The sequence below is a fragment of the Enterobacter sp. SCRI0065 genome (assembly GCF_059766475.1).
In genome coordinates this window covers 113,945-171,615 of record NZ_JCBAJB010000006.1, presented here as the reverse complement: position 1 = coordinate 171,615, position 57,671 = coordinate 113,945, and the positions used below count along the sequence as shown (strand labels likewise).

48 protein-coding genes (2 of these 48 running past the window's edge) are annotated in these 57,671 nt (G+C 54.4%); 20 read left to right on the top strand and 28 right to left on the bottom strand.

The features are described 5' to 3' along the window. From AC6EMZ_RS16700 to hslO, 4 genes are all read left to right on the top strand, one after another. Positions 1-265, top strand: partial view of an intracellular growth attenuator family protein gene (locus AC6EMZ_RS16700; RefSeq protein WP_498403806.1) — the end only. 1,874 nt of this gene lie to the left of the window's left edge; the window shows 265 of its 2,139 coding nt (coding positions 1,875-2,139); its start codon lies beyond the left edge, outside the window; it ends in the stop codon at positions 263-265. Between the two features lie 67 nt (positions 266-332). After that, the gene (gene yrfG / locus AC6EMZ_RS16695; protein WP_498403805.1) at positions 333-1,016 is read left to right on the top strand and encodes a GMP/IMP nucleotidase; all 684 of its coding nucleotides are present in this window, start codon (positions 333-335) and stop codon (positions 1,014-1,016) included. Beyond that, on the top strand, positions 1,013-1,414 hold the full coding sequence (hslR, locus tag AC6EMZ_RS16690; protein ID WP_498403803.1) for a ribosome-associated heat shock protein Hsp15: 402 nt from the start codon (positions 1,013-1,015) through the stop codon (positions 1,412-1,414). The genes yrfG and hslR overlap by 4 nt, the downstream gene beginning before the upstream one ends. 23 nt (positions 1,415-1,437) lie before the next feature. Next, on the top strand, positions 1,438-2,316 hold the full coding sequence (hslO, locus tag AC6EMZ_RS16685; protein ID WP_498403802.1) for an Hsp33 family molecular chaperone HslO: 879 nt from the start codon (positions 1,438-1,440) through the stop codon (positions 2,314-2,316). 38 nt (positions 2,317-2,354) lie between these two features. Here the strand turns inward: hslO and AC6EMZ_RS16680 are convergent, their stop codons facing one another. Next, positions 2,355-4,109, bottom strand: a complete 1,755-nt coding sequence (locus AC6EMZ_RS16680) for a DUF4153 domain-containing protein (protein WP_498403801.1) — start codon at positions 4,107-4,109, stop codon at positions 2,355-2,357. A gap of 380 nt (positions 4,110-4,489) precedes the next feature. Between AC6EMZ_RS16680 and pckA the strand changes: the two genes are divergently transcribed. Continuing rightward, positions 4,490-6,106, top strand: a complete 1,617-nt coding sequence (gene pckA / locus AC6EMZ_RS16675) for a phosphoenolpyruvate carboxykinase (ATP) (protein ID WP_498403800.1) — start codon at positions 4,490-4,492, stop codon at positions 6,104-6,106. Between the two features lie 94 nt (positions 6,107-6,200). Here pckA and envZ read toward each other — a convergent pair whose 3' ends face one another. After that, positions 6,201-7,547, bottom strand: a complete 1,347-nt coding sequence (gene envZ, locus AC6EMZ_RS16670) for a two-component system sensor histidine kinase EnvZ (RefSeq protein ID WP_498403799.1) — start codon at positions 7,545-7,547, stop codon at positions 6,201-6,203. Beyond that, positions 7,544-8,263 (bottom strand): osmolarity response regulator transcription factor OmpR, encoded by a 720-nt coding sequence (gene ompR, locus AC6EMZ_RS16665; protein ID WP_001157751.1) that lies wholly within the window; start codon positions 8,261-8,263, stop codon positions 7,544-7,546. Before ompR ends, envZ begins: the two co-directional genes overlap by 4 nt. Positions 8,264-8,493: 230 nt before the next feature. On the opposite strand from ompR, the gene greB reads away from it, so the two are divergent. The 5 genes from greB (at position 8,494) to feoC (ending at position 14,551) form a co-directional block, all read left to right on the top strand. Continuing rightward, entirely contained in the window at positions 8,494-8,967 is a 474-nt protein-coding gene (gene greB / locus AC6EMZ_RS16660; RefSeq protein ID WP_498403797.1) for a transcription elongation factor GreB, read from the top strand. A gap of 87 nt (positions 8,968-9,054) precedes the next feature. Further along, complete coding sequence (locus tag AC6EMZ_RS16655; RefSeq protein ID WP_498403796.1) at positions 9,055-11,385, top strand: Tex family protein; 2,331 nt, start codon at positions 9,055-9,057, stop codon at positions 11,383-11,385. 341 nt (positions 11,386-11,726) lie between these two features. After that, a complete protein-coding gene (feoA, locus tag AC6EMZ_RS16650) occupies positions 11,727-11,954 on the top strand; it encodes a ferrous iron transporter A (protein ID WP_498403794.1) in 228 nt (75 codons plus the stop codon). A 30-nt stretch (positions 11,955-11,984) separates the two neighbouring features. After that, complete coding sequence (feoB, locus tag AC6EMZ_RS16645) at positions 11,985-14,303, top strand: Fe(2+) transporter permease subunit FeoB (protein ID WP_498403792.1); 2,319 nt, start codon at positions 11,985-11,987, stop codon at positions 14,301-14,303. A gap of 11 nt (positions 14,304-14,314) precedes the next feature. Continuing rightward, on the top strand, positions 14,315-14,551 hold the full coding sequence (feoC, locus tag AC6EMZ_RS16640) for a [Fe-S]-dependent transcriptional repressor FeoC (protein ID WP_498403790.1): 237 nt from the start codon (positions 14,315-14,317) through the stop codon (positions 14,549-14,551). 36 nt (positions 14,552-14,587) lie between these two features. Here the strand turns inward: feoC and AC6EMZ_RS16635 are convergent, their stop codons facing one another. Both AC6EMZ_RS16635 and bioH read right to left on the bottom strand, forming a co-directional pair. After that, the gene (locus AC6EMZ_RS16635) at positions 14,588-14,857 is read right to left on the bottom strand and encodes a YdgH/BhsA/McbA-like domain containing protein (RefSeq protein ID WP_498403789.1); all 270 of its coding nucleotides are present in this window, start codon (positions 14,855-14,857) and stop codon (positions 14,588-14,590) included. A gap of 110 nt (positions 14,858-14,967) precedes the next feature. Further along, the gene (gene bioH, locus AC6EMZ_RS16630) at positions 14,968-15,741 is read right to left on the bottom strand and encodes a pimeloyl-ACP methyl ester esterase BioH (protein ID WP_498403787.1); all 774 of its coding nucleotides are present in this window, start codon (positions 15,739-15,741) and stop codon (positions 14,968-14,970) included. 36 nt (positions 15,742-15,777) lie between these two features. On the opposite strand from bioH, the gene gntX reads away from it, so the two are divergent. The 3 genes from gntX to gntT all read left to right on the top strand — a co-directional run bounded on the left by gntX (position 15,778) and on the right by gntT (position 18,703). Continuing rightward, positions 15,778-16,461: a DNA utilization protein GntX gene (gntX, locus tag AC6EMZ_RS16625; RefSeq protein ID WP_498403785.1), complete on the top strand. Its 684-nt coding sequence runs from the start codon at positions 15,778-15,780 to the stop codon at positions 16,459-16,461. A 61-nt stretch (positions 16,462-16,522) separates the two neighbouring features. Beyond that, positions 16,523-17,098: a Fe-S biogenesis protein NfuA gene (gene nfuA / locus AC6EMZ_RS16620; RefSeq protein WP_133632464.1), complete on the top strand. Its 576-nt coding sequence runs from the start codon at positions 16,523-16,525 to the stop codon at positions 17,096-17,098. Positions 17,099-17,386: 288 nt separating this feature from the next. Further along, positions 17,387-18,703: a gluconate transporter gene (gene gntT / locus AC6EMZ_RS16615; RefSeq protein WP_498403783.1), complete on the top strand. Its 1,317-nt coding sequence runs from the start codon at positions 17,387-17,389 to the stop codon at positions 18,701-18,703. A gap of 41 nt (positions 18,704-18,744) precedes the next feature. On the opposite strand, the gene malQ is transcribed toward gntT, so the two are convergent. Next, positions 18,745-20,823: a 4-alpha-glucanotransferase gene (gene malQ, locus AC6EMZ_RS16610; protein WP_498403781.1), complete on the bottom strand. Its 2,079-nt coding sequence runs from the start codon at positions 20,821-20,823 to the stop codon at positions 18,745-18,747. Between the two features lie 9 nt (positions 20,824-20,832). Next, entirely contained in the window at positions 20,833-23,226 is a 2,394-nt protein-coding gene (malP, locus tag AC6EMZ_RS16605) for a maltodextrin phosphorylase (RefSeq protein WP_498403780.1), read from the bottom strand. 584 nt (positions 23,227-23,810) lie between these two features. Here malP and malT point away from each other — a divergent pair. Continuing rightward, complete coding sequence (gene malT / locus AC6EMZ_RS16600; protein WP_498403778.1) at positions 23,811-26,516, top strand: HTH-type transcriptional regulator MalT; 2,706 nt, start codon at positions 23,811-23,813, stop codon at positions 26,514-26,516. Between the two features lie 50 nt (positions 26,517-26,566). On the opposite strand, the gene AC6EMZ_RS16595 is transcribed toward malT, so the two are convergent. From AC6EMZ_RS16595 to glpE, 3 genes are read right to left on the bottom strand one after another with little or no spacing between them, the layout of a single operon-like run. Further along, positions 26,567-27,325, bottom strand: coding sequence for a DeoR/GlpR family transcriptional regulator (locus AC6EMZ_RS16595; RefSeq protein WP_498403776.1), 759 nt, complete (start codon positions 27,323-27,325; stop codon positions 26,567-26,569). 16 nt (positions 27,326-27,341) lie between these two features. Next, the gene (gene glpG / locus AC6EMZ_RS16590; RefSeq protein WP_498403775.1) at positions 27,342-28,172 is read right to left on the bottom strand and encodes a rhomboid family intramembrane serine protease GlpG; all 831 of its coding nucleotides are present in this window, start codon (positions 28,170-28,172) and stop codon (positions 27,342-27,344) included. 46 nt (positions 28,173-28,218) lie between these two features. Beyond that, on the bottom strand, positions 28,219-28,551 hold the full coding sequence (gene glpE, locus AC6EMZ_RS16585) for a thiosulfate sulfurtransferase GlpE (RefSeq protein WP_498403774.1): 333 nt from the start codon (positions 28,549-28,551) through the stop codon (positions 28,219-28,221). 253 nt (positions 28,552-28,804) lie between these two features. Here glpE and glpD point away from each other — a divergent pair, with 253 nt between their 5' ends. Then, positions 28,805-30,313 (top strand): glycerol-3-phosphate dehydrogenase, encoded by a 1,509-nt coding sequence (glpD, locus tag AC6EMZ_RS16580; RefSeq protein ID WP_498403773.1) that lies wholly within the window; start codon positions 28,805-28,807, stop codon positions 30,311-30,313. A gap of 65 nt (positions 30,314-30,378) precedes the next feature. On the opposite strand, the gene glgP is transcribed toward glpD, so the two are convergent. The 6 genes from glgP to asd form a co-directional block, all read right to left on the bottom strand. Further along, complete coding sequence (gene glgP, locus AC6EMZ_RS16575; protein WP_498403772.1) at positions 30,379-32,826, bottom strand: glycogen phosphorylase; 2,448 nt, start codon at positions 32,824-32,826, stop codon at positions 30,379-30,381. A 15-nt stretch (positions 32,827-32,841) separates the two neighbouring features. Beyond that, on the bottom strand, positions 32,842-34,278 hold the full coding sequence (gene glgA / locus AC6EMZ_RS16570) for a glycogen synthase GlgA (protein ID WP_498403771.1): 1,437 nt from the start codon (positions 34,276-34,278) through the stop codon (positions 32,842-32,844). Continuing rightward, complete coding sequence (glgC, locus tag AC6EMZ_RS16565; RefSeq protein WP_498403770.1) at positions 34,278-35,573, bottom strand: glucose-1-phosphate adenylyltransferase; 1,296 nt, start codon at positions 35,571-35,573, stop codon at positions 34,278-34,280. The genes glgA and glgC overlap by 1 nt, the downstream gene beginning before the upstream one ends. Positions 35,574-35,590: 17 nt before the next feature. Further along, on the bottom strand, positions 35,591-37,564 hold the full coding sequence (gene glgX, locus AC6EMZ_RS16560) for a glycogen debranching protein GlgX (RefSeq protein WP_498403769.1): 1,974 nt from the start codon (positions 37,562-37,564) through the stop codon (positions 35,591-35,593). Next, entirely contained in the window at positions 37,561-39,747 is a 2,187-nt protein-coding gene (gene glgB / locus AC6EMZ_RS16555; protein WP_498403768.1) for a 1,4-alpha-glucan branching enzyme, read from the bottom strand. The genes glgX and glgB overlap by 4 nt, the downstream gene beginning before the upstream one ends. A 246-nt stretch (positions 39,748-39,993) precedes the next feature. Then, positions 39,994-41,100 (bottom strand): aspartate-semialdehyde dehydrogenase, encoded by a 1,107-nt coding sequence (asd, locus tag AC6EMZ_RS16550; protein WP_498403767.1) that lies wholly within the window; start codon positions 41,098-41,100, stop codon positions 39,994-39,996. A gap of 176 nt (positions 41,101-41,276) precedes the next feature. On the opposite strand from asd, the gene yhgN reads away from it, so the two are divergent. The 3 genes from yhgN (at position 41,277) to AC6EMZ_RS16535 (ending at position 43,970) form a co-directional block, all read left to right on the top strand. Then, complete coding sequence (gene yhgN / locus AC6EMZ_RS16545) at positions 41,277-41,870, top strand: NAAT family transporter YhgN (protein WP_498403766.1); 594 nt, start codon at positions 41,277-41,279, stop codon at positions 41,868-41,870. Between the two features lie 399 nt (positions 41,871-42,269). Continuing rightward, on the top strand, positions 42,270-42,716 hold the full coding sequence (locus AC6EMZ_RS16540) for a hypothetical protein (RefSeq protein ID WP_498403765.1): 447 nt from the start codon (positions 42,270-42,272) through the stop codon (positions 42,714-42,716). A 300-nt stretch (positions 42,717-43,016) separates the two neighbouring features. Beyond that, positions 43,017-43,970: a hypothetical protein gene (locus tag AC6EMZ_RS16535; protein WP_498403764.1), complete on the top strand. Its 954-nt coding sequence runs from the start codon at positions 43,017-43,019 to the stop codon at positions 43,968-43,970. A gap of 43 nt (positions 43,971-44,013) precedes the next feature. Here AC6EMZ_RS16535 and gntU read toward each other — a convergent pair whose 3' ends face one another. The 5 genes from gntU to AC6EMZ_RS16510 all read right to left on the bottom strand — a co-directional run bounded on the left by gntU (position 44,014) and on the right by AC6EMZ_RS16510 (position 48,955). Continuing rightward, a complete protein-coding gene (gene gntU / locus AC6EMZ_RS16530; RefSeq protein ID WP_498403763.1) occupies positions 44,014-45,354 on the bottom strand; it encodes a gluconate transporter in 1,341 nt (446 codons plus the stop codon). Positions 45,355-45,357: 3 nt separating this feature from the next. Further along, a complete protein-coding gene (gntK, locus tag AC6EMZ_RS16525; RefSeq protein WP_498403762.1) occupies positions 45,358-45,885 on the bottom strand; it encodes a gluconokinase in 528 nt (175 codons plus the stop codon). Positions 45,886-46,011: 126 nt separating this feature from the next. Further along, positions 46,012-47,007 carry a gluconate operon transcriptional repressor GntR gene (gene gntR / locus AC6EMZ_RS16520; RefSeq protein WP_498403761.1) on the bottom strand — a complete coding sequence of 332 codons (996 nt, stop codon included), beginning with the start codon at positions 47,005-47,007 and terminating at the stop codon, positions 46,012-46,014. A 92-nt stretch (positions 47,008-47,099) separates the two neighbouring features. Then, the gene (locus AC6EMZ_RS16515) at positions 47,100-47,795 is read right to left on the bottom strand and encodes a pirin family protein (RefSeq protein WP_498403760.1); all 696 of its coding nucleotides are present in this window, start codon (positions 47,793-47,795) and stop codon (positions 47,100-47,102) included. Positions 47,796-47,917: 122 nt separating this feature from the next. Continuing rightward, entirely contained in the window at positions 47,918-48,955 is a 1,038-nt protein-coding gene (locus AC6EMZ_RS16510) for an oxidoreductase (protein WP_498403759.1), read from the bottom strand. A 253-nt stretch (positions 48,956-49,208) separates the two neighbouring features. Between AC6EMZ_RS16510 and yhhY the strand changes: the two genes are divergently transcribed. Next, positions 49,209-49,697, top strand: a complete 489-nt coding sequence (gene yhhY / locus AC6EMZ_RS16505; RefSeq protein ID WP_498403758.1) for an N-acetyltransferase — start codon at positions 49,209-49,211, stop codon at positions 49,695-49,697. Between the two features lie 82 nt (positions 49,698-49,779). Here the strand turns inward: yhhY and ggt are convergent, their stop codons facing one another. Continuing rightward, entirely contained in the window at positions 49,780-51,525 is a 1,746-nt protein-coding gene (gene ggt / locus AC6EMZ_RS16500) for a gamma-glutamyltransferase (RefSeq protein ID WP_498403756.1), read from the bottom strand. Between the two features lie 121 nt (positions 51,526-51,646). Here ggt and AC6EMZ_RS16495 point away from each other — a divergent pair, with 121 nt between their 5' ends. Next, positions 51,647-52,027 (top strand): DUF2756 family protein, encoded by a 381-nt coding sequence (locus AC6EMZ_RS16495; protein ID WP_498403754.1) that lies wholly within the window; start codon positions 51,647-51,649, stop codon positions 52,025-52,027. Here AC6EMZ_RS16495 and ugpQ read toward each other — a convergent pair. The 6 genes from ugpQ to livF all read right to left on the bottom strand — a co-directional run. Further along, positions 52,008-52,757 (bottom strand): glycerophosphodiester phosphodiesterase, encoded by a 750-nt coding sequence (gene ugpQ / locus AC6EMZ_RS16490; RefSeq protein WP_498403752.1) that lies wholly within the window; start codon positions 52,755-52,757, stop codon positions 52,008-52,010. The two genes, AC6EMZ_RS16495 and ugpQ, sit on opposite strands and share 20 nt — an antisense overlap. After that, positions 52,754-53,824, bottom strand: coding sequence for a sn-glycerol-3-phosphate import ATP-binding protein UgpC (locus tag AC6EMZ_RS16485; RefSeq protein ID WP_498403751.1), 1,071 nt, complete (start codon positions 53,822-53,824; stop codon positions 52,754-52,756). The genes ugpQ and AC6EMZ_RS16485 overlap by 4 nt, the downstream gene beginning before the upstream one ends. 1 nt (position 53,825) lies before the next feature. Next, positions 53,826-54,671, bottom strand: a complete 846-nt coding sequence (ugpE, locus tag AC6EMZ_RS16480; RefSeq protein WP_498403749.1) for a sn-glycerol-3-phosphate ABC transporter permease UgpE — start codon at positions 54,669-54,671, stop codon at positions 53,826-53,828. Continuing rightward, positions 54,668-55,555: a sn-glycerol-3-phosphate ABC transporter permease UgpA gene (gene ugpA / locus AC6EMZ_RS16475; RefSeq protein ID WP_498403747.1), complete on the bottom strand. Its 888-nt coding sequence runs from the start codon at positions 55,553-55,555 to the stop codon at positions 54,668-54,670. The genes ugpE and ugpA overlap by 4 nt, the downstream gene beginning before the upstream one ends. Before the next feature lie 87 nt (positions 55,556-55,642). Next, complete coding sequence (gene ugpB / locus AC6EMZ_RS16470; protein WP_498403745.1) at positions 55,643-56,959, bottom strand: sn-glycerol-3-phosphate ABC transporter substrate-binding protein UgpB; 1,317 nt, start codon at positions 56,957-56,959, stop codon at positions 55,643-55,645. Positions 56,960-57,195: 236 nt separating this feature from the next. Beyond that, positions 57,196-57,671, bottom strand: the 3' portion of a protein-coding gene (livF, locus tag AC6EMZ_RS16465; RefSeq protein WP_498403744.1) for a high-affinity branched-chain amino acid ABC transporter ATP-binding protein LivF. The gene runs 238 nt beyond the window's last position; only the last 476 of its 714 coding nucleotides appear in the window; its start codon lies beyond the right edge, outside the window; the stop codon is at positions 57,196-57,198.

Below are 57,671 nucleotides of genomic sequence, written 5' to 3'. Positions count from 1 at the left end.
AGAAGGGATCGTCACGGGCATATTTACCGATGCAAACGGTACGCGTCATATTGACCTGCACCGTATGCCGGACAGTGCAGGGCTGTGGCGCTATATCGGGACGTCGCTGCTGATGATGGCGATGCTGCTGTGTATTATCTGGAACGGCGTTGCTGCGCTGCGTCGCTATCAACGTTCCCGCACTCGCCTGGAAGAAATCCAGCAGTATTACGATAGTTGCCTCAATCCAAAGCTCATCTCCGCGCCTGAGAGCCTGATCGGATAACGCCGCTGCGCGACAAGTTGTGCTAACCTGTCGCGCACGTTTCTTCTGGCTGGAGAGTTCCCCCCTCATGCATCTTGATATTGCCTGGCAGGACGTCGATACCGTTCTGCTGGATATGGACGGCACGCTGCTCGATCTCGCTTTTGATAATCACTTCTGGCAGAAACTGGTGCCCGAAACCTACGGCGCGCAACAGGGTATTACTCCGGCAGAAGCCCAGGATTTCATACGCTCGCAGTATCACGCCGTACAACATACGCTAAACTGGTACTGTCTTGACTACTGGAGCGAACGCCTCGGTTTAGATATCTGCGCGATGACCACCGCGCAAGGGCCTCACGCCGTTCTGCGTGAAGATACCGTGCCCTTTCTCAATGCGCTTAAAGAGAGCGGTAAGCGCCGGATTCTGCTGACCAACGCGCATCCACATAACCTGGCAGTGAAGCTCGAACATACTGGCCTGGCTTCACACCTTGATTTATTACTTTCCACCCACACATTTGGTTATCCGAAAGAGGATCAGCGATTGTGGCAGGCCGTAGCGCAAGAGACGGGTTTGCAGCCTGAAAGGACGTTGTTTATTGACGACAGCGAACCCATTCTGGATGCAGCGGCTACCTTTGGCATTCGTTATTGCCTGGGTGTGACCAATCCCGATTCCGGTATGGCTGACAAAAGCTATCTGCGACATCCGGCACTGAACGACTACCGCCGTATGATCCCCTCACTCAGAGTGAAGGAGTCGCCATGAAAGAAAAACCCGCTGAAGGGGTAAGACTGGATAAGTGGCTGTGGGCAGCGCGCTTTTATAAAACGCGAGCCCTTGCACGCGAAATGGTCGACGGCGGTAAAGTTCACTACAACGGGCAGCGCAGCAAGCCGAGTAAGCTTGTTGAACTGAATGGCACCCTGACTTTACGCCAGGGAAACGATGAAAGAACGGTAGTGATTAAAGCCATTACCGAACAGCGTCGCCCGGCAACCGAAGCCGTCGCGCTTTATGAAGAGACGACAGAAAGCATCGAAAAGCGCGAGAAAGTCGCGCTGGCGCGCAAAATGAATGCGCTGACAATGCCGCACCCGGACAGACGACCGGATAAGAAAGAACGTCGCGATCTGTTGAAATTTAAACACGGCGATAACGAATAATCGTCGTTTAATGAGAGAAAATCATGGCCCAACACGACCAATTACACCGCTATCTGTTTGAGCAATTTGCCGTTCGCGGTGAGCTGGTAACGGTATCCGAAACCTGGAAACAGATTCTGGAAAACCACACTTATCCGCAGCCGGTTAAAAACGTGCTGGGTGAACTGCTGGTTGCCACCAGTCTTCTGACCGCGACGCTGAAGTTCGCTGGCGACATCACCGTGCAATTGCAGGGTGATGGCCCGATGAATCTGGCGGTTATCAATGGTAACCATCAGCAGCAAATGCGCGGCGTGGCGCGCGTACAGGGCGATATCCCAGAGGGTGCAGACCTGAAAACGCTGGTCGGTAACGGTTTCCTGGTTATCACCATTACCCCAGAAGAAGGCGAGCGCTATCAGGGCGTGGTGGGTCTTGAAGGCGATACGCTGGCGGCTTGCCTGGAAGATTACTTCCTGCGTTCTGAACAGCTGCCAACGCGCCTGTTTATCCGTACCGGCGAAGTCGATGGCCAACTGGCCGCTGGCGGCATGCTGTTGCAGGTCCTTCCGGCGCAAAATGCCCAGGGCGATGATTTTGAGCATCTGGCCACGCTGACTGAAACCATCAAAGCAGAGGAGCTTTTCACTCTGCCCGCGAACGAAGTGTTGTGGCGTCTGTATCACGAAGAAGAGGTCACGCTTTTCGATCCGCAGGACGTTGAGTTCAAATGCACCTGTTCTCGTGAGCGTTGTGCGGGAGCACTGAGAACGCTGCCGGACGAAGAGATCGACAGCATCATGGCCGAAGAGGGCGAAATCGATATGAACTGCGATTACTGCGCTTCTCACTACGTATTCAATTCAATGGACATCGCGGAGATCCGTAACAACGCCTCTCCGGCAGATCCTCAGGTTCATTAACCTGTCTTTTAGCGGCTCCCTCGGGAGCCGCTTGCGCACTATCGCCAGCTATCAGCCGAAGCCTCGTAATGCATTTCTATTCTTTGACCGAATACTGAAATATCTGCCCAGGGCTTAACAACCGCCTTCACCTTTCCTTGCGCAAGCGCTCGGTCAAACTCTACTCTGTTCAACCCTGCGGGCATGTCCCTGGCTTCCCCCGCCAGACTCCAGTCAGTATGGTTTTGCATGAAAACCAGAATGGTGCGATCGCTAAAATCATAAAGCACCGCTTCTGCTTGACCATCGCCATTGAGGTCCTGCATGACTAAAAGGCACGCTCCCTTTTCCGTTTTGCAGGTTTCCAGTCGATATCGATACTTCAACATTCCCTGCCACAAACGGTTGTCGGGTCTCGTCATTCCTGGAGCAAGCTGTACAGACTTCTCAAGAATGTCTGCTGTGAACCATTCCGCTTGATTCCGGGTTCCGTTAACCAGCATGTCAATATCACGCTTACGCTTCGCGTCGGCAATGAATGGTGGATCGTTTTGCAGCATCACCAGCGCTTCCTGGCCTTTACGCCCGGCATGGCTCAGCATATAAAGGCTCACCTGATCCGCTGTTATCTTCCCCTCCTGATAACGCCCCATATGGCTGGTAACGCTTATTCGCCACGGATCGAGAACCGGTGTATTTATCAGGATAAGAAGCGCCAGCGAAAGCAAACCTACGGCGGGAGTCACGTATCGCTGCACCGTTAACGGATCGCGCCGAGGATTTATCACGCTGGCGCAAAAACCAACTGCCCAAACCAGCGCTACAAGAGCAATCAATACACCGTATAAACGCTCGGGCGTCCAGCCGTACTGCCCAATGCGCACTGCCAGCGCCCAGAGCGCCAGCAAGGGATAAACCGGGGCAATAAGCAAGGCCATCCGAATCATCCAGCGCAGAGGCGAGTAGTAAGGCAGGCAGGGGCGCTGTGGATGCCAGACGACCGTCGTCAGCAATAGCAACACCATGCTCAGGCTCACTAGCAGTCCGGCCGCCGAGGTACGCGCAGAAATAGCGGCAAAGCCCACAAACGGCAACACGATAATAAACAGCAGCGATAACAGCGCCACTATCGGCAGCAGCCCCGTCGCAATCAGCGTTAACAGATTTTGCAGTGCCTGAATGAGCCGCGCCTGCGTCCGGGCGAGAACAGCGGTCGCGGCCGACACTACGCCAATCGCAATCGCCATAAACCAGTCGGTGTCAAAAAAGAGCGTTTTAAATAATTCGATACCGACGAGCTTGAACAGCTCAGCCCACAGAAACAGCACCAGCCAGAACAGACCGTTGGAGAGAAAGATAAGGGCTAACGTTAAGGCGTTGTGCCAGTTTCGGTTGTAGAAGTCGATGTAGAATTCACTTTGCGAACCCGGTTCAAGACGCCGTTGTAGCCATGGCAACATGAACATACTCATGAACATAAGGTGGAAGCCAAAGATCAACAGTGCGTCCCGAATACCCCATTTCTCAAGGCCATGCAGATTCCACTTCAACCAGAGGCTCATCCCTGCGACAACCGCGACGATCGCCAGCAACGACAGCCATAAAAAACGTTGTCTGAAAGAGGTAACGGACAGGACAATTGTCGTCGATACCATGATGGTTACGGGGGTCACAGACACTAGCCACAGGCTATCGGCGGATAAACTGGCATACCCGATATACCAGGTTATCAAATAGCAGATAAAGCCCTGTATCGCCCCGACCAACACAATGCCAACACGCGTGGCAGGAGATAATCCTTCAACGTTTTCCATCTCTCAGTCCTTAATTGTTTGAGCACGCAATCCTCACATCATAGTGGCGAACGTCCTCTTCAACACACTCCGAATCCGGTAGCTTGCCAGAGAAGTGAATCGATTTTCAGAATGTAAGAGTTACGTAATTTACTTACATGTATGCGATTACATTCACATTCCTCTGGTTAAATACTCCAGGATTTAACCTTTTAGGAACATTTTCCCCAACCAAAATGAGAATCCTGCGATAATCCGCCCTGCTTCGTGACAGGAGTCACAGCGTTTGCCGTCAGTAAGGGTTTTGTCCAAATACGTAAATCTATGAGCCCCGTCGCGGTCAACAACCACAGAAAAACCCTACAATTTTAGGCAGTACAAATTGGCTAAGGAGCAGTGACATGCGTGTTAAAGGTTTAACCCCGCAAGATCTCAAGGCTTATGGTATTAACGACGTCCAGGAAATCGTCTACAACCCCGATTACGATACGCTGTATCAGGAAGAGCTCAATCCAGCCCTGGAAGGATACGAGCGAGGTGTGTTGACGAATACTGGTGCTATCGCCGTGGACACCGGAATATTTACCGGCCGTTCGCCGAAAGATAAGTATATCGTCCGTGACGATACCACCCGCGATACGCTGTGGTGGGCAGATAAAGGTAAAGGGAAGAACGACAACAAGCCGCTCTCTCAGGATACCTGGCAGCATCTAAAAGGACTCGTCACTCATCAACTGTCTGGCAAGCGTCTGTTCATTATCGACGCCTTCTGTGGCGCTAACGCCGACACCCGTCTCTCCGTTCGTTTTGTCACCGAAGTCGCCTGGCAGGCGCATTTCGTGAAGAACATGTTTATCCGCCCAACCGATGAAGAATTACAGGATTTCGAACCTGATTTTATCGTGATGAACGGCGCGAAATGCACTAACCCGCAGTGGAAAGAACAGGGCCTGAACTCCGAAAACTTCATCGCGTTTAACCTGACCGAGCGCATCCAGCTGATTGGCGGCACCTGGTACGGTGGCGAAATGAAGAAAGGGATGTTCTCCGTCATGAACTATCTGTTGCCGCTTCAGGGGATTGCCTCCATGCACTGCTCGGCGAACGTAGGCGAAGCGGGTGATGTGGCGGTATTCTTTGGTCTGTCCGGCACGGGCAAAACCACGCTATCCACCGATCCAAAACGCCGCCTGATTGGTGATGACGAGCATGGTTGGGACGATGACGGCGTGTTTAACTTCGAAGGCGGTTGCTACGCCAAAACCATTCGACTGTCAGCCGAAGCTGAGCCGGACATTTTCCACGCCATCCGCCGCGATGCGCTGCTGGAAAACGTCACTGTTCGCGCCGACGGCACGGTCGATTTTGACGACGCCTCGAAAACCGAAAACACCCGCGTGTCGTATCCTATCTATCACATCGAAAACATCGTGAAGCCGGTATCGAAGGCTGGGCACGCCACGAAAGTGATCTTCCTGACGGCTGACGCATTTGGCGTATTACCGCCGGTATCACGCCTGACGGCTAACCAGACGCAGTATCACTTCTTATCAGGTTTCACCGCAAAACTGGCGGGCACCGAGCGTGGCGTCACCGAGCCAACGCCAACCTTCTCCGCCTGCTTTGGCGCGGCATTCCTGTCGCTGCATCCAACGCAGTACGCAGAGGTGTTGGTCAAACGTATGCAGGCTTCAGGCGCGCAGGCGTACCTGGTGAACACGGGCTGGAACGGTACGGGTAAACGTATTTCGATTAAAGATACGCGCGCCATTATCGACGCCATTCTGAACGGTTCACTCGACAATGCTGAAACCTTCACCCTGCCGATGTTCGATCTGGCGATTCCAGTCGCGTTACCGGGTGTGGATACGCATATCCTCGATCCGCGGAACACGTATGGTTCACCGGAACAATGGCAAGAGAAGGCAGAAACGCTGGCGAAGCTGTTTGTTGAGAACTTTGAGAAGTACACCGATACTCCAGCAGGCGCGGCGTTGGTGAGTGCGGGACCAAGGTAAACGCAAAAAGGCAACACAAGTTGCCTTTTTTAGTGTTTTCGCCCTCTCCCTGTGGGAGAGAGTCGGGGTGAGGGCATCAGGCCACACCCCATTTTTAACCCTCTTTCACCTGCCCCCGCGTGACCGGGACCGGTAACCAGGCGCGAATACTTAAACCGCCCCGTTCGCTGGTTCCAATTTCCAGCAATCCGTTATGGTTATCAATAATACGCTGTACGATCGCCAGACCAAGTCCGGTACCGCTGGTGCTACGCGCGCTATCGCCACGAACAAAAGGCTGGAACAAATGCTTACGCTGCTCGGGTTTAATACCAGGGCCGTCATCGTCAACCTGGAACCAGGCGCGGTTAAGCTCCGATCCGCTGCTGACTTTAATCCAACCATTACCGTAACGCGCCGCGTTCACCACCATATTCGCCACTGCACGTTTGATAGAGAGCGGATGCATGCGAACCTCAATCTCACCCGCCTGCAAATCGGTATCAATCTCACGCTCGTAACCGCTTTCCGCCGCGACCACCTCACCCAGCACACCGTTGAGATCCGCCATTTCCATCGGCATCTCTTGCCCGGTACGCAGGTAATCGATGAATTGTTCGATGATGGCATTGCACTCTTCGATGTCCTTGTTAATGGACTCCGCAAGATAGCCATCTTCTTCGCCCATCATCTCGGTCGCCAGACGGATACGCGTCAACGGCGTACGCAGATCGTGGCTCACACCCGCCATTAACAACGTGCGATCGTCAGCGAGCTGCTTAACGCCCGCCGCCATATGGTTAAAGGCACGCGTCACCGACCGCACTTCCGAAGCACCATACTCGCGCAGCGGTGGTGGAATAATACCTTTCCCCACCTGCAGGGCAGCATGCTCAAGATCGACCAAGGGTCGGTTTTGTATTCGGATGAACAGCCACGCGCCGCCTATCGCCATCAGCATAATCGCCAGCGTGTAACGGAATAGCGGCGAGAAATCGCCCTGATGAATTTCAGTCAGCGGGACACGTACCCAGATATTGGGTGATAGCCAGGTTTTCAGCCAGACAACGGGCGAGCTTTTGTTGACCTCAACGCGAACTTCCGTCGGGCCACCCAGCTGCTGCGCCATTTGATGACTTAAGAATTCGTAATGCTGCGCCCACCGCAGTCCCGCGTCTTCCGCCGCTTCGTTCGAATAGAGTGATATCCCTAACTCACGATAAATTTCTCGGCGAAACGCAGGGGGAACGACCAACTGCGTGCCGTCCTCCAGCTGTAGTTTATCGGTCATCAGCATACGGACTTCGTATGCCAGGACCTTATTAAACTGCTGGAGGCTCGGCAGAATCGCAAAGTTCAGCACCACCAGGTAGGTTGTCACCAGGCTGACGAACAGCAGGGTGACAATCAATAACAGCGTGCGGGCAAACGAGCTTCGCGGTGAGAAGCGCATTCGCCTCATGCTTTAGAACCGTCCGGCACAAAGACGTAGCCCAGACCCCAAACGGTCTGAATATAACGAGGATGCGCTGGATCTTCTTCCACCATGCGGCGCAGACGGGAAATCTGTACGTCGATAGAACGTTCCATAGCTGAGTATTCACGACCACGCGCCAGGTTCATTAGCTTATCGCGAGATAACGGTTCACGCGGATGGCTAACCAGCGCTTTCAGCACGGCAAATTCGCCACTGGTAAGCGGCATAGGCTCGTCTTCGCGGAACATTTCGCGAGTCCCGAGATTCAGCTTGAACTTGCCGAAAGCGATAACCGCTTCTTCCTGAGACGGTGCGCCCGGCAGTTCGTTCGCCTGACGACGCAGCACGGCACGGATACGCGCCAGCAGTTCACGCGGGTTAAAGGGTTTAGGAATGTAGTCGTCGGCACCGATTTCGAGGCCCACGATACGGTCAACTTCTTCCCCTTTCGCCGTCACCATAATGATCGGCATCGGGTTACTTTGGCTGCGCAGACGGCGGCAGATAGAGAGACCATCTTCGCCTGGCAGCATGAGGTCGAGCACCATCAGGTGGAACGACTCACGGGTGAGTAAGCGATCCATCTGTTCGGCGTTAGCGACGCTACGAACCTGGAAGCCCTGCTCGGTGAGATAACGCTCTAGCAGCGCACGAAGGCGCATGTCGTCATCCACGACCAGAATCTTATAATTCTCTTGCATATGTGTACTCCCAAAGGTCCGGATAGTGTATCAGTACGTATTCTAAAAAAGTGCACGTATTCGACCAGCTAAATCTGGTATAAATTCTAGTCGAAATTGTTACAAAGCATATTTAACAGCAGCTTATCTGCACATTTCATCACATAAATCATTATTAATCCTGTCTGGTAATATATGTGGTACGTATTGTGCGCAAGATATGTCATTGAACCAGGTCTTAAGGTCATACCATGAAAACGCCGCTGATCACCCGTGAAGGGTACGAAAAACTCAAAAAAGAGAAAGATTACCTGTGGCGAGAAGAGCGCCCAGAGGTCACCAAAAAAGTCACCTGGGCAGCCAGTCTCGGCGATCGCAGCGAGAACGCTGACTATCAGTATAATAAAAAACGCCTGCGTGAAATCGATCGCCGGGTACGTTATCTGACTAAATGTCTCGAATATCTGAAAATAGTCGATTACTCCCCACAGCAGGAAGGCAAAGTCTTCTTCGGCGCGTGGGTAGAAATCGAGAACGACAACGGCGATACCAAGCGGTTTCGCATCGTCGGCTATGATGAAATTTTTGGTCGTAATGATTACATCTCTATCGATTCACCGATGGCTCGCGGGCTGCTGAAAAAGGAAGTAGGTGATTTAGCTATCGTGCAAACACCGGGCGGCGAGGCAAGCTGGTACGTGAACGAAATTGAGTACGTAAAATAGTCCGAGAGCGCCCTCCACGGCTGGCATTTTTGCCAGCCAGTCCGTATAACTATCCCCCTAAATTTCGATCCTAAAGATGAAATAGCCATGATGAAAGAGTCGCTCTGCCGCATTATTGCGGGTGAACTTCAGGCCAGAACCGAACAGGTAGAAGCTGCCGTTCGCCTGCTTGATGAAGGGAACACCGTGCCGTTTATCGCACGTTATCGCAAGGAAATCACCGGCGGTCTGGACGATACACAGTTGCGCAACCTGGAAACCCGACTGGGCTACCTGCGCGAACTGGAAGACCGCCGCCAGGCCATTCTTAAATCCATCGGCGAACAGGGTAAGCTTACCGATGCGCTGGCAGGTGCCATCAATGGCACGATGAGCAAAACCGAGCTCGAAGATCTTTATCTTCCGTATAAACCCAAGCGCCGCACCCGTGGCCAGATCGCCATAGAGGCGGGTCTGGAGCCATTGGCCGATCTGCTGTGGAACGAGCCGTCACACGATCCTGATACCGAAGCCGCGAAATTCATCAACGCCGACAACGGCGTGGCGGACACCAAAGCCGCCCTCGATGGCGCGCGCTATATTCTGATGGAGCGCTTTGCAGAAGATGCCGCACTGCTCTCCAAAGTGCGTGACTACCTGTGGAAGAACGCGCATCTCGTCTCTAAGGTGGTCAGCGGCAAAGAAGAGGAAGGCGCGAAATTCCGTGACTACTTCGATCATCACGAACCGATTTCAACCGCCCCGTCGCACCGCGCGCTGGCCATGTTCCGTGGCCGTAACGAAGGCGTGCTGCAACTGGCGTTGAATGCCGACCCGCAGTTCGACGAGCCGCCGAAAGAGAGCTATTGCGAGCAAATCATTACCGACCACCTTGGCCTGCGTTTGAACAACGCCCCTGCCGATAGCTGGCGCAAAGGCGTGGTGAGCTGGACATGGCGCATTAAAGTGCTGATGCACCTCGAAACTGAACTGATGGGCACCGTGCGCGAACGCGGCGAAGAAGAGGCCATCAACGTATTCGCCCGTAACCTGCACGACCTGCTGATGGCGGCCCCTGCGGGTCTGCGCGCCACCATGGGTCTGGATCCGGGTCTGCGTACCGGCGTGAAGGTGGCCGTTGTCGATGGCACCGGCAAGCTGGTCGCAACCGACACGATTTATCCGCATACCGGACAAGCGGCCAAAGCCGCCGTTGCGGTTGCCGCATTGTGCGAAAAGCACAACGTTGAACTAGTGGCGATTGGTAACGGCACGGCGTCGCGTGAAACCGAGCGTTTCTTCCTCGACGTGCAGCAGCAGTTCCCGAAAGTCACCGCGCAAAAGGTTATCGTCAGCGAAGCAGGCGCATCGGTCTATTCCGCCTCTGAACTGGCTGCACTCGAGTTCCCCGATCTGGACGTGTCCATTCGCGGAGCGGTATCCATCGCCCGTCGTTTACAGGATCCGCTGGCAGAGCTGGTGAAAATCGATCCTAAGTCCATCGGTGTCGGCCAGTACCAACACGACGTGAGCCAAACACAGCTGGCCCGCAAGCTGGATGCGGTAGTCGAAGACTGCGTAAACGCCGTTGGCGTGGACTTAAATACCGCTTCCGTCGCCCTGCTCACCCGCGTGGCAGGCTTAACCCGCATGATGGCGCAGAACATCGTGACCTGGCGTGATGAAAACGGGCAATTCCAGAACCGTCAGCAGTTGCTGAAGGTCAGCCGTCTGGGGCCAAAAGCCTTCGAACAGTGCGCGGGATTCCTGCGTATCAACCACGGCGATAACCCGCTGGATGCCTCTACCGTTCACCCGGAAACCTATCCTGTAGTCGAGCGTATACTCGCCGTCACCCAGCAGGCGCTAAAAGACCTGATGGGGAACAGCGCCGAGCTGCGTAACCTGAAGGCCGTCGATTTTACCGACGAGCAGTTCGGCATCCCGACCGTCTCCGACATCATCAAAGAGCTGGAAAAACCGGGCCGCGATCCACGTCCTGAGTTTAAAACGGCGAAGTTTGCCGAAGGCGTAGAAACCATGAAAGATCTGCTGCCGGGCATGGTGCTGGAAGGTGCGGTGACCAACGTGACCAACTTTGGCGCATTCGTTGATATTGGCGTTCATCAGGATGGTCTGGTCCATATCTCGTCGCTGGCCGATAAGTTCGTGCAAGATCCCCACACCGTGGTGAAAGCGGGCGATATCGTGAAGGTGAAAGTGATGGAAGTGGATATGCAGCGTAAGCGTATCGCCCTGACCATGCGTCTTGATGAGCAGCCAGGCGAAACCAACGCCCGTCGCGGAAGCGGCGGTGGCGGACGCGAGCAAGTGCGTCCCGCGGCAAAACCGGCCCAGCCTCGCGGACGTGAATCGCAAACGTCTGGCAACAGCGCCATGATGGATGCGCTGGCAGCCGCCATGGGTAAAAAGCGTTAAGACTCAGCCTAACCCTCTCCCCAAAGGGGAGAGGGAACTGCCCGGTGCGGTTTTACTCCCTCGCCCCTTTGGGGTGTACGGTCCGGGGTGAGGGGAGCAGAATTATATTGTAATATGTGGAACCGATTGCATATCCATATTTATACCGATAATTATCACTTCGTTAACAAATATGTCTTTTCTCTCTTACCGGTAAAATCAGTAAATATTGAGCAAGGTCAAACAGTGCTTTAATTAATAGCCAACTGAACATTCCGTCACATTTTATATATTGCTGATAAAAACCATTCTCATTATCATTGCATCTGTCGATTATTTAACCTTCGGTGAAAGTGGTCTCTATGCAATTCACGCCAGACAGTGCCTGGAAAATTACCGGGTTTACTCATGAAATCAGCCCTGCATATCGTCAGAAACTACTGTCGTTAGGCATGTTGCCTGGTTCTTCTTTCCAGGTGGTACGCATCGCGCCACTCGGCGACCCGATTCATATCGAAACCCGTCGCGTCAATCTGGTATTGCGTAAAAAAGATCTCGCCTTAATAGAAGTCGAAGCTTTACCCCGTTAAATCGCCAGCAGTTATACCGAGTCTACAACAATGAAAAAATTAACCATTGGCTTAATTGGTAATCCTAATTCCGGCAAGACCACGTTATTTAATCAGTTAACCGGCGCACGTCAGCGCGTGGGAAACTGGGCAGGCGTCACGGTTGAACGTAAAGAGGGCCAGTTTTCGACGACGGACCATCACGTCACTCTCGTTGATCTGCCGGGCACCTATTCGCTCACCACGATTTCCTCTCAAACATCGCTCGACGAGCAAATCGCCTGTCACTACATTCTGAGCGGCGACGCGGATTTGCTGATCAACGTTGTCGATGCCTCAAACCTTGAGCGTAACCTCTACCTGACGCTGCAATTACTGGAGTTGGGCATCCCGTGCATCGTCGCGTTAAACATGCTCGATATCGCTGAAAAACAAAAAATTCGTATTGATATCGATGCGCTCTCCGCACGCCTTGGCTGCCCGGTCGTGCCGCTGGTGTCGACGCGCGCACGCGGCATTGATGCATTGAAGTTAGCCGTCGATCGCCACACGCAGAATACCTGCCTTGAGCTGGTTCATTACGCCAAACCTCTGCTTCGTGAAGCTGGCCATCTCGCGCAAGAGATGGCTCAGACGATGCCGCAAAAGCAGCGGCTCTGGCTGGGTTTGCAAATGCTCGAAGGCGATATCTACAGCCGAGCTTATGCCGGTGACGCCGCCCAAAAACTGGATATCTCGCTTGCGCGACTCAGTGAAGAACTCGACGATCCCGCACTGCATATTGCCGACGCCCGTTATCAAAGCATCGCAGCCATCTGCGAGGTCGTCAGTAACACCCTGACCGCCGAGCCAAGTCGTTTCACCGCTGCGGTCGATCGCGTGATCCTGAACCGTTTTCTCGGTTTGCCAATTTTCCTGCTGGTGATGTACCTGATGTTCCTGCTCGCCATCAACATTGGCGGTGCGTTGCAGCCTCTTTTCGATGTCGGTTCAGTCGCTATCTTTATTCACGGCTTGCAATGGCTCGGCTACACCCTGCACTTCCCTGAATGGCTGACCATTTTCCTGGCACAAGGGGTTGGCGGCGGCATTAACACCGTCCTGCCGCTGGTTCCACAAATCGGCATGATGTACCTGTTCCTCTCCTTCCTTGAGGACTCCGGTTATATGGCCCGCGCCGCGTTTGTCATGGACCGCCTGATGCAGGCGCTCGGTTTACCGGGTAAATCCTTCGTGCCGCTGATTGTCGGTTTTGGCTGCAACGTGCCGTCGGTCATGGGCGCTCGCACGCTGGATGCTCCGCGTGAACGCCTGATGACCATCATGATGGCACCGTTTATGTCCTGCGGCGCACGACTGGCCATCTTCGCCGTATTTGCTGCCGCCTTCTTCGGTCAGCAGGGTGCGCTGGCGGTATTCTCGCTTTACATACTGGGTATCGTGATGGCAATCCTCACCGGTCTGATGCTCAAACACACCATTATGCGCGGCGAAGCCTCACCGTTTGTGATGGAACTGCCGGTGTATCACGTTCCACACGTCAAAAGCCTGCTCATCCAAACCTGGCAGCGCCTGAAAGGCTTTGTCCTGCGCGCGGGTAAAGTGATTGTCATCGTGAGTATTTTCCTCAGTGCGCTGAACAGCTTTACCTTGAGCGGCGAAGCGGCAGATAACATTAATGACTCGGCGCTGGCTTCCGTCAGCCGCGTGATTACTCCGCTGTTTAAACCGATCGGCGTACATGAAGATAACTGGCAGGCTACCGTTGGCCTGTTTACCGGCGCGATGGCAAAAGAAGTTGTCGTCGGTACGCTGAACACGCTCTACACGGCGGAAAATATTCAGGAACAGGAATTTAATCCGGCAGAGTTCCATCTCGGCGATGAGCTGGTCGGTGCCGTAGATGAAACCTGGCAGAGCCTGAAAGACACATTTAGCCTGAGCGTGCTGGCAAACCCTATCGAAGCCAGCAAAGGCGACGGTGAAATGGCAACCGGTGCGATGGGCGTGATGAGCGAGAAGTTTGGCAGCGCATCGGCAGCCTACAGCTACCTCATCTTCGTGCTGCTCTACATTCCGTGCATTTCAGTCATGGGGGCGATTGCCCGCGAGTCCAGCCGAGGCTGGATGGGCTTCTCGGTCCTGTGGGGGCTAAACATTGCCTATTCGCTGTCCACCGTGTTCTATCAGGCGGTCAATTACAGTCAGCATCCTCGCTACAGTCTGGTCTGTATTCTGGCCGTCGTGCTGTTCAACGTGGTGCTAATTGGGCTGCTTCGTCGGGCGCGTAGCCGCGTGGATGTCAATTTACTGGCAACCCGCAAAACGGCCGCAACGTGCTGTAATAGCCCGGCTGGCGATTGCCACTAAGAGGTGAAATCATGGCATCAATAATTCAGGTTCGCGATTTACTGGCGCTACAGGGCCGTATGGAGGCCAGGCAATTGAGCCTCACCCTGCATACGCCGCAGCCGATGATCGATGCCATGCTCGAACGACTTGAAGCCATGGGAAAAGCCATGCGGTTTAAGGAAGACGCGGATGGATGTCTTTCGGGGAGTTGTAAAAGTTGCCCGGAAGGCAAGGCCTGTCTCAGAGAATGGTGGGCACTGCGTTAACGCCGGGCAGGGAAACCCGCCCGGCATGTTCATGTATTACTTGTAAACGTCCGCCGTTGCATGAACGTTTTTCTCATTTTTGCTGCCGCTGGTGATCACATAGTAAGTCCCACCCAGTTCGTCAGCTTTTTTCGACAGCTCTTTTCTCGCATCCATAGGAGCGGTGGTGTCAGAGGTGGTGATCTCGCCAACCTTAGTCAGATTCATTTCACCAACTTTGTCTTTCTCCAGCTCTTTCGCTGCAAAAACACCGAATGACAATGACCCAATAACCAAAGAGGCAACAATACCTGTAGCAAGCTTCATAGCTATCACTCCCATAAATTGTAGTTTTGATTATCGTCGACGGAATCACCGCGACGACCTTTGAAGTATTGTTGCGCCGCGTGACTTTTTCCAGGTTGAATAGAAAATAATCAGTCGAAACGTTGACTTAACGCAACCAGCGCCGCGCAAAACTCGCCAGGATACGAGATAAACGGCGCATGTGCTGCCTTCGCTATCACCCTGGATTCGCTTTGCGGCCATAGCGCATCCAGCAGTGGGACGACTTTGCGCGGCACCAGTCCATCCAGATAGCCATAGATACGCAGATGCGGAACCGAAAGCGTTGCCAGCGGTTGGCGAAGATCGACGGTTTTAAGGATCTCCAACCCGCCATTCAGCACCTCTACGTTCGGCATCGGCAGCGATAGCACAATGTTTTTGAGCGTGCGAGCATCCTGACGCGCGGTGTCGGTCCCCATCGTTTGTAGCGCCAGAAAACGTTCCACCGTGCGTTTAAAATCGTCGCTGAGCTGCTGCTGAAAACCGGTTAACACCTCGGGCTTAATACCCGGCCAGTCTTCGCGAGCGCTGAAGCACGGAGACGACGCGACGGTTACGAGCGCCTGAACACGTTCCGGGTGCGTCAGGGCAATCTGACTTGCCACCAGCCCGCCGAGACTCCAGCCGAGCCAAATAGCGTTTTGCGGCGCGCGCTCCAGAACCTGCTGCGCCATCTCCTCAAGCGCCATGGCACCAAAACCGTGGCTGCGACCAAAGCCCGGGAGATCGACAAGATGTAGCGTAAATTGCGAAGCCAGTTCCTCTTGCACGCAATGCCACACCTCGGCGTTCAGTCCCCATCCGTGCAGCAGCACAAGATGACAATTTCCCGTTCCAACGGTCTGCCACCAAAGATTATTCATCGGTTATTGTTCTCTTTTTTAACAAGGAGGTTATCTATGCTAACAGTGCCCGGCTTATGCTGGCTATGTCGAATGCCGCTCCGGCTAAGCCGCTGGGGGATTTGTTCCGTCTGTACGCGCTCGCTAAAAAACCGCATGACCTGCTGCCCGCAGTGCGGTCTACCGGCGTTCAGTTTCACGCTCCCCTGCGGGCGATGCCTGCAAAAGCCGCCGCCATGGTGCGACCTGGTTGCCGTTGAGGATTATGTACAGCCATTGAGTGGCTTAATCCATAAGCTGAAGTTTTCGCACCAAAGCCAGCTGGCTCAACCGCTTTCCCGTCTGATATTGCTGGCGGTTCTGCGGGCCAAACGCACGCGGGCGTTGCCAAAAGTAGACTTGATTATCAATGTGCCGCTGCACTCCCGCCGCCACTGGCGACGCGGCTACAATCAAAGCGATTTACTGTGTCGTCCTCTCGCCCGCTGGCTGCGCTGCGCCTATTATCCGCATGCGCTTAAGCGGGTTCATGCCACGGCCATACAGCATCAACTCAGCGCGCGCTTGCGCAAAAGGAACCTTAAAAATGCCTTTCACCTTGAATTGCCGGTCAAGGGACGCCATATCGCGATTGTGGATGATGTCGTCACAACGGGCAGCACCGTTGCAGAGCTTTCCCGACTGCTTTTGCGAAGCGGTGCCGCGTCCGTTCAGGTATGGTGTTTGTGTCGTACCTTGTAGCCCTTTTCCGATGGGCGTATAATTATAACCAGGTATTTTAGTCAACTATTAGGCCAAAGCTATGATCCGTATTTCCGATTCTGCACAAGCGCACTTTGCCAAACTGCTGGCAAATCAGGAAGAAGGGACGCAGATCCGCGTGTTTGTGATCAATCCAGGCACTCCGAATGCAGAATGCGGTGTTTCTTATTGTCCTCCGGACGCTGTGGAAGCATCTGACACTGCCCTTAAATTTGAGCTGCTCACCGCCTATGTCGATGAGCTGAGCGCACCGTATCTTGACGATGCGGAAATCGATTTTGTCACCGACCAGCTGGGTTCTCAGCTGACGCTGAAAGCACCGAACGCCAAAATGCGTAAAGTGTCCGATGATGCTCCGCTGATGGAGCGCGTGGAATATCTGCTGCAATCACAGATTAACCCGCAGCTGGCAGGCCATGGTGGCCGCGTTACGCTGATGGAAATCACCGACGACGGCTTAGCCATTCTGCAGTTTGGTGGCGGCTGTAACGGCTGTTCCATGGTCGACGTAACCCTGAAAGAAGGGATCGAGAAGCAAATGCTGAACGAATTCCCGGAACTGAAAGGCGTACGCGATCTGACCGAACACCAGCGCGGCGAACACTCCTACTACTAAGCTCTCCTGGCCCGGTACGCATCGTTTACCGGGCCTGCATTCCCTCTCTGCCATAACATGACCTGCGTCTCATAATTCAAATTTTGCCCCCCAGGGTGATTCTCAATCGCTATATGTTACCCGTATCATTCTCGTGGGCACTAAGCACCCTCATAACAGCCGTCTAAACTTAATGGTTTCGCAGGCAATCAGCGTTAGTGCCGTTATCGTTCTGTTCCCAGTTGGGACAATCGGAAGTGTCGTTGAAAAAATGACGTTACCCATAACAATTCATAGGCCAGGTCAATCATGCCATTAGTCATCGTAGCTATCGGTGTTGTCTTATTACTGCTCTTGATGATCCGTTTCAAGTTGAACGGCTTCATCGCTCTGGTTCTGGTGGCGCTCGCAGTCGGTCTGATGCAAGGCATGCCGCTGGTAAAAGTCATTAGCTCAATCAAAGCAGGTGTGGGCGGAACGCTCGGCAGCCTGGCGCTGATCATGGGCTTCGGTGCCATGCTCGGTAAAATGCTGGCAGACTGCGGTGGTGCACAGCGCATCGCGACAACCCTGATTGCCAAATTTGGTAAGCAGCACATCCAGTGGGCGGTGGTATTAACCGGCTTTACCGTTGGTTTTGCACTGTTCTATGAAGTGGGCTTCGTGCTGATGTTGCCACTGGTATTCACCATCGCGGCGTCGGCCAATATCCCACTGCTGTACGTCGGTGTGCCGATGGCGGCAGCGCTGTCGGTGACTCACGGCTTCCTGCCACCGCACCCGGGTCCAACCGCTATCGCGACCATTTTCCACGCTGATATGGGTAAAACCCTGCTGTTCGGTACGATTCTGGCCATCCCGACCGTTATCCTGGCCGGTCCGGTATTTGCTCGCTGCCTGAAAGGTATCGACAAACCAATCCCGGAAGGTCTGTACAGCGCGAAAACCTTTACTGAAGCAGAGATGCCGAGCTTTGGCGTCAGCGTCTGGACCTCTCTGGTGCCGGTTGTGCTGATGGCGATGCGCGCCGTAGCGGAAATGGTTCTGCCAAAAGGCCACGCCTTCCTGTCCGTTGCCGAATTCCTGGGCGACCCGGTTATGGCCACCTTGATTGCGGTGCTGATTGCGCTCTTTACCTTTGGTTTGAACCGCGGGCGCAACATGGATCAGATTAACGAAACGCTGACCTCTTCCATCAAAATTATTGCCATGATGCTGTTGATCATCGGCGGTGGCGGCGCGTTCAAGCAGGTGCTGGTAGACAGCGGCGTGGACAAATACATCGCTGCCATGATGAATGACACGAATATTTCTCCGCTGGTATTGGCATGGTCTATTGCTGCGGTTCTGCGTATCGCGTTGGGTTCAGCGACGGTCGCAGCAATTACTGCGGGCGGTATCGCCGCGCCGCTGATTGCGACAACGGGTGTGAGCCCAGAACTGATGGTTATCGCGGTCGGTTCCGGTAGCGTGATTTTCTCCCACGTGAACGATCCGGGCTTCTGGCTGTTCAAAGAGTACTTCAACCTGACGATTGGTGAGACCATCAAGTCCTGGTCAGTGCTCGAAACCATTATCTCGGTGTGCGGCCTGGTTGGGGTACTGCTGCTGAATATGGTGATTTAAGAGCAAAAAAGAACCCGCCGGTTGGCGGGTTCTTTGTTTTATCACTTCTTCGCTTTTCTGCGCTTGTCCAAATCCTTAATCAGCTTGTTCACCCCATCGTCGGCAAACATCTTCTCAAGCGTAGTAGACAACTTACGTCGCCAGTTTTTGTACTGGTAACTGGTGCCCGGAATGTTCACCGGCTCCGCCATGCCGAGCCAGTCTTCCGGCTGAAGGCCCAGCAGCGCGCTGTTGCTGTCTGCAATGTAGCGTTGCATTCCACGATTTAGCGTGGCGGTCATCGCCATCAAGGAGGCTTTGTGCCCGGTGCGTTTTGGCAGACAGCCATGCTTATGCAGTGCATCCAGAAGGCCTTGCTTTGCCAGTTCGCGATCCTGATACAGCCCGCGCAGGACGATTTCGTCAGGATACAGCCCTAACGTTTTGCCAAGCGTGAGATCGCCGCTTTCCCAATAGCCTCGCAGCGTAGGAAGATCATGCGTTGTCGCGACAGCCATTGATTGTTCAGGGTACGCTTTCGGCGAACGGAACGTCTTCTCATGATCACTCTCGAAATAAAGGACTTTGTAGGAATAAACGCCACTGTCGCGTAATTTACTGACGATTTCAACCGGCACAGTACCGAGGTCTTCGCCAATCACCATGCAGTTGTGGCGCTTACTTTCGAGCGCGAGGATAGAGAGCAGGTCATCCACCGGATAATGAACATAGGCACCGTGGTCTGCCGTTTCGCCATACGGGATCCACCACAAACGCAGCACTGACATGACGTGGTCGATGCGCAACGCACCGCAGTTTTGCATGTTGGCGCGCAGCAGATCGATAAACGGCTCGTAGCCACGCGCGACCATCACGTGCGGGTCCATCGGCGGCAAGCCCCAGTTCTGCCCCAGCGGGCCGAGGATATCTGGCGGCGCGCCTACTGATGCTTTCAGGCAGTAAAGCTCGCGGTCACACCAGGTTTCCGCCCCGCCTTCCGCCACGCCAACCGCCAGATCGCGATACAGGCCAATCGGCATATTGTAGCCCTGGCTTTCCTGCCAGCAGGCCGCAAACTGGCTATAAGCAAGCCATTGCAACCAGAGGAAAAAGTCCACTTCATTGACGTGCTTCTTACAGAATGCTTTAACATCCGGTGAGTCGATGGACTGATACGCCTCCGGCCATACCGGCCAGCCCCAGCGCATCTCGTCCTCTTTCACCTGATACGCGTGCAGTGCGTCAAACGCCGCCTGCCAGTAAAGGCTTTCACCTTCCTGAGCGACAAACTGGCGGAACGCCGCCATCTGCTCATCTTTACGCGTCGAGAACCCTTTCCACGCCAGGCGCAGCGCCGCCATTTTTAGCGACGTCACGGTCGAGTAATCGACCCAATCCGCTTCTCGCGCCTGTTTTAGCATCTGCTGCGTTGTGCTGAGTGTCCACCACGCCTGAGCGTCTTTGTTATTTTTGAAATCGTCTAATGCGTTGACGTCGATGTAAATCACGTTCAACCAGCGACGCGACGACGGGCTGTAAGGGCTGGCGCTTTCCGGATTGGCCGGATAGAGCGCATGAATCGGGTTAAGACCGATAAACGCCCCGCCGCGCTCGCCCACGTTAGTCAGCATCTTTTTCAGATCGCCAAAATCACCGATACCCCAGTTGCTGTCCGAGCGTAGCGTATAAAGCTGGACGCACGCGCCCCACAGCTTTTTGCCCTCAAGCAACGCCTGCGGTTCGTAACAGCGTTTAGGCGCGACAATCACCCGGCAATGGGCGCGTTGGTCATTCTGAGTGAGCGTCAGGGTGTGGTAGCCCTCCGGCAGTTTTGCCGGAAGGTTAAGATGTTTACCGCCAATGGCATGGCCCTTATGCTGTTGCCCGTCTTCGGTGGTTAACAGCCAGCTAAACTCGCCTTTGCCTTCAATCATGAGCGGCATTTTTTTGCCCGAAGTGAAGACCATCACGTTAGCTATCGGGCTTACCGCCGCTTTCGCGACGGGTTTGGTTTTATGCATGGCATCCAGCAAACGTCTTTTGGTTTCAGCACCAATTGACTGCGGTTTACCGTGAGCATTGATGTAGCTGGGGCTGATCCCCGCCGCCAACGCGGCATTATCCAGACGTTTGCTGTCCATCGCGCTTCCTTAGCGTTTTGCCTGCCAGATACGGGCCTGATAATCACGAATTGAACGGTCAGAACTGAACATCCCACAGCGGGCGGTATTCAAAATACACGCCCGGGTCCAGGCTTCCTGGTCGCGATACAGCACATCGACCTGCTTCTGCGCGTCGACATAAGCCGTAAAGTCGGCCATCACCAGATACGGATCGCCACCGTGTTTGTCCATGCTGTGCAGCATCTGGTCAAACGCGTGCTTATCACCGTCGCTGTATTTACCGCTTTCCAGCTCTTTCAATACGGCATCCAGCACTTTATCTTTTTTACGCCATTTCAGCGGATCGTAGCCTTTAGCCTTCAGGGCTTTTACCTGCTCCACGGTATGACCGAAGATAAAGATATTCTCCTCGCCCACCTGCTCGGCGATTTCAACGTTCGCACCGTCCAGCGTACCCACGGTCAATGCGCCGTTCAGCGCCAGCTTCATATTACCGGTGCCAGACGCTTCTTTGCCCGCCGTCGAGATTTGCTCAGAGACATCCGCAGCAGGAATTAACAGCTCAGCGGCGGAGACGCAGTAATCAGGCAGGAAGACCACTTTCAGCTTATCGCCGACCGCCGGATCGTTGTTAATCGCCTCAGCCACTTTGTTGATGGCGAGGATAATGTTTTTTGCCAGGTAGTAACCTGGTGCGGCTTTTGCCCCAAACAGGAACACGCGCGGCACGCGGTCTGACTGTGGGTTCTCGCGGATCTCTTTATACAGCGCCAGAATGTGCAGCAGGTTCAGGTGCTGACGCTTGTATTCATGCAGACGCTTAATCTGGATATCGAAAATCGCGTTCGGGTTGATTTCAACACCCGTGCGGACTTTGACAAACTCCGCCAGACGCACTTTGTTATCCAGCTTGATGGCGCGATATTTGGCGCGGAACTTCGCATCATCAGCCTGTTTTTCGAGGTTGATCAGCTGATCGAGATCGTTAGCCCACTCTTTTTTAAGCGTTTTATCCAGCAGTGCGGCAAGGGCCGGATTGCATTGTTTGATCCAGCGGCGCGGCGTGATGCCGTTCGTCACGTTATGGAATTTGTTCGGCCACAGCTGGTGATATTCCGGGAACAGATCTTTCACCACCAGGTCGGAGTGCAGCGCCGCAACGCCATTCACCGCAAATCCGCTCACCACGCACATGTTCGCCATGCGCACCTGTTTGTCATGTACCACCGCAAGCTTCGCCCAGACCGCCTTGTCGCCCGGCCAGGTTTTCTCTACCAGCACGTGGAATCGGTCGTTGATCTGGTTGATTATCTGCATGTGACGCGGCAGCAGCGCTTTCACCAGTTTCTCATCCCAGCACTCCAGCGCTTCAGGCATCAGGGTGTGGTTGGTGTACGCGAAGGTGCGGCTGGTAATGGCCCAGGCATCATCCCAGCTCATCTGATGCTCGTCGATCAGTACGCGCAGCAGCTCAGGAATGGCGATGGTCGGGTGGGTATCATTCAGTTGAATAACTTCGTAATCCGGCAGTTCCGCCAGCTTGCGACCGGCCAGATGATGGCGTCGCAAAATATCAGCGATAGAGCAGGCGCACTGGAAATACTGCTGCATCAGACGCAGCTTTTTGCCCGCCAGATGATTGTCGTTCGGGTACAGCACTTTGGTCAGCTTTTCGGCGTCAATTCCCTGCTGCTCGGCACGCAGGAAATCGCCGTCGTTAAATTTGGTGAGGTTAAACGGATGGGCATGCGTCGCCTGCCACAGGCGCAGCGGCTGCGCGACCCCGTTACGGTAGCCCAACACGGGCAGATCCCAGGCTTGCCCGGTAATCACAAAACCCGGTTCCCAGTGACCCTGCTTTGTGACTTTCCCGCCAATACCGACGTTCACATCAAGCTGTGCATTGTGGCGGAACCACGGATAGCTGCCGCGATGCCAGTCGTCTGGTGCTTCAATCTGATGCCCTTCGGCAAAAGACTGGCGGAACAGACCGTACTGATAGTTCAGACCATAGCCCGTCGCAGATTGCCCGACCGTCGCCATTGAATCGAGGAAACACGCCGCCAGACGCCCCAGGCCACCGTTGCCCAGGCCCGGATCGGTTTCTTCCTCCAGCAGATCGGTCAGATGGATATTGTGCTCGTTGAGCACCTCGCTCACATCCTGATACCAGCCGAGATTCAGCAGGTTATTGCCGGTCAGGCGGCCAATCAGGAATTCCATCGAAATGTAGTTAACATGGCGCTGCCCTTTGACCGGCTTTGCCGCAGGCTGAGCGCCGAGCAGTTCGGCGAGCGCGCCGCTGACGGCCTGCCACCACTGATGCGGCGTCATCTCTTCGGCAGCATGTAAACCAAATCGCTGCCACTGACGCGTCAGGGCAGCCTGAAATTGAGCTTTGTTGAAAGTAGGCTGTGACATAGGGAATCGGCATCCTGTAGAGAAAGAAAACATATTGACGCTAGTGTGCCTGGCTCATTACGCCTCTTCCTCATCCTGTCGGGGATTAGACAGGGAGGAGTAGCGGGGATGAGCGTAAAAGTGTGATCGAGGCCACTCTTGAGCATAGACTGAGTGTGCCGGGACGACGAAAAGATAACCGGGAAGAGTGTCAAAAAAATGAAATGACGTTTCGTTCAAAATTAATGTATACAGAAACGATCGCGCAACTGAAATAATATTTCTCATTATTTCGTGCCTGTCAGCAGGATATTTCGCCAGCGTAATGATAGTGAAAATTAATTAGCGTGGCCGATAATTTAGCAACTTGTGCTTTTAATGACCCACTATCGTCACTGTGACGCAAGCCAGTACCCATGCGGCTTACAAGTACTTTGCGAAAGTTCCATTCACTAGAGAAATAAATTTGTGACAGAGTGCAAATTCGAGGACACAAAAGACGGACATAACTTGCAATAGTTCTCTTTCTGGCCGACCTTATATCTATTAATTACGAAGCCCAAAAAAAATCGTTTTCCTCGTTTCCCACAGTGAAGTGAACACTTATGTTGATTCCGTCCAAATTAAGTCGCCCGGTTCGTCTTGACCATACTGTGGTCCGCGAACGCCTACTGGCGAAACTTTCCGGCGCGAACAATTTCCGACTGGCGCTGGTGACGAGCCCTGCGGGGTATGGAAAAACAACGCTCATTTCACAATGGGCAGCCGGTAAAAGCGATCTTGGCTGGTACTCTCTTGATGAGGGTGATAACCAGCAGGAGCGTTTCGCCAGCTATTTAATTGCCGCTATTCAGCAGGCGACGAACGGGCACTGCGTGACCAGCGAAGTGATGGTCCAAAAACGCCAGTACGCCAGCTTATCGTCTCTTTTCGCCCAGCTGTTTATCGAACTTGCCGAATGGCATCGTCCGCTTTTTCTGGTGATTGATGATTACCATCTGATCACCAACCCGGTTATTCACGAATCCATGCGCTTCTTCCTGCGCCATCAGCCCGAAAATTTGACGCTGGTGGTTCTGTCGCGCAATTTGCCACAGCTTGGTATTGCCAACCTGCGCGTGCGCGATCAGCTCTTAGAAGTGGGCAGCCAACAGCTGGCGTTTAACCATCAGGAAGCGAAACAGTTCTTTGACTGCCGATTGACCTCGCCGATCGAGGCCGCCGAAAGTAGCCGCCTGTGTGACGATGTTGCAGGTTGGGCGACCGCATTGCAGCTTATCGCGCTCTCAGCCCGACAAAACAACAGCCCGACGCATCAGTCGGCGCGCCGTTTATCAGGTATTAACGCCAGTCATCTGTCCGATTATCTGGTCGATGAAGTGCTCGACAGCGTCGACCCTGCGACCCGCCACTTCCTGCTGAAAAGCTCGCTGCTTCGCTCAATGAACGATGCGCTAATTGTGCGCGTCACCGGTGAAGACAACGGGCAGATGCGCCTTGAAGAAATTGAACGTCAGGGCCTGTTCCTGCAACGTATGGACGACTCAGGCGAATGGTTCTGCTTCCATCCGCTGTTTGGCAATTTCTTGCGCCAGCGCTGTCAGTGGGAGCTGGCGACCGAACTACCTGATGTCCATCGCGCCGCCGCTGAAAGCTGGATGGCGCAAGGTTCCCCGAGCGAAGCCATCCACCATGCCCTGGCCGCTGGTGATGCCAATATGCTGCGCGATATCCTGCTGAATCACGCGTGGGGTTTATTTAACCATAGTGAACTGACGCTCCTTGAAGAGTCGTTGCGCGCACTGCCGTGGGAAAGCCTTCTGGACAACCCGCGTCTGGTATTGCTCCAGGCCTGGCTGATGCAAAGCCAGCATCGTTACAGCGAGGTCAATACCCTGCTGGCCCGCGCTGAGCAAGAGATGCAAGGCGAAATGGATGCCACGCTGCACGGCGAATTTAACGCCCTGCGGGCGCAGGTCGCGATTAACGATGGTGACCCGGTGGAAGCCGAGCGTCTGGCGATGATCGCCCTCGACGAGCTACCGCTGGCAAACTATTACAGCCGTATCGTCGCCACCTCGGTTCATGGCGAAGTGCTGCACTGCAAAGGCGATCTCACCCGTTCACTGTCGCTGATGCAGCAAACCGAGCAGATGGCGCGCCGCCACGACGTCTGGCATTACGCGCTGTGGAGCATGATCCAACAAAGCGAAATTTTATTTGCCCAGGGCTTTTTGCAGGCCGCGTGGGAAACGCAGGAAAAAGCATTCCAGCTGATTCGCGATCAGCACCTGGAACAGTTGCCGATGCACGAGTTTTTGCTGCGCATTCGTGCCCAGCTGCTGTGGGCGTGGGCGCGTCTTGACGAAGCAGAAGCCACGGCCCGTCACGGCGTGAACGTGCTGTCTACCTATCAGCCCCAGCAACAGCTCCAGTGCCTGACGCTGCTGGTGCAATGCTCGCTGGCGAGAGGCGATCTGGATAACGCCCGCAATCACCTTAACCGTCTGGAAAACCTGCTCGGCAACGGTCAATATCACAGCGACTGGGTTTCTAACGCCGATAAAGTCCGGGTGATTTACTGGCAAATGATCGGCGATAAAAAGTCTGCGGCCAACTGGCTGCGTCAGACGCCGAAACCAGAATTTGCCAATAACCACTTCCTGCAAAGCCAGTGGCGCAATATCGCCCGTGTCCAGATTTTGCTGGGTGAATTTGATCCGGCGGAAATTGTGCTGGAAGAGTTGAATGAAAATGCCCGCAGCCTGCGTCTGATGAGCGATCTGAACCGCAACCTGCTGCTGCTCAATCAGCTTTACTGGCAGGCCGGACGCAAAAACGATGCCCAGCGCGTACTGCTGGAAGCATTGCAGTTAGCCAATCGCACCGGATTTATCAGCCACTTTGTCATTGAAGGCGAAGTCATGGCTCAGCAGTTGCGTCAGCTTATCCAGCTCAATACCCTGCCGGAACTGGATCAGCATCGCGCCCAGCGCATTCTGCGCGAGATCAACCAGCATCATCGCCACAAGTTTGCCCATTTCGACGAGAACTTTGTCGAACGATTGCTGAACCACCCAGAAGTGCCAGAACTGATTCGTACCAGCCCGCTCACCCAGCGTGAATGGCAGGTACTTGGGCTTATCTATTCAGGTTATAGCAATGAGCAAATTGCGGGCGAACTAGCGGTCGCGGCGACCACGATCAAAACGCACATTCGTAACTTGTATCAGAAACTGGGCGTCGCGCACCGTCAGGATGCAGTGCAACATGCGCAGCAATTGTTGAAGATGATGGGGTACGGGGTTTAATCCTCTGCGATTTGATGCCCTTTCCCATCGGGAGAGGGCGAAAGGCTAACTCAGCACAACTCTAACTGCACATTATTATCTTTAATCACCTGCATCACACCCGCCGGGGGCATCACGTCGGTGTAAACCGTATTCACCATGCTGATACTGCCCATGTTCACCATCGCATTACGACCAAACTTCGAGTGATCGACAACCAGCATCACGTGGCGTGAGTTCTCGATGATGGCGCGCTTGGTGCGCACTTCATGGTAATCAAATTCCAGCAGTGAACCGTCGCTGTCGATGCCGCTGATCCCCAGGATGCCGAAATCCAGGCGGAACTGAGAGATAAAATCCAGTGTCGCTTCGCCAATGATCCCACCGTCCCGGCTGCGCAACTCGCCGCCCGCCAGGATGATGCGGAAATCATCCTTCTTCATCAGCGTAGTGGCGACGTTCAGGTTGTTCGTCACGATGCGCAAATTTTCATGGTTGAGCAGCGCATGCGCCACCGCTTCTGGCGTGGTGCCGATATCAATAAACAGCGTCGCACCGTTAGGAATTTGGCTTGCCACTTTGCGAGCAATGCGCTCTTTCTCTGCGGTTTGCGTCGCCTTACGATCGTGCCATGAAGTATTCACTGAGCTGGACGGCAGCGCCGCCCCACCGTGATGGCGCAGGATTCGGTTTTGATCGGCCAGGTCGTTTAAATCACGGCGAATGGTCTGCGGGCTAACGGCAAACTGCTCGACCAGCTCCTCGGTACTGACGTATCCCTGCTGCTTAACCAGTTCGATAATCGCGTCATGGCGCTGTGTTTGTTTCATGAGATATCCCTGGAAATTATGTTCGTTTTCGCGCATTCAGCGTATCGGCAAACGCCATGGCGAGCCCGACTGCCAGCCCGGCAACGTGCGCACCGTTAGCGATAGACATACCAAACAGATCAAACCATCCGGCAATTAGCCATACTACGGCAAAGGTGATTAATCCGCGTTGCAGATAAATGCCGCTCTCAGGGTCGCGTTCGCCCCGCAGCCAGACATACCCCATCAGCGCGTAGACCACGCCGGATAACCCGCCAAACCACGGGCCGCTAAACTTATGCTGCACATACCCACTCAGCAAGGCGCTGATAATGGTGATTACAATCAGTTTTCCGCTACCGAGACGCTTCTCGACTAAACCGCCGAGATACCACCACCACAGCAGATTAAACAGAATATGCAGTACCGAGAAATGCATCAGCGCGTGGGTGAAATAGCGCCAGACGTCGAACTGCAAGGACGGATCGTAGGGCCAGGCCAGCGCAATCATCACGCTCTGGTCGCCCACCACATTCATGATGATAAACACCAGGATGCAGGCCGCCATTAACAGCAGCGTAAAGGGACCGGCACGCTCGCGGATGGCCGCCATAAAAGGAAAGCGCTGATAATGCAATCCGGTGTCCGTGTGGCCGGACTGCCAGCTTGCGGCCAGGTAACGGGCGTCGCCGGGATTCTCAAGAAAGCGAGCCAGTTCCGCATTCACGCGTGCCGCCTGGCTTTCATCTGCCAGCCAGACGTCAGTTTGGGTATGTTGCTGAATAGTCAGGATAACGCCCTGCGTCGCCATATAATCGACAAACGCCTGGGCAACGCGCGGGTTGGTAAAAGAGGTGATCATCAACATCGGCAGCAGTCGCTCATTTCCACACAAAAGGGGACAGTATACGGCATCAGCCGCCGAACGTATGTTCAACTTCCGCCGGGAAATGACGATGCCAGGCATCAAAACCACCGTCGACGCTGTAGACGGCGTCATAACCCTGCGTGAGCAGATATTGCGCGGCACCTTTGCTGCTGTTGCCGTGATAGCACATGACCATCACCGACGTTTCAAAATCGTTATCGCGCATAAACGCGCCCAGGGTGTCGTTAGTGAGATGAAACGCGCCTGGCGTATGACCCATCGCAAAGCTTTGTGGATCGCGGATATCCACCAGCACCGCCTTGCCCTGGTGCATTTTTTGGTGGGCTTCTTCGACGTTAATACATTCAAACTGATCCATGGTGTTCTCTTTCGATTATTCAGGTTTTATGCGGCTTGCTGACCCTCACCCCTGCCCTCTTCCTATAAGGGAGAGGGAGAAAAGCTGACCGCACTATTTTACCGCGTAGTGTACGTCCTGGCGGCGGGTAAACGCCATTATGTTATCTCTATCACTCAAAATTGTTTTTTTGATGTTACCAAAAACGCGTTCCTTTGCTATTATGAGCGATATCGAACATTTATGAGCTTTAACGAAAGTGCATGAGGGTGATATGGAAACCAAAGATCTGATTGTGATAGGCGGCGGCATCAACGGTGCCGGCATCGCGGCAGATGCCGCAGGACGCGGTTTATCTGTACTGATGCTGGAAGCCAACGATCTCGCCTGTGCGACGTCGTCTGCCAGCTCCAAACTGATCCACGGCGGCCTGCGCTACCTGGAACACTACGAATTCCGCCTGGTCAGCGAAGCGCTGGCCGAACGCGAAGTTTTACTCAAAATGGCGCCACATCTGGCGATCCCGATGCGCTTTCGTCTGCCGCATCGCCCGCATTTGCGTCCCGCGTGGATGATTCGTATCGGCCTGTTTATGTACGATAATCTGGGCAAACGTACCAGCCTGCCGAGCTCAACCGGTTTGCGCTTTGGCGCGGAATCGGTGCTTAAACCTGAAATCGTGCGCGGATTCGAATATTCCGACTGCTGGGTGGACGATGCACGTCTGGTGCTGGCGAATGCCCAGATGGTGGTCAAGAAAGAGGGCGAGGTCAAAACCCGCACTCGCGCCACCGCAGCACGTCGCGAAAACGGCCTGTGGATTGTCGAAGCCGAAGATATCGATACCGGCGAGAAGTTCAGCTGGCAGGCGCGTGGACTGGTGAACGCCACTGGCCCGTGGGTGAAACAATTCTTTGACGATGGCATGCATTTGCCATCGCCGTACGGTATCCGCCTGATCAAAGGCAGCCATATTGTGGTGCCGCGCGTTCACACGCAAAAGCAGGCCTACATCCTGCAAAACGAAGATAAGCGCATCGTGTTTGTCATTCCGTGGATGGATGAGTTCTCGATCATCGGCACCACCGATGTGGAGTACAACGGCGACCCGAAAAACGTCGAGATCGACGAGAAAGAGATCGCCTATCTGCTGAAAGTGTATAACGCACACTTCAAAAAACCGCTGGGTCGTGATGACGTGGTCTGGACCTATTCCGGCGTGCGCCCGCTGTGCGATGACGAATCCGATTCACCGCAGGCAATTACCCGCGACTATACGCTCGATATTCATGACGTTGATGGGCAAGCGCCGTTGCTGTCGGTATTCGGCGGTAAGCTCACCACCTATCGCAAGCTGGCCGAGCATGCGCTGGAAAAACTGACACCGTACTACAAAGGCATCGGCCCGGCGTGGACCAAAGGCGCTACGCTGCCTGGCGGGGATATCGGCAGTGACCGTGATGATTACGCCGCCAAACTGCGTCGTCGTTATCCGTTTATTACCGAATCAATGGCGCGCCACTTTGCTCGCACCTACGGGAGTAATACGGAACTGATTCTGGGCGAAGCGCAAGCGCTCGCTGATTTGGGCGAACATTTTGGTCATGAGCTTTACGAGGCGGAACTGCGCTATCTGGTTGAGCATGAGTGGGTACGTCGTCTTGAAGATGCTATCTGGCGTCGAACTAAAGAAGGGATGTGGCTGGATGCCGAGCAGCAGTCGCGCATCGCGCAGTGGCTGGCACAGAACGCGGGAAAGCGTGAGCTGTCGTTAGCGTCTTAACGAGTGCGGCCTGATACCCCTCACCCCTAACCCTCTCCCCTATGGGGAGAGGGTTAGGGGGTGTTTTACAACCTCACCGGATCAATATGCCAAATCTTCTCGGCATACTCTTTGATGGTCCTGTCTGATGAGAAATAGCCCATATTGGCGATGTTGTGCATCGCTTTTGCGGCCCATTCCTCTTGATGGCGATACAGTTCGTCCACCTTATCCTGACAATCCACGTAGCTGCGGAAATCCGCCAGCACCTGATAGTGATCGCCAAAGTTGATCAGCGAATCGACCAGATCGCGGTAGCGGCCTGGCTCTTCAGGGTTGAACACGCCGGTCGCAATTTGCGTGAGCACTTCGCGAAGCTCTTCATCCTGCTCATAATAATCGCGCGGTTTGTAGCCCTGCTTACGCAGTGCTTCCACCTCTTCCGCAGTATTACCGAAGATAAAGATGTTATCCGCACCCACGTGTTCCAGCATCTCCACGTTCGCGCCGTCCAGCGTACCGATGGTCAGCGCGCCGTTCAGGGCAAACTTCATGTTGCTGGTGCCCGATGCTTCCGTACCCGCCAGCGAGATTTGCTCAGAAAGATCGGCCGCCGGGATGATCAGCTGCGCCAGACTCACGCTGTAGTTCGGGATAAACACGATCTTCAGTTTGTCGCCAATCTGCGGATCGTTGTTGATCACTTTCGCCACATCGTTGATGAGGTGAATGATGTGTTTCGCCATGTAATACGCTGACGCGGCCTTACCGGCAAAGATATTGACGCGCGGCACCCACTCGGCAGTCGGATCGGCTTTGATACGGTTGTAGCGGGTGATCACATGCAGCACGTTCATCAGCTGACGTTTGTATTCATGGATACGTTTGATCTGCACGTCGAATAGCGCTTTCGGGTTGGCCACCACGTTCAGATGCTGCGCCATGTACACCGCCAGCCGCTTTTTATTCAGCAGTTTGGCATCACGCACCGCTTTGTTCACCAGCGGGAAATCGACGTGCTGTTCGAGTTCGCTCAACTGGCTGAGATCGGTACGCCATGTGCGACCGATATTGTCATCCAGGACTTCCGACAGCGGCTGGTTCGCCAGCGCCAGCCAGCGACGCGGCGTCACGCCATTGGTCACGTTACAGAAGCGCATCGGGAAAATTTTAGCGAAATCGGCAAACAGCGATTGCACCATCAGGTTGGAGTGCAGCTCGGAAACCCCGTTCACCTTATGGCTGACGACAACTGCCAACCATGCCATACGCACACGGCGACCGTTGGATTCATCAATGATTGAAGTACGGCTCAGCAGACCGGTATCGTCGGGATACTGTTCCTGCAACGTTTTAAGGAAATAGTCGTTAATTTCAAAGATGATTTGCACGTGGCGCGGCAGGATTTTGCCCAGCATATCAACCGGCCAGGTTTCCAGTGCTTCGCTCATCAACGTATGGTTGGTGTAGGAGAAGACCTGACAGGTGACTTCAAACGCCTCGTCCCAGCTGAACTTATGTTCGTCGATAAGCAAACGCATCAGCTCCGGAATGGACAGCACCGGGTGCGTGTCATTCAGGTGAATAGCGGTCTTTTCCGCAAGGTTGCTGTAGGTTCTGTGCAGCTGATAGTGACGGCTGAGGATATCCTGGATGGTGGATGAGACCAGGAAGTACTCCTGACGCAGACGCAGCTCGCGGCCTGAATAGGTCGAGTCGTCCGGGTAAAGCACGCGCGACACGTTCTCGGAGTGGTTTTTATCTTCCACTGCGGCGAAGTAGTCACCCTGATTAAATTTACCCAGGTTGATTTCACTACTGGCCTGAGCGTTCCACAGACGCAGCGTGTTGGTCGCGTCGGTATCGTAGCCAGGGATAATCTGGTCGTAGGCGACCGCCAGGATCTCTTCGGTCTCCAGCCAGCGGCTTTTCTTGCCTTCTAACTGAACACGCCCGCCAAAGCGCACTTTATAGCGCGTGTTGTGGCGTTTGAATTCCCACGGGTTCCCGTATTCCAGCCAGTAGTCCGGCGACTCTTTCTGACGCCCATCGACGATATTTTGCTTGAACATGCCGTAGTCGTAGCGAATGCCGTAGCCACGGCCCGGCAGCGCCAGCGTTGCCAGCGAGTCCAGGAAGCAGGCCGCCAGACGCCCAAGACCACCGTTGCCTAAACCGGGGTCGTTTTCTTCGTCAATCAACTCTTCTAAATCTAACCCCATCTCTTCCAGTGCGTTTTTGACATCGTCATAAATACCGAGCGATAACAGCGCGTTGGAAAGGGTGCGGCCAATCAAAAACTCCATCGACAGGTAATAAACCTGACGTGTTTCCTGCGAAAGCTGGGCGCGGTTAGACCGCAGCCATCGCTCAACCAGTCGGTCACGCACGGCAAACAGCGTGGCGTTCAGCCATTCGTGCTTGTTGGCGATCACCGGATCTTTCCCGATGGTAAACATCAGCTTATAGGCGATGGAATGTTTTAACGCCTCAATGCTGAGCGTCGGGGATGCATAACTAAAAGGTGCATTCATATCAGTGACTCCGCCTTACGACTTCAAGCGTTGATAAAGATCGCGGTATGACTGCGCCGCAACGTGCCAGCTAAAATCCATCGCCATCGCCTGACGTTGCACGAAACGCCATAAAGAGGGACGCGACCACAAAACAAACGCACGCCGAATCGCACGCAAAAGCGACCAGGCATTGCTGTCTTCAAAAGAAAATCCGGTGGCAACGCCGTCGGCCAGGTTCTCCAGCGACGTATCTGACACCGTATCCGCCAGCCCACCAGTACGACGCACTAACGGCAGCGTGCCGTATTTGAGTCCGTACAGCTGCGTTAAGCCGCACGGCTCAAAGCGGCTAGGCACGAGGATGACATCTGACCCGCCCATGATGCGGTGCGAGAAGGCTTCGTGATAGCCAATCTGCACGCCCACCTGTCCAGGATGTTCCGCAGCTGCCGCAAGGAACCCTTCCTGCAAGACCGGATCGCCTGCACCCAGCAGCGCCAGTTGACCGCCCTGCGCCAGTAATCCCGGCAGCGCCTCCAGCACCAAATCCAGCCCTTTTTGGCTGGTCAGGCGGCTGACCACCGCAAACAGCGGGACTTTGTCGTTAACCTTCAGCCCCATGGCAATTTGCAGCTGACGTTTGTTTTCCGCTTTGTCTTCTACCGAATCCCGACTAAACCGTGATGCCAGTAAAAGGTCCGTTTCTGGATTCCAAATTTTATCGTCCACGCCGTTAAGGATGCCCGTCAAACGTCCCTCACGCTGACGCTGACGCAACAGTCCTTCCATGCCGTAACCGAACTCCGGCTCGGTGATTTCGCGAGCATAGGTTGGACTGACCGCCGTGATGTGATCGGCATAATAAAGCCCGGCCTTCAGGAACGAAATCTGGCCGTTAAATTCCAGCCCGTGCATGTTATAGAACGACCATGGCAGATCTATTTCATTCATATGATGGGCGTAATACATGCCCTGATAAGCCAGGTTATGCACGGTAAAGACCGATTTTGCCGGGTGACCACGCGCCGCCAGGTAGGCAGGTGCAAGACCCGCATGCCAGTCGTGCGCATGGACAATATCCGGACGCCAGAAGGGATCCAGACCGGTCGCCATTTCGGCGCCCACCCAACCGAGCAACGCGAAACGCAGCACGTTGTCGGTATAGGCGAACAGATTCGTATCGTGGTACGGGCTACCTGGACGGTCATATAAGTGCGGCGCATCAATCAGGTAGATGCCAACACCGTTGTAATGTCCAAACAGCAGGGTGATGCGCCCGGCAAAGGTATCGCGACGGCTGACAACCTGAGCATCCGGTATACCGCGGCGAATATCAGGAAAAGCGGGCAGTAACACGCGAGTATCAATGCCCTCCGCAATTTGCGCCGCTGGTAATGCCCCGAGTACATCCGCCAACCCGCCCGTTTTTAGTAGCGGGAACATCTCTGAACATACATGTAAAACCTGCATCATCGCTCCTGTTTGACCTGCAGTTTGCGCAGCATTTCACGCGTAACCAGTACGATGCCTTCTTCTGAGCGATAGAAACGACGCGCGTCTTCTTCCGCATTCTCCCCTATCACCATACCTTCTGGGATGACACAGGCACGGTCGATAACACAGCGGCGTAAGCGGCACGAACGCCCAATCCACACATCCGGCAGCAGTACCGACGAATCGATATTGCAGAAGGAGTTCACCCGAACGCGCGGGAATAGAACGGACTGCACCACGACCGAACCAGAAATAATGCAGCCGCCGGATACCAGCGAGTTCAGCGTCATGCCGTGGCTTCCGGAACGGTCCTGAACAAATTTGGCTGGCGGCAGCGATTCCATATGGGTACGAATCGGCCAGTTCTGGTCATACATATCCAGTTCAGGCGTCACGGAGGCCAAATCAAGGTTGGCTTTCCAGTACGCTTCGAGCGTTCCTACATCGCGCCAGTACGGCTCTGCATCTTTATCGGATTGCACGCAGGACAACGGGAAAGGATGTGCATACGCCATGCCAGCTTTGGTAATTTTTGGAATGATGTCTTTACCGAAGTCGTGGCTGGAGTTCTCATCTTTGTCGTCTTCTTCCAGCAATTCGTAAAGGTATTCCGCATCAAAGATATAGATACCCATGCTGGCGAGGGACTTACTGGAATCGCTTGGCATGGTCGGCGGGTTAGCCGGTTTTTCAACAAAGTCGATAATCTTGTCGTCAGCGTCCACGTCCATCACACCGAATGCTGTCGCCTCGGCAACGGGCACCGGCAGACACGCCACGGTGCAACGTGCCCCTTTTTCGACATGGTCGATCAGCATGTGCGAGTAGTCTTGCTTGTAGATATGGTCACCCGCGAGGATCACGATGTATTCAGCGTGGTAGCGGCGAATAATGTCGAGGTTTTGCGTGACCGCATCCGCCGTGCCGCGATACCAGTTTTCACCGTGTACGCGCTGCTGCGCAGGGAGCAAGTCGACGAACTCGTTCATCTCTTCACTGAAAAATGACCAACCGCGCTGAATATGCTGCACCAGGGTGTGCGATTGATACTGCGTAATCACGCCGATGCGGCGAATGCCGGAGTTGAGACAGTTCGATAAGGCAAAATCAATAATGCGGAATTTACCGCCAAAGTGAACGGCGGGCTTGGCACGTTTGATCGTTAAATCTTTCAGACGGGTACCGCGTCCACCAGCCAGTATCAGTGCGACCGTTTTTAAAGGCAGCTGGCGTGCTAACATCAAGGGATCGTTCTTCTCTAACCTAACCATGACTAACTCCTTTTTTATCATCTTTGGAATACGCAAACTCCGTGCGCAGGCCCATGCCAGACAGCCATTACTACCGGGTTATCCTCTCCGGCAAATGGGGAAATGGCTCGCCACTCCCCGTCAGGTAAAACAATCTCAGCGACATCTTGCGTCGCGTTAAACGTGATAAGCCATTTATCCGAAAGCAAAATTTGCAGACAGGTTTCGCCGCTCTGCCACTCTTGCGCACTTAGCGGTTGTGCCGCTTTGTTTAACCAGCGAACGTTGCCGTCGCCCTCTTCCCACCATTGATCCGCCGTTAGCGCAGGAATGGTCTGACGAACGTGAATCAGCGCTGCGGTGAAATGAATCAATCCGCTGTTCGCCTCTCCCCAGTCGAGCCAGGTCAGGGGGTTATCCTGACAATACGCATTGTTGTTGCCGTGCTGGCTGTGGCCATGTTCATCACCGGCTAACAGCATCGGCGTCCCCTGCGACAGCAGCAGCGTGGCCAGGAGCGCGTGAACGCTGGCGCGCCGACGCTCAATAACATCCTGACTCCCCTCTAACCCTTCTATACCATGATTGGAGCTATGGTTATTGTTAGTGCCATCGCGATTTTCCTCGCCGTTTGCCTCATTGTGTTTCTGATTGAAACAAACGCAGTCGCGAAGGGTAAAACCATCATGTGCCGTCACCAGGTTAATGGTTGCTGACGGTTTTCTGCCGCTCGCTCTGAAGATGTCACTGGAAGCCGCAAAGCGCCCGGCGAACTCCCCTAACGACAGATTTCTTTCCAGCCAAAATCGACGGGAGGCATCGCGAAAACGATCGTTCCACTCGGCAAACAGCGGAGGGAAATTCCCCACCTGGTAACCGCCCTCACCAATATCCCACGGTTCGGCAATCAGCTTCACCGTTGAAAGCACCGGGCAATTTTTTATCGCCTCAAACAGCGGAGCCTGCTGGCTAAACGCGGGTGTACGCCCCATCACAGAAGCCAAATCAAAGCGGAAACCATCAATATGGTAGGTTTCCACCCAGTACTTCAGGCAGGCGTGCGCGTAATCCGTCACCGCTGGATGACTGAGGTTGAGCGTGTTACCGCAACCGGTCCAGTTGTGATAATCGCCATCTTCCCTTATCCAATAATAGCTACGGTTATCGATTCCGCGCAGGGAGAGCGTCGGCCCTTCGAGATCCAGCTCCGCACTGTGGTTCAGCACAACGTCCAGAATCACCTCAATACCGGCCCTGTGCAGCGCCTTTACGGCATCGCGAAACTCGTCCCGCGCTTTATCAGGGTGCGAGGCGTAGCGCGGATCGAGGGCAAACATCGCCAGCGGGTTATAGCCCCAGTAATTGGTGAGGCCCAAACGCAGCAAGCGCGGTTCAGAGGCAAAATGCGCGACCGGCAAAAGTTCAAGCGCGGTAATACCCAGATGCTTGAGATACGCAATCATCACCGGATGACCGAGCGCCTGGTAGGTGCCGCGAATCTCCTCAGGGATCGACGGATGCAGATACGTCAGCCCTTTAACGTGCGCTTCGTAAATGACCGTGTTGCCCCACGGCACAGCAGGTGAGGCATCGTCTTCCCAATCGTAAGCATCGCCCACGACCACGCTTTTAGGCGCAATACCGGCGCTATCACGTGGATCGGGCTGCTGCTCGCCGTCCAGAAACAGTCGGTCATCTTTCACATCGCCATCGACGCGCAGTGCGCAGGGGTCGATCAGCAGCTTGGCGGCATTAAAACGCAGCCCATGCTCAGGCTGCCACGGACCATGAACGCGATAACCGTAACGTAATCCCGGCTTCGCCTCGGCCAGATAGCCGTGCCAGATATCACCCTTGCGTGCGGGCAGATCGTAGCGGTGCTCATTCCCGTCATCATCAAACACACAGAGTTCGACCCGCTCCGCATGGGCGGAAAAGAGGGTGAAATTGACCCCTTTCCCGTCAAAACTGGCGCCCAGTGGCGCGGGTTGACCTGGCGTGAGTTGCGTCATTCGCCCTCCCGAATGAGCCAAATGGTCGAGAGTGGCGGTAGCGTAAGGCTCAGGGATTGTGGCCGGCCATGGCTTTCCTGCTCATCGCTATACACCACACCGGCATTTCCTGCGTTACTGCCGTGATAATGGCCGGAATCGGTATTGAGGATTTCGCGCCATTTTCCTTTTTGATTAATGCCAAAACGGTAGTGTGGACGCGGGACCGGGGTAAAGTTGCTGGCCACAATAATTTCGTTACCGGCGCTGTCACGGCGAACAAAAACAAATACCGAACGTTCGTGGTCATCCACCACCAGCCACTCGAAACCATACGAGTCAAAATCGAGTTCATGTAGCGCTTTGTGATGGCGATAGGTCAGGTTAAGGTCGCGGACCAGGCGTTGAACGCCGTGATGCCAGTTGTCGCCCCCTTCCAGCAGATGCCAGTCGAGACTGGAGTCATGGTTCCACTCACGGCCCTGAGCAAATTCGTTGCCCATAAACAGCAGTTTTTTACCCGGGAAGGCAAACATCCAGCCGTAGTAGGCGCGCAGGTTAGCGAATTTCTGCCAGGCGTCACCCGGCATACGGTCAAGAATGGATTTTTTGCCGTGGACCACTTCATCGTGGGAAAGCGGCAGCACAAAGTTTTCGGTGCTGTTGTAGAGCATCCCGAAGGTCAGTTTGTCGTGGTGATGCTGACGATAAATAGGATCCAGCTTGAAATAATCCAGCGTGTCGTGCATCCAGCCGAGATTCCATTTGTACCAGAAACCCAGCCCGCCCATCGACGGCGGACGGGAGACGCCAGGAAAATCGGTCGACTCTTCCGCCATCGTCACCGCACCGGGAACCTGCTCACCGAGAATGCGGTTGGTGGTGCGTAAAAACTCAATGGCTTCGAGATTTTCGCGACCACCGTATTCGTTGGGGATCCACTCCCCTTCTTTACGGCTGTAGTCGCGGTAAATCATTGACGCCACCGCATCCACGCGCAGGGCATCAATGCCGAAGCGTTCGATCCAGTACAGCGCATTACCCACCAGATAGTTGGTCACTTCGCGGCGGCCATAGTTATAAATCAGCGTATTCCAGTCCTGATGATAACCTTCACGCGGATCGCTATGTTCGTAGAGATCGGTGCCGTCAAACTCGGACAGCCCAAAATCATCCGACGGGAAATGGCCCGGCACCCAGTCGAGGATCACGCTTAAACCCGCCGCGTGTGCAGCGCTGATGAAATAGCGGAAGTCATCGCGGGTCCCAAAGCGCCGCGTAGGGGCATACAAACCGGTTGGCTGATAACCCCAACTGCCGTCGAACGGATGCTCGTTAATCGGCAGCAGTTCCAGATGGGTAAAGCCCATCCATTTGGCATACGGCACCAGTTGGTCGGCAAGTTCACGGTAGCTGAGCCAGAAATTATTGTCGGTGTGGCGACGCCAGGACCCCAGATGCACTTCATAAATCGAAATCGGCGCGTCAAAATTATTCGCCTGTTTGCGCTCGTCGCTTTGGACGATTTTGTCCGGCAGGCCGCAAATAAGCGAGGCGGTATCCGGGCGCATCTGCGCTTCGAAAGCGTAAGGATCGGCTTTCACGCGCAGCTTGCCGTGCGCATCGATCATTTCGTATTTATAAAGTTGACCGTTGTGCGCACCGGGAATAAACAGCTCCCAGATGCCGGATTCACGACGCAGACGCATAGGATGACGGCGGCCATCCCAGTAGTTGAACTGTCCGACGACAGAGACGCGCTGTGCGTTCGGTGCCCAGACGGAGAAGCGCGTACCGGTCACGCCGTCCATCGTATCGGCATGAGCGCCGAGCGTTTCGTAAGGGCGTAAATGGGTGCCTTCTGACAGCAGCCAGGCATCCATCTCCTGAATAAGCGGACCAAAACTGTAGGGATCGTCGAGCAGGTTTTCATGACCATGCCAGAGCACGGCGAGCTGATAACGGAAAAGATTTTTACGGCGGGGAATCAAGCCGCAGAAGAAGCCCCGCGAATCAAGGCACTCCAGCTTACCCACTTTGCGGCCGGTTTTGGGTTCGATAACCCACACTTCAGTGGCATCAGGTAACAATGCCCGGACTTCCAGCCCCTCGTCGGTAGGGTGCATACCCAACACAGAAAAGGGGTCGGAGAAATGACCCGCAATTAGCGCATTTATCACGTCTCTATCAATACGATCGGACATGGTATTCATCCTGTTTTTTTAATGTCGCCCTATTTAAGCGCTCCGGCGCGACTTTTAATGTGACCTGAACGGCGCAGCACAATGTGCATCCTCTCTGCTCCGTCCTACCCTCAGGTAAGAATCGAATCTCCCTTAAAGCATAGCCAACGCTTTACATGACTCCTGAAAAATAACAAACCATCTGCGTCACACTCCATGTAGTACGCAAAAAAAGGGGTGAAAATTCACCCCTTGAGTTAACACTTATTACGCTAGCTGGCGCAGCATTCTGCGTAGCGGCTCGGCGGCCCCCCACAGTAGCTGGTCCCCGACGGTGAAGGCGGAGAGGAACTCCGGCCCCATATTCAGCTTACGCAAGCGGCCCACCGGAGTGGTTAAGGTGCCGGTGACGGCAGCAGGCGTCAGTTCGCGCATGGTGATATCACGGTCGTTCGGCACCACTTTCGCCCACGGGTTGTGAGCGGCCAGCAGTTCTTCTACGGTCGGAATAGACACATCTTTTTTCAGTTTAATCGTGAAGGCCTGGCTGTGGCAGCGCAGCGCGCCAACGCGCACGCACAATCCATCAACCGGAATTGCCGTCGCCGTATTGAGAATTTTGTTGGTCTCCGCCTGCCCTTTCCACTCTTCGCGGCTCTGGCCGTTATCGAGCTGTTTGTCGATCCACGGGATCAGGCTGCCGGCCAGCGGTACGCCGAAGTTATCAACCGGTAGATCGCCGCTGCGGCTCAGGTGGGTGACTTTACGTTCGATATCCAGAATCGCGGATGCCGGGTTCGCCAGCTCGTCCGCCACGTGATGATGCAGTTGGCCCATCTGCGCCAACAGTTCACGCATATGACGCGCGCCGCCGCCGGATGCGGCCTGATACGTTGCAACGGAAACCCACTCAACCAGGTCCTGCGCAAACAGGCCGCCGAGCGACATCAGCATCAAGCTCACGGTACAGTTTCCGCCCACGAACGTTTTCACGCCGTTATTCAGGCCGTCGGTAATAACGCCCTGGTTAACCGGATCGAGGATAATGATGGCATCGTCTTTCATACGCAGCGAAGAAGCCGCGTCAATCCAGTAGCCCTGCCAGCCGCTTTCACGCAGCTTTGGATAGATTTCGTTGGTATAATCGCCGCCCTGGCAGGTAACGATAATGTCGAGCGCCTTCAGCGCTTCCAGATTAAAGGCGTCCTGAAGCGTGCCCGTAGACGCGTTGCCGAACGCGGGCGCAGCTTGCCCGAACTGGGAAGTGGAGAAGAAGACCGGACGGATGGCGTCAAAATCGCGCTCTTCAACCATGCGTTGCATGAGTACAGAGCCGACCATACCGCGCCAGCCGATAAAACCAACGTTTTTCATATCTTTTATTTCCTGCAGAGGTGTGTGCTGTTTGTGCAAACCAGTATTCAACTGGGATATGCTTCACATTACAAAATGCTGCCAAAGTCGCAAGCGAAATTAATCGATGATTGCGCTGCGATCAGTAATACCACTAATTACAATAGAAACCACAAGCTTTATCAGGGATAACTATAATGACTGAAATTATTTCCGCAGCGGTGCTTCTGATCCTGATTATGGACCCACTCGGAAACCTGCCCATCTTCATGTCAGTGCTGAAACACACTGAGCCAAAGCGTCGCCGGGCGATCATGATCCGCGAACTGCTCATCGCGCTGCTGGTGATGCTTATCTTCCTGTTCGCCGGTGAAAAAATCCTCGCGTTCCTGAACCTTCGCGCTGAAACGGTCTCGATTTCGGGCGGTATTATTCTGTTCCTGATTGCCATCAAAATGATATTCCCGAGCGCCGAAGGCAGCAGCAGCGGCCTGCCCGCTGGTGAAGAGCCGTTTATCGTACCGCTTGCGATCCCGCTGGTCGCCGGCCCAACAATTCTTGCCACGCTGATGCTGCTGTCGCATCAGTATCCGAATCAGATGAGCCATCTGGTGATCGCCCTGCTGATCGCCTGGGGCGGAACGTTTATCATCTTGCTGCAATCGTCGCTGTTTTTGCGCCTGCTGGGCGAAAGAGGCGTGAATGCGCTGGAAAGGCTGATGGGATTGATTCTGGTGATGATGGCGACGCAGATGTTCCTGGATGGGATCCGGGCATGGATGAAGGGGTAGGTAAAAGCAAAACGACAACAAAAGTTGTCGTTTTTAATGTTTGCTCCCTCTCCCTGTGGGTGTATGGTCCGGGGTGAGGGCATCAGGCCGCACTCCTCAAAAATAATATTTCGTTTTGCGAGCCGCCTTCCAGAGCCACTCTTGCTACCCAATCAGCAAAGCAGTATCTTCTCGCCACGCCTGCAAAATCAGGCGTCTGGGTTGGTCCCCTGTTATCCTCATCCGCGATAAAACTCGTTATTATTGCGTGGACAGCTACACCTCAATGGTGGGCTGGACGGTGGCGCCGCAAGGCGCGCCGGTAGCTGATGAGGCCGGTAGGACCAACTCCGTTCAGTCCACCACCAGCAAGGTTGGTCCCTTCTGTGGTGGTCAATTCATCTCATTAGAGGCTGTCATATGACAACTACCCTTAGCTATTCTCATTCTTTATTTACCGTTCCATTCGATAGCAACACCGATTTCACCGAGCTGGCGGGCAACTGTGAGCAATTCGTAGACGTGCTGGTTGAATGTGACGATCCAACCCAAAAGATGGCGCTATGCGGACGGCTTTCCGCCTGCCTGGCACTGCTCCAGCCAACACTACTTGAGCCTATTCCTGAACATTTAAAAGCCAGCCTGACGGTAGATGACCTGCCGCTGGACGTACCGGTCTTCGAACCGGAAGTGGATCAACTGGGGAGGTACTGCCAGCTGTTAACGCAACTGCTGTTGGCGCGTTCGCTGTCAGAGAGTGATGAAAGAGTGGCGGGAGATTTGCTTTACGATTTGGTGGCGTTTTATAGCGATACGCTGAAAGCGCCGCGCTGGCTAAACACGCCTGTAGGTACAATGGATATTTGAGTTGTAGCTTGATGTAGCAACAAAAAAACAACCCCGGGATCATTTTCATGATTCCGGGGCCGGTATCCTTTCGCTTTTTATCGGAGAACTGGCACCACGACTAAGGTGGGAGAAGAACTTTCGATTAGCTACGCGAAAAAGTATATCGGCTAATTTTTAGCATAGCAAGATATCCATTAGATATCTTATGGATATCCGGTTTCGAGCATCCTATCTCCTACAGAACCCATTCAATATGTAGAGGTAAAGCCTTCTAAGGCTTAGAATTACGGCCCTTGTCTCCAACAGATAATAACTATCATGCCAGAGTCCTATGATTACGCTGAACCAACAAGACTACTTAGTCGAATTCGATTAAGTAGCTACGCTACCTCCCTGGCGACACAAACTGATGCTCAACTTTTAGGAGCATATTGTTGGAACCTTGCCATCGTCGGAGCATTTTACCCTCTCATTCAAGTTGTAGAAGTAGCGCTCCGCAACGCCCTTCACCATGTCACATTTGCCAAGTATCAAGGGGATGACGGCGAATACTGGTTTAGTCTTGTGCCGAACCGACAGGACACCGACGATCGCGGTCAGTCGATAATAGCCGAGCAGGTGCGTAAATTTAACGACTGCATAAAAAGTGCTAAAAAGAGTGCCAAGCGTAACCTTGAGAACAAAGGAATCGCGAATCCAATCCCCACAGTTGATCAAGTCATTTCACAGTGTGATTTCGCAACCTGGGAATATCTGTTGGATAAGCATTTTTACGATGGCTCAGATAAGTGTTTTCTTTGGCCTCACGAGCTCACGCGAGTGTTTCGCAAACTTCCCAGAGTTCAAGAAACAAAAAATCCCATGTTTCATCAGCGAGATGCTGTTCGTCGTCGTATTGAGGAAGTCCGCTCGTTTAGAAATCGCATATCGCACAACGAACCCGCATGGATGGTAGGTAGTGTTCGAAGTAAGCAGGACGTAATAGAACAACTAACAGGAAAACTTAGTAACATCATGGAGTTAATTTTTTGGATCTCACCGAAATTTAAAAAGTATGTAATGGATGTAGGTATTGAGTCACGCATTCGCCAGATTTTGTGCATGAAAGAACTTGAACGCTATATGCATTCTTATGAACGTTATGAAGTAACTGATCTAGATAAAATCAGTGCGTTACTTACCGAAACAAACACGAATAATCACCGATGCTATTTTCAGGTCGATGGAATTCCAGGCATTTTATCTCCATCTAATTCATCCCTATTGCAATGAAAAAGGGGCTTCAAATAGAAGCCCCTTTTAGCTTGAACAAATCTCAGCTCAACAACGTAAACGCAATCATCCCGACAATCGCACCTGTCGTGCCGAGGATAGTCTCCATCAGCGTCCAGGTTTTCAGGGTTTGCGCCTCTGTGGCACCGGTAAATTTACCGAACAGCCAGAAGCCTGCGTCATTTACGTGCGACACCACAATCGAACCGCCCGCGATACAGATAGACAACGCGGCCATCTGCGCGCCGGAATAGTTCAGCTGTTCAATCACCGGCATCACCAGACCTACAGCGGTCAAACACGCGACAGTCGCAGAACCCTGGATGATACGTACCGCAGCCGCCAGCACGAAGCAGGTCACGGCAATCGGCAGACCCATGCCGGTGAGCGCTTCGCCCAGTGCGGGACCGACGCCGGAATCCACCAGCACCTGCTTGAACACGCCGCCTGCACCAATCACCAGCAGAATAATCCCCGCCGGCTGTAGCGCAGCACCGCAGATCTCCATCACTCTGTCTTTTGGCATACCCTGACGCACCGCCAGGCCGTAAATTGCCACCAGACACGCCACCAGGATCGCGGTGAACGGATGGCCGATAAACTCGAACCATTCGTAGGTGCTGGAACCCACTGGCACAAAGCGTGCGGCGATGGTTTTCAGACCGACCAGCACCAGCGGCAGCAGGATCAGCGACAGGCTGAAGCCGAAGGACGGCATTTTGCCCTCGCCCAGGTGCGGCTCGGTGATGTCGTCAGGAATGTGCAGCTCAACATAGCGACTGATAAAATTGCCCCACAGCGGCCCGGCGATAATCATCCCCGGGATCGCAGCACACAGGCCAATCAGGATCATCCAGCCAAAGTCAGCGTGCATCTGGGACGCCAGCAGCATCGGCGCGGGCCCAGGCAGCAGGAACGCAGCAGCCGCCGCAACGCCCGCAAACAGCGGGATCACAAGCTTAACGAGGTTAGTGCCGGTATGGCGCGCCATCGAAAACGCCACGCTTATCAGCAGCACCACGGCCACCTCAAAGAACAGCGGCAGCGCGCAAATCAGACCCGCCAGACCAATCGCATAATGCGCGCGGCTGTGGCCGAAGGATTTGAGCATCTTGACGGCAATCTGATCGACCGCGCCCGTTTCATGCAAAATCTTGCCGAACATCGCGCCCAGCGCGACCACAATCGCCAGGAAACCTAGCGTGCCTCCCATCCCTTTTTCCATGGTCGCTGCGATTTTATCGAGCGGCATACCGGAAAAGAGACCTGCACCAATAGAAACCACCATCAAAGCAACGAAGGCATGCATACGCGCCTTCATCACTAAAAACAGCAGCAGCAAAACGGAGCCGACTGCTGTCAAAACTAACGTTAATGTACTCAAAACTTACTGCCTTTTAGTAATGACCTCAATAGTGCTGGCAACAACACCGTCCAGCGGCTGATCGATATCCACGATCAGTACATCCGCTTCGTCTGCACCCGGTTCCTGCAATGCGTCAAACTGGGTGACCAGCATCTGAGTCTTAAAGAAATGACCTTTACGCGCCTTCAGGCGGCTTTCAATCACCTCGAAATCGCCTTTCAGGTAGATAAAGGAGAGGTTCGGATTACCGTCACGCAGCAGATCGCGATAGGTCTTTTTCAGCGCGGAACAGACAATCAGAGACACCTTATTGGTGCGCTGCATCGCGAAAGCGGCGTCGTTCAGTGCTTGCAACCACGGTTTGCGATCGTCATCGTTCAGCGGTTCGCCCGCAGCCATTTTAGAGATATTGCTGCGCGGATGAAGGAAGTCGCCATCAAGAAATGCGGCCTGAAGTTGATGCGCCACTTCGCTGGCAACGGCTGATTTACCGCTACCGGAAACGCCCATCAAAACGTAAACGTGGTGATCGTGATTCGTCGTGCTCAAAGGGAGTCCCTCAGTCAATTGTTACGGGTAACAGTTATCGGTAACATTGTCCTGCCGGGACTATAGAGAAGCAATATCCAAACGTGCGCGATGTGAATAAGTGTGAGCTAGTTCAAATTTGTCAGGCTAAATGGATCCACCTGGTGACAAGGTGAAACCTAAATCTAACATTTTTGGCGTCACCACTTCACCACGAATGCGCGCCAGCAGGCGTTCCGCACCGATGCGGCCCATACGCTCGCGCGGCGTCAGGACGCTCGCCAGACGCGGCTCCATCACCTGCCCGATATCGTGGCCGTGGAAGCCAGCAATCGCGATATCGTCAGGGATTTTCAGCCCCAGACGCTGGCATTCAAATGCCGCCCCGACCGCGAGGTCATCGTTAGTACAGAAGATGCCATCAAGCTGCGGATATTCGCGACGCGCCTGGCGCATCAGTTCAATACCGGACGAATAAGAAGACGATTGTTCGACCATCACGCTGTACGGCGTTAAGTTCGCATCAAGCATCGCCTGCTCGTAGCCCTTCTGTTTGATGATAGTACGTTCATCCAGACGTGCGCCTAAATAGGCCACGTGGCGATGCCCGCGAGCAAGAATGGCGGCGGTCATCTGACGTGCGGCTTCGTAGTTATCGAACCCAACGGCGATATCCAGGCACGGCGACTGACTGTCCATCAGCTCCACGACAGGAATGCCGGCGACGCCAATCATTTTGAGGGTGCGCGGGGTGTGAGTACGTTCGGTTAAAATCAGGCCATCGATGTTCCAGGAAAGCATCGATTCAAGACGTTCCTCTTCCAGTTCCGGTTTGTACCCATAGTGCGCGAGCATGGTTTGATAACCAAAAGCGTCGGTCACGCTTTCGATACCGCGCAGTACTTCAGCAAACACCTGGTTGGTTAAGGAAGGAAGCAGAACACCGACCGCGCGGCTGGTGGAATTGGAAAGAATATCGGGGGCGCGGTTGGGGATATAACCCAGTTCATCAAGAGCAGCGGCAATCTTGCCACGTAACGCCAGGGAAACCTGTTCCGGGTTACGTAAGAAGCGGCTGACCGTCATTTTGGTCACACCGACGCGATCGGCGACGTCCTGAAGTACGGGTCTTTTCTTTTTCATCGTCCAGAGGGAAACAGTGAAGGGAACATTTCCTCAGTTTATCACGGAGATGACTCAACCTTCCCCGTTTAAAGGGAAGGTTGAGGAATTATTTATACCGGTGGCAGATCGAAGAGCAGAATTTCACTTTCGCTGTCAGCGTGAACGGACAGCGCTTGTTCATCCCAAACGGCCAGGCCATCGGCGGTGGTCGCTTTGGTGCCGTTGATGGTCACGTTACCTTTCACTACCTGGATCCACACGCGGCGGTTGGCGGCAATCTGGTGTACAGATTGTTCGTTTTTCGCCAGTGCCCAGCGGTAAAGTTCCATATCCTGATGCACTTTCAGTGAACCTTCACGCGCATCCGGAGACAACACCAGCTGTTTGCCCTGCTCTGCATCAAAGCGGCGCTGTTCGTAGCGCGGCGTGATGCCGGTTTCTTCTGGAATGATCCAGATTTGATACAGGTGCAGTTTTTCCGTTTTGCTCGGGTTGTATTCCGAGTGACGCACGCCGGTACCCGCGCTCATGATCTGGAACTCACCCGCCGGAACCTGCTCTTCGTTACTCATGCTGTCTTTGTGCGCCACGGCACCTTCGAGCACGTAAGTCAGGATTTCCATGTCTTTATGCGGATGCGTACCGAAGCCCTGGCCTGCATCAATCACGTCATCGTTAATCACGCGCAGTGCCGAGAAGCCCATGAAATTCGGGTCGTAGTAGTCGGCAAACGAAAAGGTATGCCATGAGTCCAGCCAGCCATGATTCGCGTGACCACGTTCGTTTGCTTTGCGTAAGAAGATCATTGTTTTCACCCCAGTTCGTTTCGATGGAATAAGTGTGGACGCAAACGCTTTAGGATCATAGAGGGTGAAAATTGACTCCTCTGTTCAAAAATTATGAACAAGCACAGAGGAGCCATTTTTGCTTATCTGGCGAGGGTTACCGTGGCAGGAGAAGCCTGCTCAAAGGCGCGTTCCAGGATTTCAAGATTGGTCAGAACTTCAGTTTCCTTGACGTAATTTGGCGCACCCTGGGTGAGGGTTTCAAACAGTGCATCGTAGACGCGGCCATAGTCGCCTGTCTCAGGTTTGACCTCTTCTTTGACGGTGACGCCCTCGCGGTTCACATACTCCAGCAGGCCAATGGAATCATCTGCCGCAAAGCCCGCTTCGCCCGGCATGATGTTGGCCTTCAGGCTGGTTTCCTGCTGGTCGATGCCGTACTTGATAAACGAGCCGTTAGTGCCGTGAACGATAAATTTTGGATAGTCGATTTTCACCAGATGGCTGGTTTTGACAATCGCTTTCAGGTCGCCGAAGAAAAGCTGCGCCTCGAAGGTATCGTCCGGATTGGCTTTATTACGCAGGCTGCGGATGTCGTACGCCACGTGGTCCGGACGCCCAAACAGGGAGATGATTTGGTCCATGGTATGCACGCCCAGACCATAAAACGATCCGTCCTGCGGCAGGCCTGGATTGGTTTCCGCGACCGGGCGGAAGTAGTCAAAATGGCTTTCCACTTCAACGATATCGCCCAGTTTGCCGCTCTCAATAGCCTTTTTCGCCGTCAGGAAGCAAGAATCAAAGCGACGATTCTGATACGGCGTGACGGTCAGCCCTTTGCTTTTTGCCAGCGCAAAAAGTGCTTTGGCTTCGACCATCGTCGGGGTAAAGGGCTTTTCTACCAGCACGTTTTTACCTGCTTCCAGCGCGCGTTTCGCGTACTCGAAATGGCTGTCGGCATGGGTACAGACAATCACGAGCTTGACCTGCGGATCGTTTAAGACCTCATCGAGATCGCTGGTGAAATGAATATGGGAATACTGCGGAGCCTGCTCTTCCGGCTTCGCGTTGCGGCGGAAGATGTGCGCCACGTGCCAGCTGTCTCTACGGTTGAGAACGTACGGAAGGTGATAACGCGTGGTGCTTTTGCCAAATCCAATAAATGCGCAGTGTAGGGTCATGGTCCAGTCCTTTTTAAGGTTGCTGTGTCTTACCATAACAAAAAAAAAGCCAGCACGCGGCTGGCTAAAGTAATACTGGAAGCAATGTGAGCAATGTCGTGCTTTCAGGTTCCCGTAGAGGTCTTCCTGAACGCGAGACAATAATAATCATTCTCATTCGCACTTGTCCAATACTTTTTGCAAAAAAGTGAGTTGACTCAAATTTCAAAGTCAATGATGTTAAAAGGGACATCAACCCAATGAGGACGCAGGAATGAGTGAGATAGTGATACGCCACGCTGAACCGAAAGATTACGATGCGATTCGTCAGATCCACGCGCAGCCGGAGGTGTATCACAACACGCTACAGGTTCCTCATCCTTCTGAATCGATGTGGCATGAACGGCTAACCGACCGGGTCGGCGTAAAACAGCTTGTCGCCTGCATTGATAACCTCGTCGTGGGGCATCTTTGCATTGATGTGACCCAGCGCCCGCGCCGCAGCCACGTCGCTGATTTTGGCATTTGCGTGGGTGCGCAGTGGCACAACCGCGGCGTCGCCAGCGCATTGATGCGTACCATGATTGATATGTGTGATAACTGGCTGCGCGTCGAGCGTATTGAGCTAACCGTGTTCGTGGATAACGCACCGGCGGTGGCGGTTTACAAAAAACACGGATTCGAGATTGAGGGCACCGGCAGGAAATATGCCCTGCGCAACGGCGAGTATGTGGATGCGTATTATATGGCAAGAATGAAGTAGTTTATTCCCCTCACCCCGGACCGTACACCCCAAAGGGGCGAAGGGGAAAAGACCGTACGGTGCAGTCCCCTCGCCCCTTTGATCAGTACCCCGCCGTCAAATCATCCACCGTCCTCGGGTCCGACGCGCCAAACAGCGTGCCGTCCGGCCCGACCATAATACTCTGGGTGCTACCCATTGCCTCTTTCACCACCACTTTCTGCCCGCGCTGCTCCAGTAGTTTTACCGTGTCAGGGCTAAAACCTTTTTCAACGCGCAGCTCGTCTGGCAGCCACTGATGGTGGAAGCGCGGTGCGTTGGTCGCTTCGGCAACGTTCATCCCATAATCAATACTGTTGACCACCATTTGCAGCACGGTGGTGATAATACGACTCCCGCCGGGGCTGCCGGTGACCAGCCAGGTTTTGCCGTCTTTCACTACGATCGTCGGTGACATGGACGACAGCGGGCGCTTCTTCGGCCCTACCGCGTTGGCATCGCCACCCACCAGCCCGTAAACGTTCGGCACCCCTGGTTTGGCAGAGAAATCATCCATCTCGTTGTTCAACAGGATGCCGCTATTACCCGCCACAATCCCGGTACCAAAAATAGTATTGAGCGTGTAGGTTACCGCCACCGCGTTGCCGTCTTTATCCACCACCGAGAAGTGAGTGGTTTGATTGCTTTCGTACGGGGCCAGCTTGCCGGGACGGATCTGGCTCGACGGTTTGGCCTTGTTTATGTCGATCTGGTCGGCCAGCGATTTGGCATAAGCTTTATTGGTCAGCGCCTGCCACGGCACCTTCACAAAATCCGGATCGCCCAGGTATTCCGAGCGGTCGGCGTAGGCATATTTCTCGGCTTCGGCCATCACCTGCATCGCATCCGCACTGCCAAAACCGAATTTGTGCATATCGAAGTTTTCAAGAATATTGAGGATCTGCACGATATGGATCCCGCCGGAAGAGGGCGGCGGCATGGAATAGACCTGATAACCGCGATAGTCGCCGCTAATTGGCTCGCGCTCTATCGCTTTGTATTCCGCAAGATCGGCTTTCGTGATAAGCCCGTTGTTCTTTTGCATCTCTTCGGCAATCTGGTCGGCAATCGCCCCTTTGTAGAAGGCGTCCGGCCCGTGTTCAGCAATCAGCTCCAGGCTTTTCGCCAGGTTCTTCTGCACTAGCTTGTCGCCCTTTTTCAGCGGCTCGCCGTCCTTCCAGAAGATCGCTTTGCTGTTTTCATGATTAGGGATGACCTCGCTGCCGTAAGTTTTGAGATCGTCTGCCAGCGCGTCGTTCACCACAAAGCCATCGCGCGCCAGCTTGATAGCGGGCTGCACGACTTTATTCAGCGGCAGCGTGCCGTACTTTTCCAGCGCGAGCGAAAAGCCCGCCACGGTGCCCGGCGTGCCGGTAGCCAGGTGGGACGTCAGGGATTTTTTGCTGTCCGGATTGCCCTGGTCATCGAGGAACATATCGCGTGAAGCCTGATTCGGCGCCATTTCGCGGAAGTCGATCGCCGTGGTTTTGCCGTCCTTGGTGCGCAGCATCATAAACCCGCCGCCGCCAAGGTTGCCCGCCTGTGGATGAGTCACCGCCAGCGCGTAGCCAACCGCCACAGCGGCATCCACCGCGTTACCGCCCTGTTTGAGAATATCAACACCGACCTGAGTCGCCATCGCATCAACCGATGCCACCATGCCCTGCTTCGCCCGCACGGGATGAAAAACATCTTCCTCCACGCCGTAGGACACTGGTGGAGCCGCTGGCGGGTTTGCCGCCACAGTGAATGTGCCGCCGGCCATCAGCGCAGCGATCGCTACCCAGCGCAAAAACGTTGGTTTTATCATTGTTGTTCTCCAGGTGATGGGATCCATATTCCCGTTTAAGCCTGGTTCACAACTCTTAAAAAATCATCGTGGTGGCAGATTCGAGATAAACTTAAGAGAAGCCTCAGAAGGGGAGATGACAATGAAACGATTACTGATTCTTACGGCGCTGCTTCCGTTTGCCGCGCTCGCACAGCCACTGAACACCATGAACAACCCAAATCAACAGGGTTACGTTATACCCAGCCAGCAACGTATGCAGACTGAAATGATGGGGCAGCAACAGCAGCAAAAAGGGATGCTCAACCAGCAGTTGAGAACCCAGACGCAGCTTCAGCAGCAGAATTTGCAAACGCAGATGAACAACAATACCCAGCGCATCCAGCAGGGCCAAGTGCGTGAGCAACCGTTGCCGAATAGCAACGGCGGCATGTTAGGCGGTGCGACGACTCAGAGCAGCGGGCAGCAGCACATGATACCGCCGCGCGCGAATGGCGATATGCTTAATAGTCCGCAGAACTAAAGTGTGGGCCGATAGCATCAATTGCGTCGGTACAGATACTGTCAACGCCCCAGCGCAGTAGTTGAGCGGCACGCTGGGGTTTGTTGACCGTATACACCAGGATATGCAGGCCAGCCTCTTTCAGCATTTTCACGCGCGCTTCATCCAGCAGCTTGTGATTCAGATGAATCGACACGCAGCCTAAACGCGTGGTCAACGCCTGCCAGTCATCACGCCACTCATCCAGCAATAAACCGCGCGGCAGTTCCGGGGCGGCAGCCTGAGCCGCTTCCAGAGCGTCGATTTCAAATGACGACAGCAGCGGCGCGGTCATCCCTGCCCACAATTCACGCGCCGCCAGCGCAATCGCTTTACCCGTCAGCGGACCGGTGCCGGTAGTCGGTTTGATTTCAATATTTGCCATCATGCTGTGCTTCCGGCAGCGATCGGCCACTTGCGCCAGTAGCGGCAGCGGTTCGTTTTTGAATGCTTTGCTGTACCAGCTCCCGGCATCCACCTTCAGCAGGTCGTGCCACGGCAGTTCACCCGCCACGCCCCAGCCGTTGCTGGTGCGCTCAAGGTTGTCATCGTGCAGCAGAAAAATTTCGCCATCTTTCGACAGCTTGGCATCAAACTCAATCATCGTGTGCCCGTAGTGCGCACCTACGTCAATTGCCGCCAGCGTGTTTTCCGGTGCCAGCTTACCGCCGCCACGATGGGCGACGATGTGGGGATATGGCCAGTTACTCATACGCGTTGTCCTGTTTCACCATCAAATAAGTGCAGGTGATTTTCCGGCAGATGCAGCCACAGCGTGCTGCCCGCCTTTGGGCGTTCCTGATGCGCAAGACGCACCACCATTTTTTGTTCGCCCCAGCGTCCGTGCGCCAGATTATCAGCACCCAGCATCTCCAGCGTGTCCATCACCAACGGCACGCCGCCTTCTGCCTGCGAGCTTAGCGCAATATGTTCCGGGCGGATACCGAGCGTCATTTTACGCCCGGCGTAACCACGATAAAACCAGTTGATCGGTAACGCCATGCCGCTTTCCAGCTCAAAATGCGTGCCTGCGCTGCTGATGCGCCCTTCCAGCAGATTCATTGCCGGGCTGCCGATAAAGCTCGCCACAAAGCGGCTGGCAGGCTTTTCATACACTTCAACCGGTGTACCAATCTGCTCGGCGATACCTTTGTTCATCACCATCACACGCTGCGCCAGAGTCATGGCTTCTACCTGATCGTGGGTCACGTACAGCGAAGTTGTTTTGAGGCGGCGATGCAGGTGTTGCAACTCCAGACGCATCTGCACGCGCAGCTTGGCGTCGAGGTTAGACAGCGGCTCATCAAATAAAAACACCGCCGGGTCACGCACGATGGCGCGGCCCATCGCCACGCGCTGACGCTGCCCGCCGGACAGCTCGCGCGGACGGCGCTTGAGCAAACCGTCCAGTTCCAGAATGCGCGCGGCTTCTTTGACGCGCTCGTCGATATGCCCCTTGCCCATGCCGCGGATTTTCAGGCCCCAGGCCATGTTCTCCTCCACGCTCATGTGCGGATAGAGCGCATAGTTCTGAAACACCATGGCGATACCGCGATCTTTCGGCTCCTTCTCGGTCACGCGCTGGCGGTCAATCCAGATATCGCCGCTAGTGACGCGTTCAAGCCCTGCCACCATACGCAGCAGGGTCGATTTGCCACAGCCGGACGGGCCGACCATCACAATAAACTCGCCGTCCGCCACGTCGAGCGTCAGCGGCTGGATGACCTGGGTTTTGCCATCCCAGCTTTTGGTGACTGCCTGTAATTTTAAATCTGCCATCTTATTTCTCACTGTCCACTAAACCACGCACGAACGCGCGCTGCATGGCTAAAACAATAACGACCGGGGGGATAAGCGTAAGCAGCATTGCCGCCATCACCTGGTTCCAGAGGGTGGTGCCTTCGCCAGTGGCGATCATGCCTTTAATGCCCGCCACAGCGGTGCCGAGATTGACGTCCTGCACAATCAATAGCGGCCACAGATACTGGTTCCAGCCGTAGATAAAGGTGATAACAAACAGCGCCGCGAGGTTGGTTTTGGACAGCGGCAGCACGATGTCGCGGAAAAAGCGCATCGGCGACGCGCCGTCAATGCGCGCCGCTTCAATCAGCTCGTCCGGCAGGGTCATAAAGAACTGGCGGAACAGGAAGGTCGCCGTCGCCGAGGCCATCAGCGGCAGCGTCAGGCCCGCGTAGCTGTCCAGCATCTTGAGGTTGGCGATCACTTCGACCGTCGGGAAGATTCGCACTTCGACCGGCAGCATAAGGGTGATAAAAATCATCCAGAAGAACAGGTTGCGTAGCGGAAAGCGGAACCAGACGATGGCAAACGCCGAGAGCATCGACACCGTGATTTTGCCCACCGTGATGCCAAACGCCATGATGAAGCTGTTGAGCATCATCAGCCAGAACGGCGCGCTGTTGGCACCCACGCCTTGCGTCCAGATGGTCGCCATGTTTTCAAAAAGATGCGAGCCTGGGATCAGCGTCATCGGCGTGTCGAAGACCGCTTTGGTATCTAACGTGGCCGCGACGAAGGCGATATACAGCGGAAAAAGGATGACGATAATCCCCAGAATCAGCATGGTGTGGCTGAAAATCGTCAGCCCTGGACGGTTCTCAATCATTGGTAGCGCACCTTACTTTCAACATAGCGGAACTGAACCACCGTCAGGACAATCACCAGGAACATCAGCACCACCGACTGCGCGGCAGAGGCCGACAGATCCAGCCCGGCAAAACCTTCGCGGTAGATCTTATAAATCAGCGTGGTAGTCGCCTGCACCGGGCCGCCCGCCGTGGCAGCATCGATAACCGGAAAGGTGTCGAAAAAGGCGTACACCAGGTTGACCACCAGCAGGAAAAAACTCACCGGGGCGATCAGCGGCAGCGACAGCTTGAAGAAGCGGCGAATCGGGCCTGCGCCGTCGATGGCGGCGGCTTCTACCAGCGAACGTGGGATGGACTGGAGCGCGGCAAAAAAGAACAGGAAGTTGTAGCTTATTTGCTTCCACACCGAGGCAAAGACCACCAGGAACATTGCCTGACCGCTGTTCTGCGCGTGGTTCCAGTCGTAGCCCATCTCAGCGAGGAAATGGGTAATCAGCCCGCGCCCAGGGTTAAAGAGGAAGATCCACAGCACGGCGGCGACCGCAGGGGCAACCGCGTACGGCAGCAGCATTAGCGTTTGATAGATACGGCTGCCGCGCACCACGTAATCGACCAGCGCGGCGAAGAACAGCGAGGCGACCAGACCGCTGACGGTGACCATGGTGCTGAATTTTATCGTCGTCCAGAAGGAGTCGATGTAATAGCTGTCGTGCCACAGCGCGGCGAAGTTATCCAGGCCGACGAACTGGCTGGACAAACCAAAGGGATCGACGCTCTGGACCGAGTACCACAGCGCTTCGCCCGCAGGCCAGATAAAGAAGATGACGGTGATGATCAGTTGCGGTGCGACCAGCAAATAGGGCAGCCAGCGCGAACGGAACACCGGACGGGATGATGACATAGTTTTACTCTGTCGTAAGTTTCCCCCCTCATCCTAACCCTCTCCCCTTTGGGGAGAGGGTTAGGATGAGGGGGGAATGAGTGTTAATTAAGACTTCGTTGACTGCTCAAAGCGGCGCAGCAGCTGATTTCCGCGCTCTACCGCAGAGTCCAGCGCCTGCTGTGGGGTTTTCTTACCGGTCCACACGCTTTCCAGTTCTTCATCGACGATGGTACGAATCTGCGGCATGTTGCCCAGACGCAGGCCTTTGGTGAACGGCAGCGGCGGCTTGTTCATCATCTGACGCGTCGCAATATCCGCACCCGGGTTCTTCTCATAGAATCCCTGCTCGCGGGTCAGGTCGTAAGCCGCTTTGGTGATCGGCAGGTAGCCGGTTTTCTGGTGCCACTCGGCGGCGTTTTCCGGTTTCGCCAGGAAATCGAGGAACTCAGCAACGCCTTTGTAAGTGCCGTTGTCTTTGCCCTGCATCACCCACAGGCTCGCACCGCCGATAATGGCGTTCTGCGGCGCGCCCTTCACGTCAGCGTCGTAAGGCATCATGCCCACGCCGTAGTTGAATTTGGCGTAGTGACGGATATCCGCCAGCGATCCGGAAGAGGCAGTAGTAATAGCGCAATCACCGTTGTAGAACTTCTCGGTGGATTCATCTTTACGCCCGAAGTAGCTGAAATCGCCCTTCTTGTTGAGTGCTTCCAGCAGCGCGATGTGTTTTACCTGCTCTGGCTTGTTGAACTCCAGCACTGCGTCGGTACCGTCAAAGCCGTTGTTTTTGGTCGCCACCGGCAGACCGTGCCAGGCGCTGAAGTTTTCAATCTGGATCCAGCCCTGCCAGCCGCTGGCGTAACCGCACTTCATGCCCGCCGCTTTCAGCTTCGCGGTGTATTCCGCCAGATCCTGCCAGGTTTTCGGCGGCTGCTCTGGGTCTAAACCGGCTTTTTTGAAGGCGTCTTTGTTGTAGTAGAGCACCGGCGTGGAGCTGTTAAACGGCTGGGACAGCAGGTGCCCGGTTTTGGAATCGGTGTAGTAGCCGGAAACGGTCGGCACGAACTGGGATTCGTCGAAGTTGATGCCCGCATCCTTGAACACTTCGTACACCGGTTTGATCGCTTTAGAGGCCATCATGGTCGCGGTGCCGACTTCATAGACCTGCAACAGCGCCGGGGCGTTGCCGGTACGGAATGCCGCAATGCCTGCACTCAGGCTCTGCTCGTAGTTGCCTTTGTACACCGGCACAATTTTGTAATCCGGGTGGGTGTCGTTGAAACGCTGCGCCAGGGAGTCAACCTCTTTGCCCAACTCCCCTTCCATGGAATGCCAGAACGGAATGGAGGTTACGGCCATCGCGTTGCCCGCAAAAGCCAGTCCCAGAGCCAGACCCAAAGCTGTGTGTCGTAACGATGTCATTGTCATCTCTCTTATTGTGCCGGATGCGCGATATCACGCGTTTTATGCTCGCGAGGTAACATGACATGCTCGAATGACAGAAAAATAACTGTTTGTTTACAGAATGGTGACAACAAAGCGTCAGGGGGATGATGGAAATATGAAGGGTGCGGTCGGTTGCCCTCACCCCGCCCCTCTCCCACGGGGAGAGGGAGAAAACATTAAAAAAGGCAACGTGCGTTGCCTTTTTGCTTTTATTACCCGCCTAAGTAAGCGCTTCGCACCGCTTCATTTGCCAGCAGCGCATCGCCGGTATCGGAGAGTACGACGTGGCCGTTTTCCAGCACGTAGCCACGATCCGCGAGCTTCAGCGCCTGGTTGGCGTTTTGCTCAACGAGGAAGATAGTCATCCCCTCTTTGCGCAGTTGTTCGATGGTGTCGAAGATCTGCTGGATGATAATCGGCGCGAGACCGAGCGACGGCTCGTCGAGCAGCAGCAGGCGCGGTTGACTCATCAGCGCGCGGCCGATCGCCAGCATCTGCTGTTCACCGCCGGACATAGTGCCCGCGCGCTGAATACGACGCTCGAACAGACGCGGGAAGAGTTCATACACGCGCTTGATGCGGTCCTGATACTGGTCGCGTTCGGCAAAAAAACCGCCCATCGCCAGGTTCTCTTCCACCGTCATTCGCGAGAAGACGCGACGCCCTTCTGGCACAATCGCTACCGCTT

Bases quoted from the DNA above. Each gene is read 5' to 3' on its own strand.
- yrfG (WP_498403805.1), top strand. From the start codon at position 333: ATGCATCTTGATATTGCCTGGCAGGACGTCGATACCGTTCTGCTGGAT.
- hslR (WP_498403803.1), top strand. From the start codon at position 1,013: ATGAAAGAAAAACCCGCTGAAGGGGTAAGACTGGATAAGTGGCTGTGG.
- hslO (WP_498403802.1), top strand. From the start codon at position 1,438: ATGGCCCAACACGACCAATTACACCGCTATCTGTTTGAGCAATTTGCC.
- AC6EMZ_RS16680 (WP_498403801.1), bottom strand. From the start codon at position 4,109: ATGGAAAACGTTGAAGGATTATCTCCTGCCACGCGTGTTGGCATTGTG.
- pckA (WP_498403800.1), top strand. From the start codon at position 4,490: ATGCGTGTTAAAGGTTTAACCCCGCAAGATCTCAAGGCTTATGGTATT.
- envZ (WP_498403799.1), bottom strand. From the start codon at position 7,547: ATGAGGCGAATGCGCTTCTCACCGCGAAGCTCGTTTGCCCGCACGCTG.
- ompR (WP_001157751.1), bottom strand. From the start codon at position 8,263: ATGCAAGAGAATTATAAGATTCTGGTCGTGGATGACGACATGCGCCTT.
- greB (WP_498403797.1), top strand. From the start codon at position 8,494: ATGAAAACGCCGCTGATCACCCGTGAAGGGTACGAAAAACTCAAAAAA.
- AC6EMZ_RS16655 (WP_498403796.1), top strand. From the start codon at position 9,055: ATGATGAAAGAGTCGCTCTGCCGCATTATTGCGGGTGAACTTCAGGCC.
- feoA (WP_498403794.1), top strand. From the start codon at position 11,727: ATGCAATTCACGCCAGACAGTGCCTGGAAAATTACCGGGTTTACTCAT.
- feoB (WP_498403792.1), top strand. From the start codon at position 11,985: ATGAAAAAATTAACCATTGGCTTAATTGGTAATCCTAATTCCGGCAAG.
- feoC (WP_498403790.1), top strand. From the start codon at position 14,315: ATGGCATCAATAATTCAGGTTCGCGATTTACTGGCGCTACAGGGCCGT.
- AC6EMZ_RS16635 (WP_498403789.1), bottom strand. From the start codon at position 14,857: ATGAAGCTTGCTACAGGTATTGTTGCCTCTTTGGTTATTGGGTCATTG.
- bioH (WP_498403787.1), bottom strand. From the start codon at position 15,741: ATGAATAATCTTTGGTGGCAGACCGTTGGAACGGGAAATTGTCATCTT.
- gntX (WP_498403785.1), top strand. From the start codon at position 15,778: ATGCTAACAGTGCCCGGCTTATGCTGGCTATGTCGAATGCCGCTCCGG.
- nfuA (WP_133632464.1), top strand. From the start codon at position 16,523: ATGATCCGTATTTCCGATTCTGCACAAGCGCACTTTGCCAAACTGCTG.
- gntT (WP_498403783.1), top strand. From the start codon at position 17,387: ATGCCATTAGTCATCGTAGCTATCGGTGTTGTCTTATTACTGCTCTTG.
- malQ (WP_498403781.1), bottom strand. From the start codon at position 20,823: ATGGACAGCAAACGTCTGGATAATGCCGCGTTGGCGGCGGGGATCAGC.
- malP (WP_498403780.1), bottom strand. From the start codon at position 23,226: ATGTCACAGCCTACTTTCAACAAAGCTCAATTTCAGGCTGCCCTGACG.
- malT (WP_498403778.1), top strand. From the start codon at position 23,811: ATGTTGATTCCGTCCAAATTAAGTCGCCCGGTTCGTCTTGACCATACT.
- AC6EMZ_RS16595 (WP_498403776.1), bottom strand. From the start codon at position 27,325: ATGAAACAAACACAGCGCCATGACGCGATTATCGAACTGGTTAAGCAG.
- glpG (WP_498403775.1), bottom strand. From the start codon at position 28,172: ATGTTGATGATCACCTCTTTTACCAACCCGCGCGTTGCCCAGGCGTTT.
- glpE (WP_498403774.1), bottom strand. From the start codon at position 28,551: ATGGATCAGTTTGAATGTATTAACGTCGAAGAAGCCCACCAAAAAATG.
- glpD (WP_498403773.1), top strand. From the start codon at position 28,805: ATGGAAACCAAAGATCTGATTGTGATAGGCGGCGGCATCAACGGTGCC.
- glgP (WP_498403772.1), bottom strand. From the start codon at position 32,826: ATGAATGCACCTTTTAGTTATGCATCCCCGACGCTCAGCATTGAGGCG.
- glgA (WP_498403771.1), bottom strand. From the start codon at position 34,278: ATGCAGGTTTTACATGTATGTTCAGAGATGTTCCCGCTACTAAAAACG.
- glgC (WP_498403770.1), bottom strand. From the start codon at position 35,573: ATGGTTAGGTTAGAGAAGAACGATCCCTTGATGTTAGCACGCCAGCTG.
- glgX (WP_498403769.1), bottom strand. From the start codon at position 37,564: ATGACGCAACTCACGCCAGGTCAACCCGCGCCACTGGGCGCCAGTTTT.
- glgB (WP_498403768.1), bottom strand. From the start codon at position 39,747: ATGTCCGATCGTATTGATAGAGACGTGATAAATGCGCTAATTGCGGGT.
- asd (WP_498403767.1), bottom strand. From the start codon at position 41,100: ATGAAAAACGTTGGTTTTATCGGCTGGCGCGGTATGGTCGGCTCTGTA.
- yhgN (WP_498403766.1), top strand. From the start codon at position 41,277: ATGACTGAAATTATTTCCGCAGCGGTGCTTCTGATCCTGATTATGGAC.
- AC6EMZ_RS16540 (WP_498403765.1), top strand. From the start codon at position 42,270: ATGACAACTACCCTTAGCTATTCTCATTCTTTATTTACCGTTCCATTC.
- AC6EMZ_RS16535 (WP_498403764.1), top strand. From the start codon at position 43,017: ATGCCAGAGTCCTATGATTACGCTGAACCAACAAGACTACTTAGTCGA.
- gntR (WP_498403761.1), bottom strand. From the start codon at position 47,007: ATGAAAAAGAAAAGACCCGTACTTCAGGACGTCGCCGATCGCGTCGGT.
- AC6EMZ_RS16515 (WP_498403760.1), bottom strand. From the start codon at position 47,795: ATGATCTTCTTACGCAAAGCAAACGAACGTGGTCACGCGAATCATGGC.
- AC6EMZ_RS16510 (WP_498403759.1), bottom strand. From the start codon at position 48,955: ATGACCCTACACTGCGCATTTATTGGATTTGGCAAAAGCACCACGCGT.
- yhhY (WP_498403758.1), top strand. From the start codon at position 49,209: ATGAGTGAGATAGTGATACGCCACGCTGAACCGAAAGATTACGATGCG.
- ggt (WP_498403756.1), bottom strand. From the start codon at position 51,525: ATGATAAAACCAACGTTTTTGCGCTGGGTAGCGATCGCTGCGCTGATG.
- AC6EMZ_RS16495 (WP_498403754.1), top strand. From the start codon at position 51,647: ATGAAACGATTACTGATTCTTACGGCGCTGCTTCCGTTTGCCGCGCTC.
- ugpQ (WP_498403752.1), bottom strand. From the start codon at position 52,757: ATGAGTAACTGGCCATATCCCCACATCGTCGCCCATCGTGGCGGCGGT.
- AC6EMZ_RS16485 (WP_498403751.1), bottom strand. From the start codon at position 53,824: ATGGCAGATTTAAAATTACAGGCAGTCACCAAAAGCTGGGATGGCAAA.
- ugpE (WP_498403749.1), bottom strand. From the start codon at position 54,671: ATGATTGAGAACCGTCCAGGGCTGACGATTTTCAGCCACACCATGCTG.
- ugpA (WP_498403747.1), bottom strand. From the start codon at position 55,555: ATGTCATCATCCCGTCCGGTGTTCCGTTCGCGCTGGCTGCCCTATTTG.
- ugpB (WP_498403745.1), bottom strand. From the start codon at position 56,959: ATGACATCGTTACGACACACAGCTTTGGGTCTGGCTCTGGGACTGGCT.